53 protein-coding genes and 2 pseudogenes (1 of these 55 running past the window's edge) are annotated in these 55,556 nt (G+C 71.4%); 26 read left to right on the forward strand and 29 right to left on the reverse strand.

The window, feature by feature from the left end; translation table 11 throughout:
- Positions 1-49: 49 nt before the first annotated feature.
- Genes KUM44_RS09665 through KUM44_RS09675 form a run of 3 tightly spaced genes read left to right on the forward strand, consistent with a single transcriptional unit; the run spans position 50 to position 3,313 of the window.
- Positions 50-1,477: a GntP family permease gene (locus KUM44_RS09665; protein WP_217207386.1), complete on the forward strand. Its 1,428-nt coding sequence runs from the start codon at positions 50-52 to the stop codon at positions 1,475-1,477.
- A 10-nt stretch (positions 1,478-1,487) separates the two neighbouring features.
- Positions 1,488-2,249, forward strand: coding sequence for an SDR family oxidoreductase (locus tag KUM44_RS09670; protein WP_217207387.1), 762 nt, complete (start codon positions 1,488-1,490; stop codon positions 2,247-2,249).
- Between the two features lie 14 nt (positions 2,250-2,263).
- Positions 2,264-3,313, forward strand: coding sequence for an L-idonate 5-dehydrogenase (locus KUM44_RS09675; protein WP_217207388.1), 1,050 nt, complete (start codon positions 2,264-2,266; stop codon positions 3,311-3,313).
- A 79-nt stretch (positions 3,314-3,392) separates the two neighbouring features.
- On the opposite strand, the gene KUM44_RS09680 is transcribed toward KUM44_RS09675, so the two are convergent.
- Positions 3,393-3,749 carry a hypothetical protein gene (locus tag KUM44_RS09680; protein ID WP_217207389.1) on the reverse strand — a complete coding sequence of 119 codons (357 nt, stop codon included), beginning with the start codon at positions 3,747-3,749 and terminating at the stop codon, positions 3,393-3,395.
- Between KUM44_RS09680 and KUM44_RS09685 the strand changes: the two genes are divergently transcribed.
- Positions 3,748-4,509, forward strand: a complete 762-nt coding sequence (locus tag KUM44_RS09685) for a hypothetical protein (protein ID WP_217207390.1) — start codon at positions 3,748-3,750, stop codon at positions 4,507-4,509. The two genes, KUM44_RS09680 and KUM44_RS09685, sit on opposite strands and share 2 nt — an antisense overlap.
- Before the next feature lie 132 nt (positions 4,510-4,641).
- On the opposite strand, the gene KUM44_RS09690 is transcribed toward KUM44_RS09685, so the two are convergent.
- The 4 genes from KUM44_RS09690 to KUM44_RS09705 all read right to left on the reverse strand — a co-directional run bounded on the left by KUM44_RS09690 (position 4,642) and on the right by KUM44_RS09705 (position 8,597).
- Positions 4,642-5,265 carry a cytochrome b/b6 domain-containing protein gene (locus tag KUM44_RS09690; protein WP_217207391.1) on the reverse strand — a complete coding sequence of 208 codons (624 nt, stop codon included), beginning with the start codon at positions 5,263-5,265 and terminating at the stop codon, positions 4,642-4,644.
- Positions 5,249-5,977, reverse strand: coding sequence for a molybdopterin-dependent oxidoreductase (locus tag KUM44_RS09695; protein ID WP_217207392.1), 729 nt, complete (start codon positions 5,975-5,977; stop codon positions 5,249-5,251). The genes KUM44_RS09690 and KUM44_RS09695 overlap by 17 nt, the downstream gene beginning before the upstream one ends.
- An 88-nt stretch (positions 5,978-6,065) precedes the next feature.
- Positions 6,066-7,610: an APC family permease gene (locus KUM44_RS09700; RefSeq protein WP_217207393.1), complete on the reverse strand. Its 1,545-nt coding sequence runs from the start codon at positions 7,608-7,610 to the stop codon at positions 6,066-6,068.
- A gap of 36 nt (positions 7,611-7,646) precedes the next feature.
- Complete coding sequence (locus KUM44_RS09705) at positions 7,647-8,597, reverse strand: hypothetical protein (protein WP_217207394.1); 951 nt, start codon at positions 8,595-8,597, stop codon at positions 7,647-7,649.
- Positions 8,598-8,904: 307 nt separating this feature from the next.
- On the opposite strand from KUM44_RS09705, the gene KUM44_RS09710 reads away from it, so the two are divergent.
- From KUM44_RS09710 to KUM44_RS09725, 4 genes are all read left to right on the forward strand, one after another.
- On the forward strand, positions 8,905-9,801 hold the full coding sequence (locus tag KUM44_RS09710; protein ID WP_217207395.1) for a DMT family transporter: 897 nt from the start codon (positions 8,905-8,907) through the stop codon (positions 9,799-9,801).
- Between the two features lie 307 nt (positions 9,802-10,108).
- Positions 10,109-10,627 carry an NUDIX hydrolase gene (locus tag KUM44_RS09715; protein WP_217207396.1) on the forward strand — a complete coding sequence of 173 codons (519 nt, stop codon included), beginning with the start codon at positions 10,109-10,111 and terminating at the stop codon, positions 10,625-10,627.
- A gap of 39 nt (positions 10,628-10,666) precedes the next feature.
- Complete coding sequence (locus tag KUM44_RS09720) at positions 10,667-11,059, forward strand: DUF202 domain-containing protein (RefSeq protein ID WP_217207397.1); 393 nt, start codon at positions 10,667-10,669, stop codon at positions 11,057-11,059.
- Entirely contained in the window at positions 11,056-11,385 is a 330-nt protein-coding gene (locus KUM44_RS09725) for a DUF202 domain-containing protein (protein ID WP_308402554.1), read from the forward strand. Before KUM44_RS09720 ends, KUM44_RS09725 begins: the two co-directional genes overlap by 4 nt.
- A 238-nt stretch (positions 11,386-11,623) precedes the next feature.
- Here KUM44_RS09725 and KUM44_RS09730 read toward each other — a convergent pair whose 3' ends face one another.
- Positions 11,624-12,613, reverse strand: coding sequence for an NADP-dependent oxidoreductase (locus tag KUM44_RS09730; protein WP_217207398.1), 990 nt, complete (start codon positions 12,611-12,613; stop codon positions 11,624-11,626).
- 112 nt (positions 12,614-12,725) lie between these two features.
- Here KUM44_RS09730 and KUM44_RS09735 point away from each other — a divergent pair, with 112 nt between their 5' ends.
- From KUM44_RS09735 to KUM44_RS09745, 3 genes are all read left to right on the forward strand, one after another.
- Positions 12,726-13,022 carry a hypothetical protein gene (locus KUM44_RS09735; protein ID WP_217207399.1) on the forward strand — a complete coding sequence of 99 codons (297 nt, stop codon included), beginning with the start codon at positions 12,726-12,728 and terminating at the stop codon, positions 13,020-13,022.
- Between the two features lie 191 nt (positions 13,023-13,213).
- Complete coding sequence (locus KUM44_RS09740; protein ID WP_217207400.1) at positions 13,214-14,236, forward strand: phosphotransferase family protein; 1,023 nt, start codon at positions 13,214-13,216, stop codon at positions 14,234-14,236.
- A gap of 5 nt (positions 14,237-14,241) precedes the next feature.
- Entirely contained in the window at positions 14,242-15,456 is a 1,215-nt protein-coding gene (locus KUM44_RS09745; RefSeq protein WP_217207401.1) for an acyl-CoA dehydrogenase, read from the forward strand.
- 215 nt (positions 15,457-15,671) lie between these two features.
- On the opposite strand, the gene KUM44_RS09750 is transcribed toward KUM44_RS09745, so the two are convergent.
- From KUM44_RS09750 to KUM44_RS09760, 3 genes are read right to left on the reverse strand one after another with little or no spacing between them, the layout of a single operon-like run.
- Positions 15,672-16,265 (reverse strand): TetR/AcrR family transcriptional regulator, encoded by a 594-nt coding sequence (locus tag KUM44_RS09750; protein ID WP_217207402.1) that lies wholly within the window; start codon positions 16,263-16,265, stop codon positions 15,672-15,674.
- Between the two features lie 39 nt (positions 16,266-16,304).
- The gene (locus KUM44_RS09755; protein ID WP_217207403.1) at positions 16,305-17,987 is read right to left on the reverse strand and encodes a class I adenylate-forming enzyme family protein; all 1,683 of its coding nucleotides are present in this window, start codon (positions 17,985-17,987) and stop codon (positions 16,305-16,307) included.
- Positions 17,984-18,757, reverse strand: a complete 774-nt coding sequence (locus KUM44_RS09760) for an SDR family oxidoreductase (protein WP_217207404.1) — start codon at positions 18,755-18,757, stop codon at positions 17,984-17,986. The genes KUM44_RS09755 and KUM44_RS09760 overlap by 4 nt, the downstream gene beginning before the upstream one ends.
- Before the next feature lie 161 nt (positions 18,758-18,918).
- On the opposite strand from KUM44_RS09760, the gene KUM44_RS09765 reads away from it, so the two are divergent.
- Positions 18,919-20,151 (forward strand): exo-beta-N-acetylmuramidase NamZ domain-containing protein, encoded by a 1,233-nt coding sequence (locus KUM44_RS09765; protein WP_217207405.1) that lies wholly within the window; start codon positions 18,919-18,921, stop codon positions 20,149-20,151.
- Between the two features lie 106 nt (positions 20,152-20,257).
- The gene (locus KUM44_RS09770) at positions 20,258-21,640 is read left to right on the forward strand and encodes a serine-threonine protein kinase (RefSeq protein ID WP_217207406.1); all 1,383 of its coding nucleotides are present in this window, start codon (positions 20,258-20,260) and stop codon (positions 21,638-21,640) included.
- Here the strand turns inward: KUM44_RS09770 and KUM44_RS09775 are convergent.
- Positions 21,629-24,427 carry a penicillin acylase family protein gene (locus KUM44_RS09775; RefSeq protein ID WP_217207407.1) on the reverse strand — a complete coding sequence of 933 codons (2,799 nt, stop codon included), beginning with the start codon at positions 24,425-24,427 and terminating at the stop codon, positions 21,629-21,631. The genes KUM44_RS09770 and KUM44_RS09775 overlap by 12 nt on opposite strands.
- 231 nt (positions 24,428-24,658) lie before the next feature.
- On the opposite strand from KUM44_RS09775, the gene KUM44_RS09780 reads away from it, so the two are divergent.
- The gene (locus KUM44_RS09780; protein ID WP_217207408.1) at positions 24,659-25,264 is read left to right on the forward strand and encodes a hypothetical protein; all 606 of its coding nucleotides are present in this window, start codon (positions 24,659-24,661) and stop codon (positions 25,262-25,264) included.
- Between the two features lie 80 nt (positions 25,265-25,344).
- Entirely contained in the window at positions 25,345-26,073 is a 729-nt protein-coding gene (locus KUM44_RS09785) for a 3-keto-5-aminohexanoate cleavage protein (protein ID WP_217207409.1), read from the forward strand.
- Here the strand turns inward: KUM44_RS09785 and KUM44_RS09790 are convergent.
- Entirely contained in the window at positions 26,019-26,615 is a 597-nt protein-coding gene (locus KUM44_RS09790; RefSeq protein WP_254389302.1) for a hypothetical protein, read from the reverse strand. The two genes, KUM44_RS09785 and KUM44_RS09790, sit on opposite strands and share 55 nt — an antisense overlap.
- 288 nt (positions 26,616-26,903) lie before the next feature.
- On the opposite strand from KUM44_RS09790, the gene KUM44_RS09795 reads away from it, so the two are divergent.
- Positions 26,904-27,971 carry an RNA ligase (ATP) gene (locus KUM44_RS09795; protein ID WP_217207410.1) on the forward strand — a complete coding sequence of 356 codons (1,068 nt, stop codon included), beginning with the start codon at positions 26,904-26,906 and terminating at the stop codon, positions 27,969-27,971.
- A 163-nt stretch (positions 27,972-28,134) separates the two neighbouring features.
- Here the strand turns inward: KUM44_RS09795 and soxR are convergent, their stop codons facing one another.
- A complete protein-coding gene (soxR, locus tag KUM44_RS09800; RefSeq protein WP_217207411.1) occupies positions 28,135-28,626 on the reverse strand; it encodes a redox-sensitive transcriptional activator SoxR in 492 nt (163 codons plus the stop codon).
- A 128-nt stretch (positions 28,627-28,754) separates the two neighbouring features.
- Between soxR and KUM44_RS09805 the strand changes: the two genes are divergently transcribed.
- Positions 28,755-29,216, forward strand: coding sequence for a MaoC family dehydratase (locus KUM44_RS09805; RefSeq protein WP_062724352.1), 462 nt, complete (start codon positions 28,755-28,757; stop codon positions 29,214-29,216).
- A 25-nt stretch (positions 29,217-29,241) separates the two neighbouring features.
- On the opposite strand, the gene KUM44_RS09810 is transcribed toward KUM44_RS09805, so the two are convergent.
- From KUM44_RS09810 to KUM44_RS09820, 3 genes are all read right to left on the reverse strand, one after another.
- Positions 29,242-29,865: a TetR/AcrR family transcriptional regulator gene (locus KUM44_RS09810; RefSeq protein WP_217207412.1), complete on the reverse strand. Its 624-nt coding sequence runs from the start codon at positions 29,863-29,865 to the stop codon at positions 29,242-29,244.
- A gap of 135 nt (positions 29,866-30,000) precedes the next feature.
- The gene (locus KUM44_RS09815; protein ID WP_217207413.1) at positions 30,001-30,288 is read right to left on the reverse strand and encodes a YiaA/YiaB family inner membrane protein; all 288 of its coding nucleotides are present in this window, start codon (positions 30,286-30,288) and stop codon (positions 30,001-30,003) included.
- Positions 30,289-30,377: 89 nt separating this feature from the next.
- Positions 30,378-31,529 (reverse strand): acyl-CoA dehydrogenase family protein, encoded by a 1,152-nt coding sequence (locus KUM44_RS09820; protein ID WP_217207414.1) that lies wholly within the window; start codon positions 31,527-31,529, stop codon positions 30,378-30,380.
- Positions 31,530-31,649: 120 nt separating this feature from the next.
- On the opposite strand from KUM44_RS09820, the gene KUM44_RS09825 reads away from it, so the two are divergent.
- The 3 genes from KUM44_RS09825 (at position 31,650) to KUM44_RS09835 (ending at position 34,168) form a co-directional block, all read left to right on the forward strand.
- The gene (locus tag KUM44_RS09825) at positions 31,650-32,291 is read left to right on the forward strand and encodes a TetR/AcrR family transcriptional regulator (protein WP_217207415.1); all 642 of its coding nucleotides are present in this window, start codon (positions 31,650-31,652) and stop codon (positions 32,289-32,291) included.
- Between the two features lie 46 nt (positions 32,292-32,337).
- Positions 32,338-33,048, forward strand: a complete 711-nt coding sequence (locus tag KUM44_RS09830) for a helix-turn-helix transcriptional regulator (protein ID WP_217207416.1) — start codon at positions 32,338-32,340, stop codon at positions 33,046-33,048.
- A 175-nt stretch (positions 33,049-33,223) separates the two neighbouring features.
- A complete protein-coding gene (locus KUM44_RS09835) occupies positions 33,224-34,168 on the forward strand; it encodes a DMT family transporter (RefSeq protein ID WP_217207417.1) in 945 nt (314 codons plus the stop codon).
- A 1-nt stretch (position 34,169) separates the two neighbouring features.
- On the opposite strand, the gene KUM44_RS09840 is transcribed toward KUM44_RS09835, so the two are convergent.
- The 11 genes from KUM44_RS09840 to KUM44_RS09890 all read right to left on the reverse strand — a co-directional run bounded on the left by KUM44_RS09840 (position 34,170) and on the right by KUM44_RS09890 (position 48,253).
- Positions 34,170-35,492 (reverse strand): MFS transporter, encoded by a 1,323-nt coding sequence (locus KUM44_RS09840; RefSeq protein WP_217207418.1) that lies wholly within the window; start codon positions 35,490-35,492, stop codon positions 34,170-34,172.
- Between the two features lie 436 nt (positions 35,493-35,928).
- On the reverse strand, positions 35,929-37,011 hold the full coding sequence (locus KUM44_RS09845; protein WP_217207419.1) for a Zn-dependent alcohol dehydrogenase: 1,083 nt from the start codon (positions 37,009-37,011) through the stop codon (positions 35,929-35,931).
- A gap of 23 nt (positions 37,012-37,034) precedes the next feature.
- Entirely contained in the window at positions 37,035-38,423 is a 1,389-nt protein-coding gene (locus KUM44_RS09850) for an aldehyde dehydrogenase family protein (RefSeq protein WP_217207420.1), read from the reverse strand.
- Between the two features lie 245 nt (positions 38,424-38,668).
- On the reverse strand, positions 38,669-40,006 hold the full coding sequence (locus KUM44_RS09855; RefSeq protein WP_217207421.1) for an ABC transporter ATP-binding protein: 1,338 nt from the start codon (positions 40,004-40,006) through the stop codon (positions 38,669-38,671).
- Between the two features lie 163 nt (positions 40,007-40,169).
- The gene (locus tag KUM44_RS09860; RefSeq protein WP_217207422.1) at positions 40,170-41,048 is read right to left on the reverse strand and encodes a class F sortase; all 879 of its coding nucleotides are present in this window, start codon (positions 41,046-41,048) and stop codon (positions 40,170-40,172) included.
- Positions 41,038-41,652 (reverse strand): hypothetical protein, encoded by a 615-nt coding sequence (locus KUM44_RS09865; RefSeq protein ID WP_217207423.1) that lies wholly within the window; start codon positions 41,650-41,652, stop codon positions 41,038-41,040. The genes KUM44_RS09860 and KUM44_RS09865 overlap by 11 nt, the downstream gene beginning before the upstream one ends.
- Before the next feature lie 100 nt (positions 41,653-41,752).
- On the reverse strand, positions 41,753-43,000 hold the full coding sequence (locus tag KUM44_RS09870; RefSeq protein WP_217207424.1) for an MFS transporter: 1,248 nt from the start codon (positions 42,998-43,000) through the stop codon (positions 41,753-41,755).
- A 69-nt stretch (positions 43,001-43,069) separates the two neighbouring features.
- A complete protein-coding gene (locus tag KUM44_RS09875; protein WP_217207425.1) occupies positions 43,070-44,497 on the reverse strand; it encodes a CitMHS family transporter in 1,428 nt (475 codons plus the stop codon).
- A gap of 134 nt (positions 44,498-44,631) precedes the next feature.
- Entirely contained in the window at positions 44,632-46,884 is a 2,253-nt protein-coding gene (locus tag KUM44_RS09880) for a molybdopterin oxidoreductase family protein (protein ID WP_217207426.1), read from the reverse strand.
- Positions 46,885-47,025: 141 nt separating this feature from the next.
- Positions 47,026-47,640 (reverse strand): TetR/AcrR family transcriptional regulator, encoded by a 615-nt coding sequence (locus KUM44_RS09885; RefSeq protein WP_217207427.1) that lies wholly within the window; start codon positions 47,638-47,640, stop codon positions 47,026-47,028.
- Positions 47,641-47,731: 91 nt separating this feature from the next.
- The gene (locus KUM44_RS09890; RefSeq protein WP_254389304.1) at positions 47,732-48,253 is read right to left on the reverse strand and encodes a hypothetical protein; all 522 of its coding nucleotides are present in this window, start codon (positions 48,251-48,253) and stop codon (positions 47,732-47,734) included.
- A 161-nt stretch (positions 48,254-48,414) separates the two neighbouring features.
- Between KUM44_RS09890 and hmgA the strand changes: the two genes are divergently transcribed.
- The 5 genes and pseudogenes from hmgA to KUM44_RS09910 form a co-directional block, all read left to right on the forward strand.
- Positions 48,415-49,764 carry a homogentisate 1,2-dioxygenase gene (gene hmgA, locus KUM44_RS09895; protein WP_217207428.1) on the forward strand — a complete coding sequence of 450 codons (1,350 nt, stop codon included), beginning with the start codon at positions 48,415-48,417 and terminating at the stop codon, positions 49,762-49,764.
- An 82-nt stretch (positions 49,765-49,846) separates the two neighbouring features.
- Positions 49,847-50,596 carry a GntR family transcriptional regulator gene (locus KUM44_RS09900; RefSeq protein ID WP_217207429.1) on the forward strand — a complete coding sequence of 250 codons (750 nt, stop codon included), beginning with the start codon at positions 49,847-49,849 and terminating at the stop codon, positions 50,594-50,596.
- Between the two features lie 40 nt (positions 50,597-50,636).
- A complete protein-coding gene (locus KUM44_RS09905; RefSeq protein ID WP_217207430.1) occupies positions 50,637-51,779 on the forward strand; it encodes a type ISP restriction/modification enzyme in 1,143 nt (380 codons plus the stop codon).
- 97 nt (positions 51,780-51,876) lie between these two features.
- Positions 51,877-52,262 (forward strand): annotated as a pseudogene (locus tag KUM44_RS45255) (hypothetical protein); the annotation flags it as partial.
- Positions 52,199-52,585: pseudogene (locus tag KUM44_RS09910) on the forward strand (hypothetical protein); the annotation flags it as partial. The pseudogenes KUM44_RS45255 and KUM44_RS09910, both read left to right, overlap by 64 nt.
- A gap of 247 nt (positions 52,586-52,832) precedes the next feature.
- Here the strand turns inward: KUM44_RS09910 and KUM44_RS09915 are convergent.
- From KUM44_RS09915 to KUM44_RS09925, 3 genes are all read right to left on the reverse strand, one after another.
- Positions 52,833-53,099, reverse strand: coding sequence for a hypothetical protein (locus tag KUM44_RS09915; protein WP_217207431.1), 267 nt, complete (start codon positions 53,097-53,099; stop codon positions 52,833-52,835).
- A 126-nt stretch (positions 53,100-53,225) separates the two neighbouring features.
- On the reverse strand, positions 53,226-54,044 hold the full coding sequence (locus tag KUM44_RS09920; protein WP_217207432.1) for an anti-sigma factor domain-containing protein: 819 nt from the start codon (positions 54,042-54,044) through the stop codon (positions 53,226-53,228).
- Positions 54,041-54,583: a sigma-70 family RNA polymerase sigma factor gene (locus KUM44_RS09925; protein WP_030054282.1), complete on the reverse strand. Its 543-nt coding sequence runs from the start codon at positions 54,581-54,583 to the stop codon at positions 54,041-54,043. The genes KUM44_RS09920 and KUM44_RS09925 overlap by 4 nt, the downstream gene beginning before the upstream one ends.
- Positions 54,584-54,813: 230 nt before the next feature.
- Here KUM44_RS09925 and KUM44_RS09930 point away from each other — a divergent pair, with 230 nt between their 5' ends.
- Positions 54,814-55,556, forward strand: the start of a protein-coding gene (locus tag KUM44_RS09930) for a DUF4331 domain-containing protein (protein WP_217207433.1). Its footprint extends 793 nt past the window's final position; 743 of the gene's 1,536 nt are visible here — the first part of the coding sequence; the start codon lies at positions 54,814-54,816; its stop codon lies beyond the right edge, outside the window.

Raw genomic sequence — 55,556 nt, forward strand, 5'->3', positions numbered from 1 at the left:
CCCCCCGGCACCACCCCCTCCCCAACCCCCGTACCTGCAAGGGAAACCCGTGACCAGACTCAGCGTCGAGATGCTGGCAGCGGACACCGTCGAGCCCATCACCTCGGCCGGCCACGCTCAGCTGGGCATCGCCGTCCTGGCGGGCATCGCCGTCATCGTCCTGCTCATCACCCGGTTCAAACTCCACGCGTTCCTGTCGCTGACCCTCGGGTCGCTGGCGCTCGGCGCCATCGCCGGGGCACCGCTCGACAAGGTCATCACCAGCTTCAGCGCCGGACTCGGCACCACGGTGGCCGGCGTCGGCGTGCTGATCGCACTCGGCGCGGTCCTGGGCAAGATGCTCGCCGACTCCGGCGGCGCCGACCAGATCGTCGACACGATCCTCGCCAAGGCGGGCGGCCGTTCGATGCCGTGGGCGATGGTGCTGATCGCCTCGGTGATCGGTCTGCCGCTGTTCTTCGAGGTCGGCGTCGTGCTGTTGATCCCGGTCGTGCTGATGGTCGCCAAGCGCGGCAACTACTCGCTGATGCGCATCGGCATCCCGGCCCTCGCCGGCCTCTCCGTGATGCACGGCCTGGTCCCGCCGCACCCCGGTCCGCTGGTCGCGATCGACGCGGTCGGCGCCGACCTGGGCGTCACGCTGGCGCTCGGGGTCCTCATCGCCATACCGACGGTGATCATCGCCGGTCCGGTGTTCTCGCGGTACGCGGCCCGCTGGGTGGACGTCCCGGCGCCGGAGCGGATGCTCCAGTCCCTCGGGGATTCCGGTCAGATCCCCGGCGAGCGCGCCTCCGGGGAACCGCAGTCGCGCCCCGCTTTCGGGCCGACGCTGCTGACGATCCTCCTGCCCGTCGTCCTGATGCTGTCGAAGGCGCTGGTCGACATCGTGATCGACGACCCCGAGAACACCGTGCAGCGCGTGTTCGACGTCGTCGGCTCCCCGATGATCGCGCTTCTCGCCGCCGTCCTCCTGGGCATCTTCACGCTGCTCGAGCCGGCCGGGTTCGGCAAGGAGCGGGTCTCGCCGCTGGTCGAGAAGAGCCTCGCGCCCATCGCGGGCATCCTGCTGATCGTGGGCGCGGGCGGCGGCTTCAAGCAGACGCTGATCGACACGGGTGTGGGTCAGATGGTCCTGGACATCTCCAAGGACTGGTCGATCCCGGCGCTGCTGCTGGCCTGGCTGATCGCGGTCGCGATCCGGCTGGCGACGGGGTCGGCGACGGTGGCGACGGTCTCGGCCGCCGGGCTCGTGGCGCCGCTGGCCGCCGAGATGTCGACGACCCACGCGGCCCTGCTGGTCCTCGCCATCGGCGCCGGTTCGCTCTTCTTCAGCCATGTGAACGACGCCGGGTTCTGGCTGGTCAAGGAGTACTTCGGGCTGGACGTCGGCCAGACCGTCAAGACCTGGTCGGTGATGGAGACGATCATCTCGGTGGTCGCCGGCGGTCTGGTCCTGCTGCTCTCACTGGTCATTTAGGGGTACGACGATGACGGCTCACCCCCTCTTCGACATCAGCGGCCGCACGGCCCTGGTCACCGGCTCCAGCCGGGGCATCGGCCTGGCGCTCGCCCGCGGTCTGGCGGAGGCCGGCTGCACGGTGGTCCTCAACGGACGGGACGGCGAACGCCTCACCAAGGCCGCCGCCGAACTGCCGGGGGACGTCCACACGGCCGTGTTCGACGTGACCGACGGCCCGTCGGTGGCCGCAGGGACAACGGATGTCGAGGAGCGGGTGGGCCCGCTGGACATCCTGGTCAACAACGCGGGTATGCAACTGCGCTCCCCGCTCCTGGAGTTCACCGACTCCGACTGGCACCGCATCCTGAACACCAACCTCACGAGCGCGTTCCTGGTGGGCCGGGAGGTCGCACGGCGGATGACGGAACGCGGCCACGGAAAGATCATCAACATCTGCTCGCTCCAGAGCGAGGTGGTCCGGCCCGGCATCGCGCCCTACGCAGCCACCAAGGGCGCGCTGAAGATGCTCACCAAGGGCATGTGCGCCGACTGGGGCCCGTACGGCGTCCAGGTCAACGGCCTCGGCCCCGGCTACATCGAGACCGAGCTGACCCAACCTCTCGTCGCCGACGAGGAGTTCAGCGCCTGGGTGCGCCGACGCACCCCGGCCGGCCGCTGGGGCCGTACCGAGGACCTGGTCGGCGGGGTGCTGTTCCTCGCCTCTCCGGCCGCGGACTTCGTCTCCGGGCAGGTGCTGTACGTCGACGGCGGCATGACGAGCGTGCTGTGAAGGAGGCCTCGCGGATGCTCGGCTGTGTGATCCACGGTCAGGACGACCTGCGGGTCGAGGAGCTGCCGGTACCGGTCCCGGGTCGGGGGCAGGCGCTGGTGGCCGTGCGGTACGGCGGGGTCTGCGGCTCCGATCTGCACTACTGGCGGCACGGCGGGGTCGGCGACTTCCGGCTCAGGGAGCCGATGCTGCTCGGGCACGAGGTCGTCGGGACGGTGGTCGCGTACGGCGACGGGGCCTCGGGTCCGGCCGCCGGTACGGCCGTCGCGGTGCACCCCGCCACTCCCTGCGGGGTCTGCCCGGAGTGCTCGGGCGGTCGGCGCAACGTCTGCCGGGACACCCGCTACCTGGGCAGCGCGGCCCGCTTTCCGCATGTGCAGGGCGGTTTCGCCGCCCAAGTGGCCGTCCCCGCAGACCAGTTGAGGCCGCTCCCGGCCGGTCTCGATCTGCGCCGGGCGGCGCTCGCCGAGCCTCTGTCCGTCGCGCTGCACGCGGTGCGGCGGGCCGGAGAGGTGGCCGGGCGGCATGTCCTGGTGACCGGTGCCGGCCCCATCGGGTGCCTGGTGGTCGCGGCGGCGAAGGCGGCCGGGGCGGCCCACGTCACGGTGACGGACCTGCTGCCGACGGCTCTGGAGTACGCGCGGATCGCCGGCGCCGACACCCTCGTACGGGCCGACGATCCGGACGACGCCGGGTGGCCTTCCGAGGTTGACGTGGCCGTCGAGGCGTCGGGCGTCGCCGCGGGCCTGGAGACCTGTCTGCGGCTGGTGCGGCGGGGCGGCGTCGTGGTGCAGTTGGGGATGCTGCCGCCGGGGCGGAGTCCGTTCGCGGGGAACCTCGTCGTGAGCCGGGAGATCGAGCTGCGCGGGGCGTTCCGCTTCGACACGGAGTTCGACGCGGGGCTGGAACTGCTCGCGGCCGAGGCGTCGTTCGACGGGCTGGTCAGCGCGGTGGTGCCGGTGCGGGAGGCCGAGGCGGCGTTCGCGCTGGCGGCGGACCGGAGCAACGCGTGCAAGGTGCTGCTGGACTTCGGAGGCCCGGACTCCGCGGTGCAGGGTGTCTGAACTCGCACGGACGATCACCTGAACCGGCTTCCCCGAGGGCGCCTTCGGCCTGATGATGAGGTGACCCTTGGCGGCTGACTCAGTCGTCGGGGGCGAGGACTTCGGGGGGCGTGATGGCGGTTTCCCTCGGGATGCGTATCTCGGGGCTGCTCGTCGTGGGCGCGGTGGCGGTGGCCGCAGCGGCCTTCACAAGTGACGGGGGTCGCACTGCGGACGGCAGGGGCGGCGGGGACACGGTGGTCACCGCCGGGCCCTCGGCCGGTCTCCGCAAGGTGCCGAACGGACCGCCGGGCGGGGCCACTGCCCCGCCACGGCAGTCGCCCGACGGCCACGTGGGCCGGCCGGCGGTGACGAACCCGCCGCCGACCCCGCCGCCCAGCCCTTCCCGTGGCGAGGTGGAGAAGAAGATGGCGAGTCCCTCGCCCAGCCCCTCCATGAGCCAGAAGCTCCTCGAAGCCCCCGGCTGGCTGCCGCCCGGCCCCGACTCGCCGGACACCGACGGCACCGCTGACCCGGCGAGCGTGTACGACCTGCTCCGCGATCCCACCGAGTGCCGGGCAGCGCTGAACGTGATCCCGCGGACGACTGCCGACGCCGAGTGGACGCTGATGCGAGGGCTTGCCTCCGCGTGTCTGGCCGTGCAAGGCGAGGGCGGGAGCTGGAAGCAGGCGGTGCAGGACCATGCCGCCCTGGCGGACGGGGCCGGCAGTTGCAAGGGCCGTGCCGCGTACGCCGTCCTGGGCGTGCTCCTCGACTTCCACCGGCGGCACCCCGAGGCCACCGTACGGTTGAGGCCCTCGCCGAGCGGCACCCCCGCTGCCTGCGGCTACCGGATCTCCGGGGTGGACACGGGCGGCGACGGCGAGGCGAAGCCCGGCGAGGTGATCGGGATCGAGCTGGCGGACGCCTACTTCGACCCTGCCGAGTTGCTGCGGGGCGCGGTCGTGAGCGTCGGCGGTCAGCATGTGGCCGCGGTGCCCGTACTGACCTCGGTGGCAGCGGGCCGACTGGTGCTGTCCGTCGTCGTACCGGCGCTGGAGCCGGGGCCGGCCGACGTGACCGTCCAACACGCCGGCATCGAGACGCGCATGCCGACCGCTTTCACCGTCACCGCACCGGGCACCGTGCCGGAGCCGAGCACAGGCGCGACCCCAATCGCCCCGTTCGCATTCACCGACGGTCCGACACCCCCCTAAGGAGCGCGGGGCTGTCATCACTGTGCGGCTACCGCCGCGTGGGCGCGACCAGCCACAACCAACCCGCAGCCACCCAACGACACCTCGCCCCACCCACCTCGGCGCTCAACGGCTCTCCCCGCAGAGCGCCTGTCACGGACGCCACAGCGAATGCTCCCGCTCGGCCCACTCCCGGCTGACGGAGCCGGTCCGCATGCCTCTGCGGGCCTCCGGATCCCCTAGGGCCATGCCGATGTGCCCGGCGAGGACGATGCCGATGGTGAGGGCCAGCCAGTCGTGGACGAAGGTCGCGCTGGTGCGCCACACCAGGGGTGTGAGGTGGGTGAACCACATGAGGAGGCCGGTGCCGAGCATCACCAGGGTCGCGCCGGCGATCCAGGCGGCGTAGATCTTCTGCCCGGCGTTGAACTTGCCCGCCGGACGGGAAGCGCGTCGCTTGTCGCGGCGCAGGGCGGCGCGCAGCCACACGCGGTCGTGGGGGCCGAAGCGGTTGAGGAAGCCGAGGTCGGCGCGGAAGGCGCGGGAGGCGAGGCCGGCCAGGACGGGGACGGGCAGGGCGAGGCCGGCCCACTCGTGGACACGGACCACCAGTTCGCGGCGGCCGACGAGTTCGGCGAGCTGGGGGACGTACAGACAGGCCGCGGTCACCACGCACACGCCCATCAGCGCGGCCGTCGTGCGGTGCGCCCAGCGGGAGGCGCGGCCGAAGCGCCGGACGCCGGTGGTCGGGCCGGGGGCGTCAAGTCGTAGGGTCATCGTCGCGTCCGTTCGAGCGGCCGACCCACGCGTCGACGTCGTAGCCCCGTTCCTCCCAGTAGCCCGGCTTCACGTCCTTGGTGACGGTGATGCCGGAGAGCCACTTGGCGGACTTGTAGAAGTACATGGGCGCCACATAGAGGCGGACGGGGCCGCCGTGGGCGTGGCCCAGGTCCTTGTCCTGCATGCGCAGGGCGACCAGGACGTCCGCGCGGCGGGCCTGGTCGAGGGTGAGGCTCTCGCTGTACGCGCCGTCGAAGCAGGTGAAGCGCACCGCCCCGGCCCCCTCGCGCACTCCCGCGGCGTCGAGCAGCCGGGACAGGCGGACCCCTTCGAAGGGGGTGTCGGGCACCCGCCAGCCGGTGACGCACTGGACGTCGCGCACCATCCGGGTCTGCGGCAGGGCGCGCAGTTCGGCCAGCGTGTAGGTGGCGGGGTGGTCGACGAGGCCGTCGATCGTGAGGCGGTAGGTGTCGGCGTTCTTGCGGGGGACGGAGGAGGTGACCGAGTAGTAGCGGAAGCCGCCGCCGTTGGGGAGCAGGCCGGTCAGGCCGGTGGGGTCCTTGTCGGACGCGCCCGCGAGGAAGGACTCCAGGCCGCGCTGGAGGGTGGGCGCGGTGGCCACGCCGAGGGCGCCCAAACCGAGGGTGCCGAGGAGGACGCGGCGGCCGATGGGTTTGCCCCGCGGCTCTTCGGGTTGTCCGGAGTTCACGTACTTATCGAACACCCGCGTCCCCCCACTGGACCAGGGAACGCGGGTGCCCGTCAGATTTCCGTAACCATCTCTCACCGGGCTCTCATCAGTCGCCGCGGGCGGCCTTCTCCAGCTGGAACGCCTCGTTGCCGAGCCCGATGCGGGCGTGGGCCTCGGGGGCGCGGGAGCGCAGGAGCAGGCCCTGGGCGAGGCCGGCGGCGAGGGCGAGGGCGATGACGGCGGGCAGCGCCCAGCCGAGGGCGGAGCCGGGGCCCGCACCGATCAGGACGTCGAAGTCCTTGACGGTCCAGACGACGATGAACAGCAGCGCGAGGACGGCAAGGCCGGAGGCGGTCAGCCGCCAGAACTGGGCGGCCGCGGCACCCCGGCGCAGGAAGAAGACGATCACCGAGACCGAGGCGGCGGCCATCAGGGCGGTGACGCCGAGCGCGCCGAGGCTGCCCATCCAGGTGAACAGGTGCAGGACCGGTGCGGTCGGGTCGCCGGTCGGCTTGTCGTCGGCGACCGCGAACGCGGCGACGACCACGAGCGAGATCCCGGTCTGGAGCAGCGATCCGGTGCCGGGGGCGCCGCTCGCGCCGCTGGTGCGGCCGAAGGCGGCGGGCAGCAGTCCCTCGCGGCCCATGGCGAAGGCGTAGCGGGCGACGACGTTGTGGAAGCTGAGCATCGCCGCGAACATGCCGGTCACGAAGAGCACGTGCAGGACGTCGGTGAAGCCGGTGCCGAGCAGGTCCTCGGTGAGGAAGAACAGCAGTCCGGCGCTCTGTTCCTGTGCGGTGCCGACGACGGCCGAGGGGCCGGCGGCGACGGTGTACGCCCAGCAGCTGATCGTGTAGAAGACGGCGATGCCGCCGATGGCCAGGTACATCACGCGGGGCACGAGGACGTGCGGGCGGCTGGTCTCCTCGGCGTAGACGGGGGCTTGCTCGAAGCCGAGGAAGGCGGCGACGCAGAAGCACAGGGCGGTGCCGATGCCCGCTCCGGTGAGGGTGTCCGGGTTGAAGGCGTGCAGCGACAGGCCCTCCTTGCCGGGGTCGCCGAGCGCGGCGACGTCGAAGATGACGACGAGGGCGACCTCGATGAGCAGCAGCACGCCGAGCACGCGCGCGTTGAGGTCGATCTTCAGCCAGCCGAGCCCGCCGACCAGGAGTACGGCCAGCAGCGCCGGTATCCACCAGGCGACCTCCATGTCGAGGTAGGTGGCGAACAGCCCGGAGACCTCGAAGCCGAAGATGCCGTAGATGCCGACCTGGAGCGCGTTGTAGGCGACGAGCGCGACCATCGCGGCGCCGGCACCGGCGGTGCCGCCGAGGCCGCGGGAGATGTAGGCGTAGAAGGCGCCGGCGTTGTGGACGTGCCGGCTCATCTCGGCGTATCCGACGCTGAAGAGCGCGAGGACGAGGCCGAGGATCACGAAGAGCAGCGGCTGGCCGAGGACGCCCATCACCCCGAAGGTCGTGGGCATGACACCAGCGACGACCATCAGGGGTGCCGTGGCGGCGAGCACGGACAGCAGCAGGCCCGTCGTGCCCAGCCGGTCGGCGCGCAGGGCGCGGTCCTGTCCCTTGAACGTACTGATGCCGCCACTGCCTGTCATGGCTCTGCTCGTGCTGGAACTGCCCGTGGTCATCGGGGACCGTCCTTGGGTCGACTGCGGTTGGGGGCGTTACGCCGTGCCGAGCGCGGTGTCGCGTGCGGCGCGGAAGGCGGAATACGGGTCGCGGTCCGGGTACGACCACGGCGTGGGGGTGGCGTGCTCGCCGATGCGGTGGAACAGGGCGGCGGCCTCGGCGCCCCGGCCCTCGCAGACCTTGGCGTGGGCGAGGTAGTTCAGGTCGACCAGACGGCGCGGGTGGCCCTCCTGCTCCCACTCCAGCCACCAGTCGAAGGCGGCCCGCATCACCTGCCGGGCCCGGCGGCCGCTCCAGTGCCCGGAAAAGGCCGCGTCGCCGGGCTCGTGTCCGGCGCCCGCGAGGACGCGGTAGCGCTCGGCGTGGGCGACGACCGGGAGGACGGCCAGCGGGGAGTCGGCGGGGGCACGCTCGGCGGCCTCGTTGGCGAAGTCGTAGACCTCGTGGAGCGGGTCGGCGCCGGATCCGGTACGGCGCTCCGCGAGGCGGGCGACCATCAGGTGGTGGGCGTGGTGGTGGTCGGCGTAGCGGGCGCGGACCTCGGCGAAATGGCGCCGCACCTCCTCCTCGGCACCCAGGGCGCTCTCCAGCATGAGCAGGCCGAGCCAGGGGGTGGGGTCGGCGGGCGCGAGGGCGGCTGCAAAGTGGCAGGACTCGCGGGCGCGGACCGGCTTCTCCTTGCCCCGCAGGGCGCGCTGGACCTGGGCGAGGGCGAGCAGGACGGCGGCGTCGGCGGAGTCGGGTTCGGCGAGCAGCCAGTCACGGGTCCAGGGGGCGCAGTACGGCTCCCGGGCGAGGACGGTGACGCGGTGCCCTCTGCGGTCCCAGTCGTCGCCGGTGCGGGCGAGCAGCGAGCGGGCCGTCTGCCATCTGCCCTGGGCCAGAGCGGTACGGGCCGCGGCGAGCTCGGTGTCGTCGAGGGCCGCGTCGAAGGCGTGGGCTGCGCGCTTCCGGCCGCGGCCGAGGGGTGGGGGAGGTGGGGGCACCGTTTTGGGTTCTGTCGGGGGAGAGAATGTGGACTGTCATCGACCGATCACACACAGCAAATCCGCAGCCAATGGTTCACGTCAAGGGCCGCCGACGCGTTACACGCGTCAACTCCAGTTACCCCTGGGACAGTTGTGACATACAGGGGTGACCCCAATGTCGGAATTGTCCGTATGGTGTGGCGTGCGTCATAGCGCCGCCGCCGCGGGCACCGCAGGATTGCGGGACGCGCATGCCGGGCCTAAGGCCGCTACAGTCGGCCCTTACGCACCCCGTCCGCCCGGCAGGATGATCGAGGTACGCAGCGTGTCGCTCCAAATCCTGATACTCGCCGTCAGCGCCGCATGCTGTCTCGGCTTCGGCTTCGTTCTCCAGCAGAACGCGGCGCAGAAGGCGCCACTGAGCGACTTCCTCTCCCCCCGGATCCTGCTCGACCTGATGAAGGTGCCCCGCTGGCTTGGCGGCATCGGACTCATGGTGGTCGGCATGGCCCTGGGCGCGATGGCGCTGGGCCAGGGCGAGATCTCCCTGGTGGAGCCCCTGCTGGCGACCAACCTGCTGTTCGCGCTCGCACTCTCCCGCCGCCAGACCAAGCGGCCACTGGGCCGCCAGGGCTGGACGGGTCTCGCCCTGCTCGCGGGCGGCGTCACGGCGTTCATCGTCGCCGGCCAGCCACATGGCGGCACGGCGCCCAGCGGTCCCTTCCGGCAGTGGCTGATCATCGGCGTCATGGTCGGGGTGGCCCTGCTGCTCACGGCGTACGCCAAGCGTTCGCGGCTCAGCGCGGGCCCTGCGCTGCTGGCCACGGCCGCCGGTCTGCTGTACGGCGTGCAGGACGCCCTGACGCGGGTGACCGGCCAGCGTTTCGCCGAGGGCGGCATGGCGGAGGTCCTGACCAGCTGGCAGCCGTACGCCGTGGTGGCCCTCGGCCTCACCGGCCTGATCCTCGTCCAGAGCGCGTTCGAGACGGCGTCCCTGCGGATGTCCCTGCCGGCCCTGACCGCCGCCCAGCCGCTGGCCGGCATCCTCTGCGGCGTCGGTTTCCTCGGCGACCGGCTGCGCGCCGACTCGGGTGCGCTGGCGTGGGAGGCCGCGGGGCTGGCCGGGATCGTGGTCGGCATCATCCTCCTCGGAACGCATTCCGCGATGCCCTGCGGGGCCGTGCAGCCGAAGCGGACGGCTGCGGCGGTGGCCACGACCTGACCGTGTCGACGGCCCGGGTGTCCCTGGGGGCTGCGCCCCCAGACCCCCCCTGTCGGCCCTCCGGGCCTCGTCCTCAAACGCCGGACGGGCTGAAATACCCAGCCCCTCCGGCGTTTGAAGAGCGGGGTCTGGGGCGGACCCCCAGAAGGGGCGCGGGGCTGTATCGATGTGCGGCTCCACCGCGTGGGCGCGACCAGCCCCCACTCGCCCGCACCCGAAGAACGACCCGGGGTCGAAGGGGCGGAGCCCCTGGGGATGGGACGGGTAGGGGCGGCGGGGCGAGATGCCGTACTGGTTGGATGGCCCCATGAGTTCCGCTGACGAGATCCTCGACATCGTCGACGAGCAGGACCGGGTCGTCGGGCAGTCGCCGCGTGGCGAGGCCTATGCCAAGGGGCTGCGCCACCGCTGTGTCTTCGTCGAGGCCCGGGACGCCCAGGGCCGCCTCTTCGTGCATCGCCGCACCCCGAACAAGCTGGTGTTCCCCTCGCGGTACGACATGTTCGTCGGCGGGGTGGTCGGGGCGGGCGAGTCATACGAGGACGCCGCGCTGCGCGAGGCCGAGGAGGAACTCGGCGTGAAGGGTCTGCCGCAGCCCTCGTACCTGTTCAAGTTCCTCTACGACGACGGTGCCGGGCAGACCTGGTGGTCGGCGGTGTACGAGGTGCGCTGCGAGCTGCCGGTGAGCCCGCAGGTGGAGGAGGTCGCCTGGCACGCCTTTCTGCCCGAGGACGAGGTGGAGCGGCGGCTGACGGAGTGGGTCTGGGTGCCGGACGGGCTGGCGGCGTACGAGCGGCTCAGGGCCTATCGGGCGGCGGCCGGCTGATCCGCCCCGGGTCGGCTCCACCCGGATAGGGTCGTGCATGTGATCGAGTTCGTACGAAACGTCCGGCTGTGGTTCGCGCCGCAGGAAGTCCGGCAGGAGGGCGGCACTCCCGACTACCGGTTCTCGCTGGCGAACGAGCGCACCTTCCTGGCCTGGCTGCGTACCGCACTCGCCCTCATCGGCGGCGGCTTCGCGGTGGACCAGTTCCTGCCGGACCTGCGCTGGGGCTGGCGGGTCGGTCTTGCGCTGGCGCTGCTCGCGGCGGGCGTGCTGTGTTCGCTCCGCGCGGTCAACCACTGGGTGCGCTGCGAGCGGGCGATGCGCCGGGGCGAGGATCTGCCGGTGTCGCGGTTCCCGGCGGTGCTGAGCCTCGTGGTCGCGGTCGTCGCCGTCGCGATGGTCTTCGTCGTCCTCGTCGGGTGGGAGGGGTGAGCGCCGGGCCGCCCGTGGAGCCGGTACGCGATCCGGGACTGCAACCCGAGCGGACGCGCCTCGCGTGGCGCCGTACGACACTGTCCGGCGCGGTGGCCGCCGTACTCGCCATGAAGACCGCGCTGCACGGCAGCCTCTCGGTGGCCGGGATCGTCGCCTGCGCCCTGTGCTGCGGACTGTGGCTGGCTTTCCTGGCCCTCGCCCACCGCCGCATCCACGCCCTGTCCGCATCACCCGAGCCCACGCCGCTGGCTCCCCGGCATGCCGCGGCCATGGTCCTGTTCACGATGGCCTTGGCGGTGTGCGGCGCCGCCCTGGTCCTGTGAGGCCTCTCGAAGAGCCAAGGGGTGTTTTGAAAGTCCCGTGCGGTGCCCGCGCCCGCCGCGGCGGCGGCTGGTGTCGCAGCCGGTGCGTGCCCTCGGCGTGCCGGACGAAGGCCCTCGATGAGGGCCCCCCCGCTCGAGCGAAGCCGTGAGTGGCGGAGGAGCTACTTGGGCCTTTGGCCGGTGCGGCGAGGGTGCGTGCCGGGCGCCGTGGGCGCTGTGCGGGACCTTCAAAACACCCCTAGGGGCTCTGGTCCGTCTCCTGCCACAACCCTTCCGGTGCCACCGGCTCCTCCTCCGTCTCCCAGTCCACCGTGACCACGATCTTGCCCCGGGTGCGGCCCTCCTGGTTCAGCCGGTGGGCGTCCGCCGCTCGCTCCAGCGGGAAGGTCTCCGAGACGTGCACGCTCACCACGCCCTCCTCCGCGAGCTCGGTCAGCCTCAGCAGGTCCGTCGCGTCGGGGCGGACGAAGTAGTAGCGGCCGCCGTAGTCGAAGACGTCCGGGTCGGCGATCGACACCAGGCGGCCCTCGGGGGCGAGGAGGTTGGCCGAGGCCTTCAGTGCGCCACCGCCGACCGTGTCGAACGCGGCGTCCACGCCCTCGGGTGCGAGGCCTCGCACCCGTTCGGTCAGGCCGTCGCCGTACTCGACGGGTTCGCCGCCGAGGCCGCGGACGAAGTCGTGGTTGTGCGGGCTCGCCGTGCCGATCACCCGGGCACCCAGATGGCGGGCGAGCTGGACGGCGATCGAGCCCACACCCCCGGCCGCGGCGTGCACGAGGACGGTCTCACCGCGCCGCACCTGAAGGATCCTGGTCAGCACCTGATACGCCGTCAGCCCGACCAGGGGCAGACCGGCCGCCTGCTCCCAGGTGAGGTTGCGGGGCTTGCGTGCGAGGGTGCGCAGGGGGGCGGCCACGTACTCGGCGAAGGTGCCGTGGGAGAGGAGGTCCTCGCGCACATAGCCGATGACCTCGTCGCCGACGCCGAACTCGGTGACGGACACGCCCGGTTGGACCACGACTCCGGAGACGTCCCACCCCGGCACCACCGGGAAGGCCGGCTCCAGCATCCGGTCCATGTGGCCCTCACGGCACTTCCAGTCGACCGGGTTGACGGCCGCCGCCCGCACCTTGACCAGCACGGAGTCGGGGCCGACGCGCGGCTCGCGCACCTCTCCGTATGCGAGCACCTCGGGCCCGCCGTAGCGTGTGTAGCTGATGCCCTTCATGGGTTCGACCCTCCGGGGTGGCGGGACGCCACGCAAGCCGAATAGCCCGATATGCGGCGTTCGCGTGGCAGCCTGTCCGACGTCACCACCCCCACCTCCGAAGGCGAGCACCATGACCACCCTGCACACGGAACACCCCTCCCACACGCACACCCACGGTCCGGACTGCGGGCACACCGCGGTGCCGCACGGCGACCACACCGACTACGCGCACGACGGTCACCTGCACCGCGAGCACAGCGGCCACTGGGACGAGTGCGAGGCGAACGGGCACGTCGCACACGAGGGCCACACCCATCAGCACGGCGCCGACTGCGGACACGAGAGCGTCCTGCACGGCGACCACGTCGACTACCTCCACGACGGCCACCGGCACGCCCCCCACGACGGCCACTGGGACGACCACTGAGCCCACCCCCGAGACCCCGGCCGCCTCGGCGCACTGGCCGAGAAAGGACCACCGACAGCTCCCCGGCGCACCGAGCGGGGAGCTGTCGGCCTATCGTGGCCCCGATCACGTTCGGCTCGCCCACTGGACTACATACCGACTGGTCGGCATCATGAGTCAGGTCCCGTTCACCTCCCCTTCAGGAGCGATGTATGAGCCCCGACCATCCGCCCGGTCTCGATCTCGACCGACTGCGCGGCCTGCTCGATCGCGAGCGGCCCGGTCTGGCGCAGGGTCCGCTGACCGGCCGGCTGATCGAGGGCGGACGGTCGAACCTCACCTACGCGGTCTCCGACGGCACCTCGAAGTGGGTCGTACGCCGCCCCCCGCTCGGCCATGTCCTCGCCACGGCGCACGACATGAAGCGCGAGCACCGGGTCATCAGCGCGCTGCACCCGACCAGTGTGCCGGTGCCGCGGCCGGTGCTGCTGTGCGAGGACGAGGAGGTGCTCGGGGCGCCGTTCTACGTCATGGAGTTCGTCGAGGGCACCCCGTACCGCACCGCCGACCAGCTCGCCCCGCTCGGCCCTGAGCGCACCCGGGGCGCGGTGCTGTCGCTGGTGGACACCCTCGTCGAGCTGCACGCGGTGGACCCGGCGTCGGTGGGTCTTGCGGACTTCGGCCGGCCCGAGGGCTTCCTGGACCGGCAACTGCGTCGCTGGGGCAAGCAGTTGGACGCCTCCCGCAACCGTGAGCTGGCCGGCATCGACGAGCTCCACGCGACGCTCGGCCGCCGGCTGCCCGCCTCCCCCGCCGCGACCGTGGTGCACGGCGACTACCGGCTCGACAACGTCCTGATCGGTGCGGACGACACGATCAAGGCGATCCTCGACTGGGAGATGTCCACGCTCGGCGACCCGCTCACCGACCTGGGTCTGCTGGTGATGTACAGCATGCCGCTGGGCATGCCCGACTCCCCCGTCTCCACCACGGCCGAGGCCCCGGGCCACCCGGAACCGGCCGAACTGATCGAGCGGTACGCCGCACGTTCGGGGCGCGACGTCTCCGCGGTCTCCTGGTACACGGCGTTCGCCTGGTTCAAGCTCGCCGTGATCCTGGAGGGCATCCACTACCGCTACACGCTGGGCCAGACGGTCGGCCGCGGCTTCGACCGCATCGGCGACCTGGTCCCCGTCTTCATCCAGCACGGCCTCACCACCCTTCAGGAAGGCTGAACGCCATGGACTTCGCGTTCGACGCGCGCACCGAGGAACTGCGCGCCAAACTGCTCGCCTTCATGGACGAGTACGTCTATCCGGCGGAGGCGGTGGCGGAGGAGCAGCGGGCCGCGCTGGCGTCCCCGTGGGACACCCCGGCCGTGGTCGAGGAGCTCAAGGCCGAGGCGCGCAGGCAGGGCCTGTGGAACCTCTTCCTCCCGGACGCCGAGTACGGTGCCGGCCTCACCAACCTCCAGTACGCCCCGCTGGCGGAGATCACCGGCCGTTCCCCGCAGCTCGCGCCCACCGCCACGAACTGCGCGGCGCCCGACACCGGGAACATGGAGGTGCTGGCCCAGTTCGCCGACGAGCAGCAGAAGAAGCAGTGGCTGGAGCCGTTGCTGGCCGGTGAGATCCGCTCGGCGTTCGCGATGACCGAGCCGGAGGTGGCCTCGTCCGACGCCACCAACATCACCACGCTGATCGAGCGGGACGGCGACGAATACGTCATCACGGGCCGCAAGTGGTACATCTCCGGGGCGATGAACCCGGACTGCAAGATCTTCATCGTGATGGGCAAGACGGACCCGGACGGCGACGACATCCGCCGCCAGCAGTCCATGATCCTGGTCCCCCGCGACACCCCGGGCGTCACCGTCAAGCGCGCCATGCAGGTGTTCGGCTACGAGGACCACTCCCACGGCGGTCACGCCGAGGTGATCTTCGACCACGCGCGCGTGCCGGTGTCGAACCTGATCGGCGAGGAGGGCGGCGGCTTCGCCATCGCCCAGGCCCGGCTCGGTCCCGGCCGTATCCACCACTGCATGCGGCTGATCGGCATGGCCGAGCGGGCCATCGAGCTGATGTGCCGGCGGGCCGTGTCCCGTACGGCGTTCGGCAAGGCGCTGGCCCAGCAGGGCGTGGTGCACAACTGGATCGCCGACGCGCGCGTGACGGTCGAACAGCTGCGGCTGCTGGTACTGAAGACGGCCTGGCTGATGGACACCGTCGGCAACAAGGGCGCCCACACGGAGATCCAGGCCATCAAGATCGCCACGCCACGGGCGGTGGTCGACATTCTCGACCGGGCGATCCAGGTGCACGGCGCGGGCGGGGTCAGCCAGGACTTCCCACTGGCCGAGCTGTACGCCGGGGCGCGGACGCTGATGATCGCGGACGGTCCGGACGAGGTGCACCAGCGGTCGCTGGCGCGGCGGGAGCTGAAGAAGTACGTATGACGCCGGTGGCGGCGGGGGTTTCTCGCCCCCCCGCCGCTACCCGTCCCGTCCCTGGGGGCTGCGCCCCCAGCCCCCGCTGTCGGCCCTTCGGGCCTCGTCCTCAAACGCCGGAGGGGCTGAAAGAACTCAGCGCCTCCGGCGTTTGAGGAGCGGGGTCTGGGGCGGAGCCCCCAGAAGGATGGGACGGGTAGGGGCGGCGGGGGCGAGAACCGTCGTTATGGGCGGAGGGCGCGCAGGAGCAGGTCGGCCAGGTGGTCGGCGACCTGCTGAGGGCTGAGGGGGCCGTCCGGGCGGTACCACGTGGACAGGTGGTGGACGGAGCCGAAGTGGTAGTCCACCACCAGGTCGGCCGGGGTCGCCTTGGAGAAGACACCCGCCTCCTGGCCCTCCTCGACCAGCGCGCGGAAGCGTTCGTGGTAGCGCCGCCGCTCGGCCCTCACCTGCTTGTGCTTCTCCGGGCTCAGATGGTGCATGGACCGGAAGAAGATCATCGCGTCGTCGAGGTTCTCGATCGTCGTGACGACGACATCCGCCGCCGCGCCTCTGAGCCGCTTCTCGATCGGCTCGTCGGCGTCCGCGAACGCGTCCAGCCGCTCCTGCTGAACACGCAGCACACGCGCGTACACCTCGTGCAGCAGGTCGTCCTTGGAACCGAAGTAGTGGTACAGCGCCCCCTTGGTGACGCCGGCCGCCTCCACGATCTCCTGCACCGAGGTGCGGTCATAGCCACGCTCGGCGAAGAGCCGGGTGGCGGCGGCGAGCAGCCGCTGCGGGACGGGCGTACCGTCTCCGTCCGTCGTCCTGGCCACTGTGCCGCCACCTGCCCTTCCGAGATGTCTGCATGCTGTCTAGCGGTCGTTCACGCGAGAACGAAGTTCCCGTCGGAGGATCTTGCCACTTGCCGTCTTCGGCAGGTCGGGCAGGATCTCCACCTGACGCGGATATTTGTAGGCGGCCAGTCTCTCCTTGCAGTACTCGGCGAGGGCGCCGGGGTCGGTTTCCGCACCCGGACGGAGGCTGATGTACGCCTTGACGGTCTCCCCGCGGTACCCGTCGGGCACCCCGACGACGGCGGCCTCGCGCACCGCCGGGTGGGTGTACAGCACGTCCTCGACCTCGCGCGGCCAGACCTTGAAGCCGGACGCGTTGATCATGTCCTTCTTGCGGTCGACGACGTAGAGCCAGCCGTCGGCGTCCATGAAGCCGATGTCCCCGGTGCGCAGTTCGCCGTCGGGGAAGGTCTCGGCGGTGGCGTCGGGGCGCCGCCAGTAGCCGGGGACGACCTGCGGGCCGCGGACGAGGATCTCGCCCTGTTCGCCGAAGGGGACCTCCTGGCCCTGGTCGTCGACGATCCGTACGACCGTCTCGGGACCGGGCAGACCGACGGCCAGCGTGCCGGAGACCGGGTCGACGGGCGCCTCCAGCCCGGGCGGGACGGAGGCGCAGGGGGCGGTGCACTCCGTCAGCCCGTACCCGTTGCGGATGTACGGCCCGAAGCTGGCCCGGAACTTCTCCACCAGGGCGGGCGGCAGCGGGGCGCCTCCGGAGGAGATCGTCCGGAAGGAGACGAAGTGGTCACGGGTGACGGCCGGGTGGGCGGCCAGCGCCATGAAGGCCGTCGACGGGCCGACGGTGTAGTGCGGCCCGTGCTCGGCGAACGCGTCCAGGACGACACCCGCCTCGAAGCGGTACGCCAGCACCAGCGTGCCCGCGCTGTCCAGACACGCGCCGAGCTGGCACACCATCCCGGTGATGTGGAAGAGGGGAGCCAGCGCGAAGTAGACGGGCGCCTCGGGCAGTTCCAGTCCGGTCCGCTGCCGCTCGGCGTTGTACATGATGTTGCCGTGCGTGTTGGTGGCGCCCTTGGGGGTGCCGCTGGTGCCCGAGGTGTAGCTGATCAGCGCGATGTCGGACGGCCCCGGGGCACGGCCGTCACGGCCCTCCGGCGCCTTGTGTCCGGCACGGGCGACGGCCGTCAGGTCGTCGGCGTCGTCGGCCTGCGGAAGTCGCTCGAAGGACAGCACGCGCGCGTCGTTGCGCGTTTGGAAATCCAACTCACACCCGGTGAGCACGATCCGCACCGGCGAGTCCTCCGCCGCCCGGCGCAGATACGACTCCCAGGCCCGGTCGGAGCAGATCAGCGCAGCCACCTCACCGTCCCGTAGGACATGGCCGACCTCCCCCGACTTGTACATCGGATTGACGGGCACGACGACCGCCCCCGCCTTCCAGGCGCCCAGCAGGGCGAGCACGAAGTGCGGGGAGTTCTGGAGCAGGATCGCCACGCGGTCTCCGGGCTCCAGGCCACGGGCGGCGAGGTGCCCGGCGACGGAGTCGCTGAGCTCGTCGACCTCGCGGTAGGTCAGGCGGCCGTCGAAGTAGGCGAGGAAGGTCCGGTCCGGAGTCTCGGCGACCACCCGGCGCAGGGCGTGCACGAGGGTGTGGTCGGGGTCCACAGGGGCGCGCTGGGCATCGGACAGCAAGGCCAGCCAGGGTTTGGCCGCGTAACGGGAGGCGGAGGTGTCGGTCACCGGACCTCCTCCCACTTCTGCTGGAGGTGGTTCATGCCGGCCAGCCAGCGGTCGGGCGTGGCGGCCCGCGCCTCGTAGTACCCGGCGACCTCGGGGTGCGGCAGGATCAGGAAGCGGTCCTCCTCCATGCCCTTGAACAGGGCGTCCGCCACGTCCTGAGGCGCGATGGCGGTGGGCTTGAGCACCAGGTCACCGGCGGCCCCCGTGGCGTCCAGCATGTCGGTGCGCACGCCCTGCGGACAGATGGCGTGGACCTTCACGCCACGGTGCCGGTATGTCAGCGACAGGTACTCGGCGAAGGCGTAGGCGCCGTGCTTGGTGACCGCGTAGGGCGCGGCGCCGATCATGGTCAGCAGCCCGGCGGCGGAGACGGTGGAGACGAACCGCCCGCTGCCACGTTCCAGCCAGTCCGGGAGCAGTGCGTTTGCGGCACGCACGTGGGCCATGACGTTGACGTCCCAGGACAGCGCCCAGGACTTCTCGTCGAGCGGCTGCCCCGGCTCCTCGCCCCCGAAGGCGACCCCGGCGTTGGCGCAGTAGACGTCGACGGAGCCGCCGAGCGCGTCCCTGGCGTCAGCGACGATCGCGGAGGCGTCTCCGGGGACCGCGATGCCCCCGATCTCGTCGGCGACGGCAGCCGCCTTCACCCCGTCCAGGTCATTGATGACCACCCGGGCCCCTTCGGCGGCGAACCGACGCGCAAGCGCCGCTCCGATGCCACCCCCAGCCCCGGTAACGACGACTCCGGCACCCTGAACGGCTTCCACCATCGGTCTCCTTCGACTGCGGCTCCCTTACGACGACCAGACTAACCGGTCGGTATGTAGCAGGGAAGAGAGACCGCCCCCCAAGGGGCGCGGGGAACTGCGCGACCGGCCACGTACCACCCGCACACTCCCCACAACCGGCGGGAGCGCATACGGTGCCCCTCATGCGCCTATCCAGACGAGCCCTACTCGCAGCGACAACGGCAGCAGTCACCATCCCCACCGCCACCGCAGCACACTCGGCCGAGGGCCGCAGGCAGACCGGCTTCGAGAACCTCGCCGCGAACGCCTACGCGCAGCTCAGCGGCGACCGCGTCGGCATCGTCACCAACCCCACCGGCGTAACCCGAGACGTCCGCCACATCGTCGACGTCATGCACGCCGACGACCGCGTCAACCTGATCGCCGTCTTCGGCCCCGAGCACGGCTTCCGAGGCACCGCCCAGGCAGGCGGCTCGGAAGGCCGCTACGACGACCCGGCGACCGGCCTGCCGGTCTACGACACGTACCTCAAGAGCGGTCAGCCCCTGGCCGACATCTTCACGGCCTCCGGCGTCGACACGATCGTCTTCGACATCCAGGACGTGGGCGCCCGCTTCTACACCTATATCTGGACCCTCTACGACTGCATGGAGGCGGCCCGACTCGCCGGCAAGCGCTTCGTCGTGCTGGACCGGCCGAACCCGGTGACCGGACGGTCGGCCCAAGGCCCGGTCCTGCACAAGGAGTTCGCCACCTTCGTCGGCCGGGAGCCCGTCTCGCAGGCGCACGGTATGACGGTCGCTGAGCTGGCGCTGCTGTTCAACGGGGAGTTCCTCACCGCGCCGGTGCCGCTGGAGACCGTACGGATGACGGGCTGGCGGCGATCCGACTTCTACGACGCCTCGGGCCTGCCGTGGGTGCCGCCGAGCCCGAACATGCCGACTCCGGACACCGCGCTCGTGTACTCGGGCACCTGCCTCTTCGAGGGCACGAACCTCTCGGAGGGCCGTGGCACCACCCGCCCCTTCGAACTGCTGGGCGCGGAGGGCATCGACGGCCGCTGGGCGGCATCGGCCAACGACCTCGGCCTGACCGGCGTGCACTTCAGGGAGGCCTACTTCGCGCCGACCTTCTCCAAGTTCCAGGGCAGGACCATCGGCGGCGTACAGATCCATGTCCACGACCGTGCCGCGTACGACCCCGTCCGCACCGGAATCGGCCTGCTCGTGACCGCCAAGAAGGTCTGGAGCGGGTTCGGTTGGCGGCCCGACAACTGGATCGACAAGCTCACCGGCTCCACCCGGGTCCGCACGATGATCGACGCCGGCGCGGGCACCGACGACGTGGTGGCGGGCTGGCAGCGGGAGTTGGCGGCGTTCCGGCGGATGCGCAGGGAGTACCTGCTGTACAAATGAGCGCCCCCCTTCCGTGCCTCTGATGGGTGACGACGTATGGCCAATCCCGCCCGCCGGCAGGACGATGCGCCGTATCGCACCGCTTCGGGGGACGAGGGGACCTGTCATGGCGGAACCGGCAGTGAGCGTGACTCCCTACTGGGAGCTGACCTTCGACGCGGACGGGGATCCGGACGCCGGGAGGCGGGACCGGCTGCTCGCCGGGGTGGCCCGGCACCACGTCCGTGATCTGATCGTCTTCGCGCACGGCTGGAACAGCGACCGCTCGGGGGCGACGCGGCTCTACGACCGCTTCTTCGCGCCGATCCCGCAACTCGCTCCGGCGGCGAGGATCGGGTACGTCGGGGTGGTCTGGCCGTCGATGCGGTTCTCGGACGAGCCCATCCCGGACTTCCCGCGGGCCGTGGCGGCCGAGATGCCCCGTCGGCCGGTGCTCGACAAGGACACACGGCATGCGCTGCTGGAGACGTTCCCCGGGCGGGCGACCGTGATCGACCAGATCGCTCGGTTGCTGGAGCAGCAGCCGCGTGAGGAAGCGGAGTTGGAGGAGTTCGGGCGGCTGGTGCGGATTCTGGTGGACGTCGTTCCGCCGGGGCCGCAGGCGCTGTTCGCGGCGGACACGCTGTGCGAGGGGGTGCCGCAGGACTCGCCGGACATGTTCTCCGGCTCGACCGCCGCCCTGTGCGAGGAGTTCGCGCGGGCGCTGGCACAACTCGAAGCGCGGGGCGCAACAGCGCCGGACGGGACTCCGGAGGGCCCGGCCTCGTTCTCGTTGCCGAACCCCTGGGAGGGCGCGCACGAGCTGCTGCGGCAGGCGACGTACTACGCCATGAAGCGGCGCGCGGGGACGGTCGGTGAGCGTGGGCTCGGCCGGGTGATCGGTCAGCTGGCCGAGCGGAGGGACGAGGTGCGGGTGCATCTCGTCGGGCACAGCTTCGGCGCCCGGCTGGTGTCCTTCGCGCTGCGCGGGCTGCCGAAGGGCGTGCGCACGGTGAAGTCCGTGACGCTGCTCCAAGGTGCTTTCTCGCACTACGCGTTCGCGTCCCGGCTGCCGCACGACGCGCGGGCGGGCGGGGTGCTGGAGGGACAGCAGAACCGGGTCGACGGACCGCTGGTGTGCTGTTACTCACGGCACGACTCGGCCCTGTCGACCATGTATCCGCTGGCCTCCCGGATGGCGGGGGACGCGCGCGGCATCGCGGCCCTGGACGTCGGCCGGATGCTGGGTGACAAGTGGGGTGCGATGGGGCACGACGGGGTGCAGGCGGTGCCGGGGACCCGGTCGTTCGAGCTGGCCGACGCGCTGAGGGCGAAGCTGCCCACCTCGGGATGCGTCAACATCGACGCGGCGGCGGTCGTCAGACGCGGCGGGCCGCCGGCGGGGGCGCACAGCGACATCGTGCACCGGGAGCTGGCGCGGGTGGTGCTGGCGGCGGGCCGTATCGACCGACCCGCCGCCACTGATCCGCCCGACCGGTCACCTGTGTGACGTGAACTCCACGACCTGCTGATACGTCGGCCGGTTCTGCCAGCTGATCTTGCCGTGCTTGATGCCGCCCAGCGTGCGCTGGGCGATCGAGTCGGCGCACCACTGATCGCCGGCCGAGCACTGGTCGTCGCCGGGGTAGACCTGGGCCGCGGTCTTGCCTGCCGCCTCCTTCAGGGTGCTGAGCAGCAGGTCCCGGCAGGCGCTGAGGCTGCCGCCGCCGCAGTACTTCCGGTCGAGCGGGCCCTGCACCTGCTCGCCGAGGACGGCCCTGATGTCCTTGTCGACGTAGGACCACCAGCCGTACTGGAAGGAACTTCCGGCGTGCGAGCCGGTCGGGCCGTGGCCGGCCGACGGGGACTCGTCGATGGGCAGGTTGGCGGTCATCGCGCCGTACAGCTCGCTGCCGAGGCCCGGTTCGAACTCGGCCTTCACCAGCAGCGGCCACCAGGCGTCCAGGATGCGGATCGCGTCGGCGTCGGCGTACTTCTTCGAACCGGCCGATGTCTCGGTGCGCTTGCCGCCCGCCGAGATCCACGCCTGGAGCTTGCTGACGGCCGCCGCGGCCGTGGAGTCGGTCACCGGGGAGCTGCCCACGACCTTGAGCAGGTCCGGCAGTACGTCCTCGGCGCGCAGGTCGGCCAGGCCCGCGTCGGCCATCGCCTTCACCAGTGAGGCCCGGGTCACGCCGCCCGCGTCGACCAGCTTCTTCACCCGGTTCTCCAGCAGGTTGCCGCGATGGACGGAGCCGTTGCCCCAGGGTGCGGTGGTGTAGTCCTTGGCCTGCTTGTTGTTCCAGGAGATGTAGTAGTCCTGGTCGATGGAGTTGGGGTGGGCGGAGGGCGGGGTGTACTGGGCCGTGTTCGTCGCGGGGTCCCAGCCACGCCATTCGTATGCCGACTGCGCCCAGACCGGGAACTCCGCGTCGACGCCGGACGCCCGGACCGGGTTGTCGCCGCTGTTGTAGTAGGCGGTGTGCTCGGAGTCGACGTAGAACCAGTTGAAGGTGTAGTTGATGTGCTGCACCGCCTTCTGGAAGTCCTCCGGGCCCTTGACGTAGTCCGGGTCGTTCAGCATCTGGAAGCCGATGATCGAGTCGGCCTCGTGCAGATAGGACGAGCGCAGGGTGGTGTAGGCGACCTTCTTGCCGCCGACGGTCGCGCGGTGCGTGACGGGACCGTACTTCGTGCGCCAGACCCGCATCGTGTACGACCCCTCAGGGGTCCCGTCGGCGGTCGTCGGCTTCCAGGCATTCTTCTGCTCGACCTTGTCCATCGCCGTGCAGGTGCCGCGGTACAGGTAGTGGTGGTCGTCCTGGCACAGCTCGACGGCGTAGGTGTCGATGATGTCCTGGCCGGAGGTGGTGGCGCTCCACGAGTAGTCCTGGCCGCGGCCCAGCTCGACGTACATGCTCAGGCCCGCGAAGGACGCGCCGCGGGCGCTGATGCCCGGGCCCTGGATCTCCTGGAGCAGCAGCAGCTGGGGTGCGAAGTAGCCGGTCTGCGGGCCGAAGACGGCGACCGGGTGGCCGCTGGCGGTGTGCTCGCCGGCGACCACGAGGGCGTTGGACATGCCGCGCTTGGCGGAGGTCATGGCGGTCTTGGCGGCCGTGGTGGAGGCGGTGCTCGCGGCGGAGCCGGCCGCGCTTCCCGTCCGGTCGTACACGAGCTGTTCCTCGGCCACGGAACCGACGTCGGGCAGGGCCTCGCCCTGGGGGTCGGCGGGCTTTGTGGCGTACGGGAAGCTCTTGTCATGGACGGTGACGACCGCCTCGGGGTCGTTGCGTTCGCGGAACGACTCCCAGAGCTTCGTGCCCTCGGCCACACCGTACTTCTCCTGGGCGGCCAGCAGGGAGATCGCGTTGTTGACCTCGCCCCCGCCTCCGGAGCCGAACAGGGCGCCGATCACGGAGCCCAGTGCCACCAGGTCGGTGATCTTGAAGTGCTCGATGGTGCCGGCGTTGGTGACGGAGTCCTTGTGGCCGGTCAGGACGTACTCGCCGGGGAAGTAGCGGCCGCTGTCGGAGGCGTCGATGTAGGCGTTGATGCCGTCGAGGTAGGCCTTGGCGTCCGCGAGGGCCAACCGGCCGCGTTCGCCGTTGGTGGCGACGGCGTTGTCGATCTGCGCCTGGAGATCGGCTTCGGTGTACGGCGCGTGGCGCCAGAACTGCTGCTCCAGACCCTGGTTGGAGGGGGCGCCACCGGCGAAGGAGGTCAGCCGGCCGCGTCCGACGTGGCGGAAGACGTCCATGAGCCACAGCCGGTCCTGGGCGGCCGCATAACCGGCGCCGAACTCCGTGCCGTATCTGGTGGTACCGGTGATGTGCGGCACACCCGTCTTCTTGTCACGGACGATCGTCACGTCGCCACGCCCGGCGGGCTTGACGGTGGAGGCGACCTGATCGGACGGGACGCCGAACGAGGAGTCGTTGAAGAAGTTGTTGATCGTCGCGTTGGTCAGGCCGGAGTAGCCCTTGGCCAGGTTGGCATAGGGACCCAGCTGGTCCGAGGCGTGTTCGGGCATGGTGCCGAAGGCCTGGTTGAGCAGGATCTGGGCGAGGGTGGCATTGCCGTTCTGACCAGGCGGAAGGATCTCGGAGCACTGCTTGCCGCAGTGGTCGGCGACAGCCGTCGCCTCGGCCGCCGCGGCCGGGGACGCGGCGGCCGCAGGGGAAAGCGGTGACAAAAGACCGGCAATCAGAACGCATATGGATGCGGTCTTCAGGAACCCGGGGAATCTGCCGGGAGTTCTCATTCCGACTAGGGCGTTGCGTGGGGTACGCCGTGGCATGTCCGCTCCTACCGACGAGGGTGAGCCGGGATGTTACCGGCGGTATCCCCGGGATTGAAGATGAACATGCGTCACGTTTGGGAGTCAGCAGGGCTCGCGATGGAGGTCCTCGGAAATCGGATGGAGCCGAATCGCATGTCGATACGTCTATTCGTCAACGTCGCACGAAGTCCGTGCGGCGACGCCGAAGTGACCGAAGTACAGGTGCAGGTGTGACGGAGGTGCAGGGCGATGGCCGGTTTCCGGAGTCTGGCGAGACAGGTGCGCGATCCGCGGTGCGATCTGGCGCTACGGCGCTACTCGCTGCGTAAGTGCCTTGAGCGGTTCGCTCCTTACGGGCACAGGGCGACCTGGGACCACTTGTGCTCACGGGCAGGGTTCGGTCCCGAGGACCGCTCCCCCGATCCAGTGCGGCTCGTGGCCGCGCTGGACGAGCTGGAAGAGGCGCGTTCGGTCTGGCTGGCCTACGAGGTCGAGTTCGCCGAGCGGCGCAAGAAGGAAAAGCACGACGGACTGCGCAGGCCGGGCAGTGTGGACGACTGGCACCGGCTGACCTGGGGCGGTTTCGGAGTCGCCTGGTGCGACAACCCCCGGGTCCACCCGAACGAACCGCTGGCCGAGGTGCTGCGCCGGCTGATCTCCGCGCTGGAGCGGGAACCGGGCTGCGCGTGCCCGGTGTGCGGCGGGGACCGGCTGATCTACAAGTACGACCTGGCCCATGAACCCTCGTCGGGCCCGGTCTGCACGGAGTGCGGGATCGTCGTACCGCGTCCGGTTCTCACGCCCGAAGCGCTGACGGCGTCACGGCGCGAACGGCGACTGCTCATGTCCGCCTAGTACGACGGGGGTGCGCCGGGGATGCCGCACCCCCACCTGTCGGCGTCCCTGTTGTCAGTGCCGACTGGCACCATCGAGGCATGATCCAGGTGTGTCTGAACGGGGCCCGGGGGGCCGGCGACGGTGCGGTGGTGCCGCTCTCGCCGGAGGAGCTGGCCGGCTCCGCGGCCGAGGCGGTCGCGGCCGGAGCCACGGACATCCATGTCCACACCAAGACTCCCTGCGGACGGGACAGCCTGTCCCCGCGCGTGCTCGCGCCGACGCTTGAGGCGATACGCGCCCGGGTGTCGGTGCCGGTAGGGGTGACCACGGGCGCCTGGGCGGAACCGGATCCGGCGGCTCGGGTGGACCGCATACGAAGCTGGACGGTGCTGCCGGACCACGCCTCGGTCAACTGGCATGAGGACGGCGCCGAGGACGTGGCCGCCGCGTTGATCGAGCGGGGTGTCGGCGTCGAGGCGGGCATCTGGTCCGGCACGGACGGCGCGGCGCGGTTCGCCGCCTCGCCGCTGGGGCCCAGGGTGCTGCGCGTGCTGGCGGAGGTGACGGACCCGTCGGCAAGGACGGCCGAGGCCACCGCCCGCGCACTGCTCACCGACCTGGGCCCGGCGTTCGGGCGGCCGGTGCTGCTGCACGGGGAGGACGGCGGGGCGTGGCCCGTACTGCGGCTGGCGGGGCGGCTGGGGCTGGCGACTCGGATCGGCCTGGAGGACACGTTGGCCCTGCCGGACGGGGAACGGGCGGCTTCCAACGCTCAGTTGGTGGCGGAGGGACTGGTCCAGTACGGGTGGTCCCAGCGCTCGTCGTGAGGGATGCCGAGGAGTTCGGCGCGGGTCGCGAGGTCGTACTCGCCCGCGGCGTGGAGGCGTGCGGCGCCGGGGCCGGAGAGCCAGGCGCGCACGTCCTCGACGCCGGTGGCCACGGTGTCGTCGTACCACCAGGAGAAGGGCGAGTCGTCGGACAGCAGGTCGTGGAGCCAGGTGTCGGCGCACTGGGCGAGATGCGCGTCGGCGACCGGGCCGGGGACCCATCCCTGAAGGAACGGGGTCACCGTCCTGGCGATCGTGGCGCAGGTGTCGAAGATGTCGTCGATGCCGTACGGCGGCTCGGGCCTCGCGAGGGCGTCCTGCCACCAGGCGAGCGGGAACGCCTCGATCGCGGCGGCCTGCTCGGCCGGCCACGAGCGCCAGTCCACCCGGTGCAACCCGTGCGCCCCGTAACCGATCACGCCCAGGCTGCCGTCGGCCATCGCCCGTGCGCTCTGCGGCAGCAGGCGGCGCATCACTGCCTCGTGGTCGTCGAAGTGGTTGGGGACCTCGAAGAGGTAGTACCGCACCGTGTCCACCGGCATCCGCACGTCCGGCGTGCGCAGATACGCGGTCTCCTCGGGCGCGTGGCAGTAGCCGCAACCGGTCTCGGCGGGGCTCGTGAAACCGCCGAAGACGGTGTCGACGGCGGCGAGGGCCGCGTCAAGGTCGGCTCAGGACATGGGGTCGGTCCCGTCAGGACTCCGTGCGCGGCATTCCCGGCCGGCCGAAGATCGCGACGATACCAGCAGCTAATCCGCTCGCTCCAGCCCTTTCCCGTCCGGACAGTTGGGGGCGATGAAACACACCTGAGGAATACCGAGGAGTCCCCGATGTCGACGCTGCGCGTCACCGCCGAAGTGCTGACCGTCCATGAACATCCGAACGCCGATGCGCTGGAACTGGCCCAGGTGGGTCTGTACCGGGCCGTCGTCGCCAAGGGCGCGTACCGCACCGGTGAGGCCGCCGTGTACATCCCCGAGCAGGCCGTGCTGCCGGCCGAGCTGATCGAGGAGCTGGGGCTGACCGGGCGGCTGGCGGGCAGCAAGTCCGACCGGGTCAAGGCGGTGCGGCTGCGCGGTGAGCTGTCGCAGGGCATCGTGTGCCGTCCGAAGGCGCTGGCCGACGTCGATCTGGCGCGGGCCGCCGCGGAGGGCGCCGACTTCGCCGAACGGCTCGGCGTCACCAAGTGGGTGCCGCCGATCCCGCCCACGATGTCCGGTGACGTGGAGTCGGCGCCGGATCTGCTGCCCTGGGTCGACATCGAGAACATCCAGCGGTATCCGGACATCTTCACGCCGGGCGAGCCCGTGGTGCTGACCGAGAAGCTGCACGGCTCGGCGTGCCTGCTGACGTATGTGGCCGACGAGGACCGGGTGTACGTCTCCTCCAAGGGCTTCGGCGCGAAGTCGCTGGCACTGCGGGAGGAGGAGCGGAACCTGTACTGGCGGGCGGTGCGGGGGCACGGTGTCGCCGAGGTCGCGGCCCGGGTGGCCGAGCGGTCGGGGGCGCGACGGGTGGGCATCTTCGGCGAGGTGTACGGCTCGGGGGTGCAGGATCTGACGTACGGCGCCGACGGCCGACGGGAGACCTTGGGGTACGCCGTGTTCGACGTGTCCGCGGAGATCGACGGCCGGGTGCGGTGGCTGGACGCGGCGGAGGTACTGGACGGCGAACTGCCCTTGGTGCCACGGCTGTTCGAGGGGCCGTACGACGTCGACCGGGTCCTGGAGGTCGCCACGGGCCGGGAGACGGTTTCGGGGCGGGAGCTACATCTGCGCGAGGGCGTGGTGATACGGCCGGCCGCCGAGCGGTACAGCCCGGTGACCGGGGGTCGGGCCATCGCGAAGGCGGTCAGCCCGGCGTATCTGACGCGCAAGGGCGGGACCGAGTACGAGTGAGCGGGGCTGTGCGGTGCCCGGCCCCGGCCGGGTGCCGACCCGCAGCGCCTCAAGGGGCGCGGGGAACTGCACGGCCGGCCGTACCCAACCCGCACCCGCCCTCAATCCCGAAGCCCCGAGCTCATGGGCGACCAGCCCGGCCCGAGCCGCCCCGAGCCCCCCGTCAACGACAGCCCTCACCCTCGCGCCCACGCCCTCCCTGCTTCTCCACCAACAACCGCGACCCCGTAAGCCGTTCGCCGAACACATCGTCCGGGTTGGACAGGACGCAGGTGTCCAGGGACAGACACCCGCAGCCGATGCAGTCGGTCAAGTGGTCGCGCAGACGGTTCAGTTGCCTGATGCGCTCGTCCAGCTCCGAACGCCACGCCTGAGACAGCCGCGCCCAGTCGTCATGCGTGGGGGTGCGCTCCTCGGGGAGTTCCGCGAGGGCCTCGCGGATCGTCGACAGGGGGATGCCGACGCGTTGCGCGGCCCGGACGAAGGCGACCCGGCGCAGGGTGTCACGGGTGTAGCGGCGCTGGTTGCCGGAGGTGCGCCGACTGCTGATCAAGCCCTTGGACTCGTAGAAGTGCAGGGCGGACACCGCGGCGCCGCTCCGGGCGGAGAGCTGGCCGACCGTGAGCTCGTGAATCTTCTCGGGGATCTGGGGCACGCCCTCAAACCTACCTACCCCGTCACACCACCGGTCCATTGACAGGGGCTTCACCCCCTAGCATGCTAAGCAGTTGCTTAGACTGTTGGACAGAGCGGTACGACACACGCGACGCGAGAGGCCTGGACATGGCAGAGCCGAGGATCTTCACCTCCGCCGACGACCTGAAGGCGGCGGTGGGCGAGCAGCTGGGGTACACGGACTGGCTGGAGGTCGACCAGAAGCGGATCGACCTGTTCGCGGAGGCCACCGGCGACCACCAGTGGATCCACGTGGACCCCGAGAAGGCCGCCGCGGGCCCTTTCGGGACCACCATCGCCCACGGGTACCTCACCCTGTCGCTGCTTCCGCTCTTCGGACCTCAGCTCATCAAGGTCGAGAACGTGAAGATGGGCGTCAACTACGGGACGAACAAGGTACGTTTCCCCGCCCCCGTACCGGTCGGCTCGCGCCTGCGTGCCACCGCCACCCTCACCGGCGTCGAGGACGTGACGGGCGGCGTCCAGGTCGCCGTCGCGTTCACCGTGGAGCGCGAGGGCGGGGACAAGCCCGTATGCGTCGCCGAGTCCGTCTCGCGGTACTACCTGTAGGCGGACCCCGCCGCCCCGGCGGGGCCTACTTGGCTCCCACCATCCGCAGCACGAGGTCGGCGTACAGCGCGCCGACCTCGTCGGGAGTCCAGGGGCCGTCGACACTGAACCAGCGGGCGACGTCGATGCACAGCGACAGGACGGCGAGGGTCGTGCCCTTCACGTCCAGGACGTCGAAGTCACCGGCCGCCACACCGTCCTCGATGATCCCGCGCACCTCGGCGTCGCACTGCCGGCGCAGCGCGAGGATCTCGGCGCGGGCGTCGGCACCGAGGGAGTCCAGTTCGTACTGCACGACCCGCGCGGTGGTACGGCCACCGGCGTGCCAGCGGACGAAGGAGCTCACGGCGCCGGAGAGCCGCTCGGCGGGGCCGCCCTCGCTCCGGGCCGCCGTCCGCAGGATCTCCAGGGCCTTCTCGTGGCCGATCCTGCTGATGCGGTGGAGCAGTTCTTCCTTGGTCTTGTAGTGGATGTAGAGCGCGGCCGGGCTCATGCCGGCGCGGCCGGCGATGTCACGGGTCGTGGTGGCGTGGTAGCCGCGCTCGGCGAAGGCCTCCACGGCGGCGATCAGCAGCCGCCGGGCCGCGTCGGGCGTGACCTCACCCCACGCCGACGTCTCGCCGCCGGCCGTCTCCTCCGCCGTACTCATCGCTCACTCGCCCCTCTCACTGACAGAGCCCCCACCATACCGCCGATACTGAGCGGGCGCTTAGTGAGCATGGTGCGCGGAGCGGGCGGAGAGGCTCGGGGCCCGCCTCGGCCACCGGCCGCGAACCCTCGCGGCTCAGATCTTCTCGTAGGGGTCGTGCTCGGCCAGCAGCTTCTCCAGCCGCGCCTGGTCGACCCGGCTGACGATCTGCCCTGCCTCCTGGCGGTCCCGGATGACCTTCGCGAGCGTGAACGCCGAGGTCACCAGGTAGAGGACCGCAATCGCCAGGAAGCCGCGCACCCAGGCGTTGGCGTTCAGCTGGTAGATGCCGATGCCGGTGGCGGCCATGGCGACCGCGAAGGACGCGACGGACTGGCCGTAGAAGGCGGTCGTACTCTGCTGCTTGACCGGTGTGTCACTCATGGAGAACAGGGTCGGCGGTTGTGGCGCCGGACACATCCGCTGAAGTACTCAGCCGGTACTCAGAACCCGCGCGCCGAGAACCCGCGCGCTCAGAAGGCCGAAACCCCCGTCAGCGACCGCCCGATGACCAGCTTCTGGATCTGGCTCGTGCCCTCGTAGAGCGTCATCACGCGGGCGTCGCGCAGCAGTTTGCCCGCCGGATACTCGTCGATGTAGCCGTAACCGCCGAAGACCTGGAGGGCGTTGTTGGCGGCCCGGACGGCGGCCTCCGAGGCGAAAAGCTTGGCCTTGGAGGATTCGACGGCGAAGGGCAGCCCGCGGTCGATCAGGTCGGCGACCCGCCAGGTCAGCAGCCGGGCCGCGTCCACGTCGACGGCGATGTCGCTGATCAGCTCCTGGACCAGCTGGTGCCGGGCGATGGGCTTGCCAAACTGCTCGCGCTCACCGGCGTACCGCACGGCCGCTTCCAGCGCGGCCTGGGCTATGCCGACGCACCCCGCGGCGACCGACATCCGCCCCTTGGCCAGGGCCGACATCGCGACCGAGAAGCCCTTGCCCTCCTCCCCCAGCAGGGCCGAGGCCGGCACGCGTACGTCCTGAAGCACCAGCTCGGCGGTGGCCTGGCCGCGCAGGCCGAGCTTGCCGTGGATGGTGCGGCGGGTCAGGCCGGGGGTGTCGGTGGGGACGAGGAAGGCGGAGACGCCCTTGTGGCCGGGCGCGTCGGTGGAGCGGGCGAAGAGCAGGACGACGTCGGCCCAGGTGCCGTTCGTGATGAACATCTTGGTGCCGTTGATGACGTAGTCGTCGCCGTCGCGCACGGCCCGCGTGGTGAGGCTGCCCGCGTCGGAGCCGGTGCCGGGCTCGGTGAGGCCGAAGCAGCCGACCAGCTCGCCCGCAGTGAGGCCGGGCAGCCAGCGGCGCCTGTGCTCCTCGCTTCCCCAGGCGGCGACGGTCTTGGCGACCAGGCCGAGAGAGACGGACACGATGCCGCGCACGGAGGAGTCCCCGCGCCCCAGTTCCTCCGTGACCAGGCAGTACGTGAGATGGTCGCCGCCCGAGCCGCCGTACTCCTCGTCGATCGTCAGACCCAGGAAGCCGACCTCGCCGAGCTTCTTGACGACTGCGCGGTCCACCTCCTCGGCACGGTCCCACGCGACCACGTGCGGGGCGATCTCGCGGTCCACGAAGTCTCTGGCGAGTTGCCGGGCGGCGGTCTGCTCCTCGCTGAGCTCCAGATTCATGCCGAGTCACCCCACAGACGGTGGCCCCCACGGACGGCGACCTTGGGGAGCCGTAGATTGAAAGCCGTACATTTAAATTAGCACTGCTAGTTTCTGTTCGGCAGCCCTACTATGTGCGCCATGGCCCGACCGCGCAAGCCCCTCCTCAGCTACGACCGGATCGTCGAGACGGCGCGCGAACTCGTGGACGCGGAGGGCCTGGCGGCCCTCTCCACGCGTCTGCTCGCAGCCGAACTGGGCGTGAGCGGACCGTCCCTCTACAACCACTTCCGCACCAAGGACGAGATCCTCGAGGCGGTCGCCGACTCGGTCAGCGCGCAGGTCGACCTGTCGATGTTCGAGGACGGCCGGGACTGGCGGACCGCGCTGCACGACTGGGCCGTCTCCTACCGGGCGGCCCTGCGCGACCACCCGAACATCGTCCCCGTCCTGGCCCGCGGCCCCGGCCGCCGCCCGGCCGGACTGCGGCTCGCCGACGCCGTCTACGGCGCGATGGTCGCGGCGGGCTGGCCGCCGGCGCAGGCCACCTCCATCGGGGCGCTGATGCGGTACTTCATCATGGGCTCGGCGCTGGGCTCGTTCGCCGGGGGCTTCGTGGACGACGCGAGCGCCTACGACCCCGCCGACTACCCCCACCTCGGGCAGGCCCATCTCCTCGCCGAACAGCAGGAGAAGATCGACGAGCGGGCCTTCGAGACGGGGCTGACGGCGCTGCTGGACGGCCTCGCGCAGCAGTACGAGCAGGTCAGACGCACCGACTAGCACGCTTCGGCGCGCGCCGAAGTGTCCGTGCCTCATCCTGGACCGCATGGCCACCAAGGACCCCCAGGCACCGCACCTCGCCCGGCTCGCCGCGCTCATCGCCGACGAGACCCGGGCGTCCTGTCTGCTGGCGCTGCTCGACGGGCGGGCCTGGACCGCCGGTGAGCTGGCGCGGCACGCGGGGGTCGCCGCGTCCACGCTCAGCGAGCACCTGGGCAAGCTCGTCGCGGGCGGGCTGCTCGCCGAGGAGCGGCAGGGACGGCACCGGTACGTCCGGCTGGCCGACGCGCGGGTCGCCCAGCTGGTGGAGGAGCTGGCCGCGCAAGTCGCCCCGCAGGCGACCCAACAGCCCCGGAATCTACGGGAGTCCAGTGCGGGGTCCGCCATGGCGCGGGGGCGCACCTGCTACGACCATCTGGCCGGGCGGCTCGGCATCGCGGTCACGGATGCGTTGACCTCGCGGGGGCTGCTGCGGCAGGACACGGGGTTCGCGCTGACGGATGCCGGGGTCGGGTGGTTCGACGCCGCGGGCATCCGGCTCGACCGTTCGACTCGCCGCCCGTTGGCCCGCGCCTGCCTCGACTGGACGGAGCGCCGGCCCCATCTCGCAGGCGTCGCGGGCGCGGCTCTGTGCCGGCATGCGCTGGATGCGGGGTGGTGTGTGCGGATCGGGTCGGAGCGGGCGGTGAAGGTGACTGCGTCGGGGGAGCTCGCCCTTGAGGAACTGCTCGGTATCGACGCGGCGGTACTGCGTTGACCGGCTACTCAGGTGGGAGCTTCTCGCATGTGCCGAGTGCGGGAGCGTCGTGGCTGGTCGCGCCCACGCGGCGGAGCCGCATATCGATACAGCCCCGCGCCCCCATAGGGGCGCTGCGCAGTCGCCGTCCGAAATCCGCGAGCCCTGTCCCCCCTTCCCTCCTAGCCTCTGGAGCATGATGAACGCCCCCTCCGTCCGCCGTACCGGACTACTCGCAACCGGCGCCGCCACCGTTACCGTCGTCCTCTGGGCCTCCGCCTTCGTCTCCATCCGCAGTGCGGGTGAGGAGTACTCGCCCGGCGCCCTCGCGCTGGGGCGGCTGCTGGTCGGGGCCGTGGTGCTGGGCGGCGTCTGTCTCGTCCGGCGAGAGGGGCTGCCACCTCGCGCGGCCTGGCCCGGGATCGCGATATCGGGGCTGCTGTGGTTCGGGTTCTACAGCGTCGTGCTGAACTGGGGCGAGCAGCAGGTGGACGCCGGTACGGCGGCGCTGGTGGTGAACATCGGGCCCATCCTCATCGCGCTGCTGGGCGCCCGGCTGCTCGGCGATCCGATGCCGCCGCGGCTGCTGGCGGGGATGGCGGTGTCGTTCGCCGGTGCGGTGACCGTGGGGCTGTCGATGTCGGGCGGGGGCGGGTCCTCGGTGCTCGGGGTGGTGCTGTGTCTGCTCGCCGCGGTCGGATACGCGGGCGGTGTCGTGGCGCAGAAGCCGGCGCTCGGCCATGCCAGCGCGCTCCAGGTGACGACGTACGGGTGTCTGGTCGGGGCGGTCCTCTGCCTTCCCTTCGCCGGGCAGCTGATCGGCGATGCGGCCGACGCCTCCCTGTCCGCCACGCTCAACATGATCTACCTGGGCGTCTTCTCGCTCGCCCTCGCCTTCACCACCTGGGCGTACGCCCTCGCCCGTACGACCGCCAGCAGCATGGGCGCGACCACGTACGCGGTGCCCGCGCTGGTCGTGCTGATGTCCTGGCTGGCGCTGGGCGAGGTGCCGGGGCTGCTGACGCTGGCGGGCGGGGCGCTGTGTCTGGCCGGGGTCGCCGTGTCGCGGTCCCGGACGCGGTCCGCTCGGGTCGTGGCAGCCGCCGCGCCGCAACCCGAGCAGACCCGCGAGTCGGCGTGAATCAGCGCGAACGCGCCCTGTCCGCGAGGACCTTGATGGACAGCAGGGCGATCACCGAGAGCCCGATGATGTAGCCGGAGACGGCCATCGAGGTGCCGGTGGCCTCCAGCAGCAGCACCATCATGAACGGCGCGAGTCCGCCGCCGAGCACGGCCGCGATCTGGTAGCCGAGGGAGGCGCCCGTGTAGCGCATCTCGGCCGTGAACAGCTCGGCGAACAGGGCCGCCTGGGGGCCGTACATGATGCTGAGGAAGCAGCTGGCGACGAACGTGCCGACCGCCAGCCACAGCAGCGAGCCGGTGTCGATCAGCAGGAACAGCGGTACCGCCCACAGACCGATGCCGGCCGCGCCGATGGCGTAGATACGGATGCGGCCGATCTTGTCCGAGAGCGCGGCGGCGGCCGGGATCAGCACCAGCTGGGTGAGGCTGATGCAGAGCGAGACGGTGAGGACGGCGCTCTTCTTCATGCCGAGTTCGCGGGTCGTGTAGTCGAGGACGCCGGTGATGATGATGTAGAAGGTCGCGGTGTTCACGGCGAAGGAGCCGCCGGCGAGGAGCACCGTACCGAGGTGGCCGCGCAGGATGGTGCGCAGCGGGGAGGACTGCTCGGCCTTCTCCTTCTCGGCCAGCTTCTTCTCCGCCTCCCGGAACTCGGGGGTCTCCTCGACCCGCGTGTGGATGTACCAGGCGAGCAGGAGGACGAACAGGCCGACGAGGAACGGCACGCGCCAGGCCCAGGCCGCGAACTGGGAGTCGGTCGTGAACGCTCCGGCCAGCAGGAACACCGTGTTCGCGGTCACCACGCCGATGGGGACGCCGAGCTGGACGAAGCTGCCGTAGATGCCGCGCTTGCCCTCGGGGGCGTACTCGGTGGCCATCAGCATCGCGCCGCCCCACTGGGCGCCGACGGCGATGCCTTGCAGCACGCGGAAGAGAACCAGCAGGATCGGGGCGGCGACGCCGATCGTCTCGTACGTCGGGAGCAGGCCGATGCCGGTGGTGGCGAGGCCCATCAGGGTGAGCGCGAGGACCAGCATGGGCTTTCGGCCGCGCTTGTCGCCGAGCTGGCCGGCGACGATGCCGCCGAGGGGGCGGGCGAGGAAGCCGACCGCGAAGGTGGCGAAGGAGGCGAGCACTCCGGCCGTGGGGCTGCCGGCCGGGAAGTAGAGGTCGCCGAGCACCAGGGCGGCGGCGATGCCGAAGACGAAGTAGTCGTACCACTCCACCGCGGAAGCGAGAGCGGCAGCGGTTGCTACGCGGCGGCGGTTGCCGTCGGCGGGAGCGGTGGAGGTGAGCGGTTGAGCGGAAGGTGCCGTGTCCATGCGTGCACACTCCGGGGTGCTGGGGGCGGAACGGGGGGTGGCTTGGGTTCCGGGGAACGTACTGACCGGACGGTATGGACGTCAACGGGTCGCACAGCAGCAGTTTTGCCTGTACATGGCACGGAGGAGCGGATCCGGGCATGCCCGCGCGCCCCGGTCTCCGTGGGAGGCCGGGGCGCGCGACGGGCAGGCCCTAGGTCATGTCCGCAAAGTCCCGCCTGCCCCGCGACGCCTGGCACGCTCCCCCAGAGGGGGCACCCCCATCGCCGCACCGGGCGAAAGCCCACGTACAACCAGTACGAGGGCTCCCGCCCGGCACGCCGAGAGCACGCTCCCCCACCCTCGAACCGCGCTTCGCACGGCTCGGGCGGGAGGTGCCCCCACGACGCCGCGGGGCCCGCCCTCCGGGCGGACGACGGGACTTTGCGGACACGACCTAGAACACCACCAGCGCCCTGCCGCCCTTCCCCGCGAGCATGTTCTCGAACGCCGCCGGGATGCCCTCCAGGGCGATCCGTTCCGTCACCAGCGCGCCGAGGTCCAGGCGTCCCGCGCGGATGTGCTCGGCGAGGACGGGCAGGTCGCGGGCGGGGTCGGAGTTGCCGTAGACGCAGCCGGAGAGGGTGCGGCCCCAGTGGAAGATCTCCAGGGCGTTGAAGGTGACCTGCTGGTCCTTGCCGCCGATGCCGACGACCGTGGTGCGGCCGCCACGGCGGGTGGAGTCCCAGGCCGTGCGGATCGTGGTCGCGCGGCCGACGCACTCGACGGCGACGTCCACGCCCTGCTTGCCCGTGAGGCCGCGGATCTCGCGGGCCGTGTTCTCGGAGGCGATCACATAGTCGGTGGCGCCGGCCGCGCGGGCCAGTTCCTCCTTCTCCGGGGAGACGTCCACGGCGACGATCTTCGCCGCGCCCGCGATCCTGGCGGACTGGAGGGCGGCCAGGCCCACGCCGCCCACGCCGAACACCGCGGCCGTCTCCCCCGGCTGGACCCGCGCCGAGTGGTGCACGGCGCCGTAGCCGGTGAGGACGGCGCAGCCCAGCAGGGCGGCGTCGGTGAGCGGGATGCCATCCGGAAGCGGCAGGAGGCAGCCGGCCGACACGACCGTCTCCTCGGCGAACGCGGCGACGTTCAGGCCGGGGTGGAGGTCGGTGCCCTCGGCGGTGCGGGCGTAGACGTCGGCGGCGCCGTTCAGGGCGTTGGCACACAGCCAGACCTCGCCCAGCCCGCAGGCGTGGCAACTGCCGCAGGACGGAGCCCAGTTGAGGACGACTGCGTCGCCGGGCGCGATGTGTGTGACGCCCTCGCCCACGGCGACGACGGTGCCCGCGCCCTCGTGGCCCAGGACCGCGGGGACGGGGACGCGCATGGTGCCGTTGGACAGGGACAGGTCGGAATGGCAGACGCCGGCGGCGGCGAGGCGGACGCGGACCTGGCCGGGTCCGGGGTCGGGCAGGTCGATCTCGGTGACCTCCAGCGGGGCACCGATGGCGGGCAGGACGGCGGCACGGACGGCCATGGGTAAGGCTCCCTTGAACTTGCTCAGAACTGGAGGGACTTGGTCTGGAGGTACTCGGCCAGGCCGTGTGCGCCGAGTTCGCGGCCCACTCCCGACTGCTTGTAGCCGCCGAAGGGGGCCAGCGGGTTGAAGCGGCCGCCGTTGATGTCGACCTGCCCGGTGTCCATGCGGCGTGCGAAGGCCACCGCCTCCGTCTCCTCGCCCGCCCAGACGGCGCCCGCGAGGCCGTAGACGGTGCCGTTGGCGATGCGCAGGGCGTCCTCCTCGTCCTCGTAGCGCAGGATCGACAGGACCGGGCCGAAGATCTCCTCCTGGGCGACGGTCATGTCGGGTGTCACGTCGGCGAGGACGGTCGGGCTGACGTAGTACCCCAGCTCGCGCGGGGCTTCGGGGCCGCCCGCGACCACGCGCGCCCCTTCGACCACGCCCTTCTCGATGTAGCCGAGCACCCGCTCCTGCTGCGTGGCGTTCACCACCGGGCCGATGCGCTCGCCGTACTTCGTGGCGGCGGCCGTGGCCAGCGCCACGGCCTCGTCGTACTGGTCCCGGTGCACCAGCATCCGCGTCCAGGCGCTGCACGTCTGCCCGGAGTTGGACATGACGTTGGCGACGCCGACGTTGACCGCCGTGGCGAGGTCGGCGCTCGGCAGGATGACGTTGGCGGACTTGCCGCCCAGTTCCAGGGCGACCTTCTTGATCGCCGCGCCGGCCACCGCGCCGATCCGCCGGCCCACGGCCGTGGAGCCGGTGAAGGAGACCAGGTCGACGCCGGGGTGCTCGGCGAGCGCCTGGCCGGCGACCGGGCCGCGGCCGGTGACCAGGTTGAAGACGCCCGCGGGCACGCCGGCCTCGTGGACCGCCTCGGCGAAGAGCTGGGCGACCAGCGGGGTGTCCTCGGCGGGCTTCACCACCACCGTGCAGCCGGCTGCCAGCGCCGGGGCGACCTTGGCGACGATCTGGTGGAGCGGGTAGTTCCAGGGCGTGATCGCGCCGACCACGCCGATCGGCTCGTGGTACACGGTCGAGTTGCCGACCTTCTCCTCGAAGGCATACGTCGCCGCCAGCTCGGCGTACGAGCCCGCGACCGCGATCGGCACGGCGGCGTGGACCGCCTGGGAGAACTTCAGGGGTGCGCCGAGTTCGGCGGTGACCGTCTCGGCGATCTCGTCCTTGCGGGCGTCGAGGAGGTCGCGCAGTGCGGTGAGCCGCGCGGCGCGCTCGGCGGGCGGGGTGGCGGCCCAGGCCGGAAGGGCGGCGTGGGCGGCCCGTACGGCGGTGTCGACGTCGGCGGCGGTACCGGCCGGGACCCGGCCGACGACCTGTTCGTCCGCCGGGTTCACCACCTCGATCACATCCCGGCCCTCGGCGGGGCGCCAAGCGCCGTCGATGTACATGCCGTCGTGTGCCTTCATGGCGTTTCCTCCGGGGCGGGCCATCCTGATGTCCAGTACATAAACTAGCGGCGATAGTTTTCGTGCACCAGGCGTCCTATGACACCAGACGGGTGTGACCGGCGGCTCAGCGGCGCCCCAAAGGGGCGCGGGGCTGTATCGATGTGCGGCTCCGCCGCGTGGGCGCGACCAGCCACGACGGCGCCGCGCCCGAAACAAGTCCTACAGCGGCACCCCCCATCGCGGCGCCCCCAGCGGAGCGCCCGTCACTCCTCCAGATCGGGCAGCCGCGCCGGATCCGGGCAGATCCGTTCGCCGTGGTGGTCGAAGACGAACAGGTGGGCGATGTCCACGAGGAGCGGGACCTGCATGCCGTGCCGGAGGTCGAAGTCGGCGGTGGTGCGGACGATGAGGTCGCCGGGGAGGCGGCCCTCGGGCGGCGCCGGGTCGGGGGCGGCGTCGGCCGGATGCTCCAGTGTCACCACGGGCCCGGCCCGCAGGGCGCCCGCCCGGGTGCGGAGCCGGTCCAGCACGGTGCCGGCGTCACGGCGGCGGCGCCGGACCGGGCGGACCGGACGCGGGGCCTCCAGATCGGGTACGACGGCGGGGCGTGAGCCGGTGTTGAAGTGGACGAGGACCTCGTGGCCCTGGAACTCGACATGCTCGACCAGGCCGGTGATGTGCACCTCGCCCGGCCGGGCGGAGGTGGGCCGGGCGATCCGGACCGCCTCCGAGCGCAGGCCCACGATGACCTCGCGGCCCTGCTGGACGCGGAGCAACTGGTGGTCCAGGGTGAGCGGTTCGGGCAGCCGGAGGTACTGCTTGCCGAGGCTGATGGTCATCGCGCCGTCCAGCGGTGCCCGTACGACACCGCGCAGGAGGTTGATGCGCGGCGTGCCGATGAAGGCGGCGGCGAAGACGTTGCGGGGCAGCGCGTACACCGAGCGCGGGGTGCCGACCTGCTGGAGGACGCCGCCGCGCATCACGGCGACCCGGTCGCCGAGGGACATCGCCTCGGCCTGGTCGTGGGTGACGTAGACCGTGGTGACGCCCAGCTCGCGGGTGAGGGCGGAGATCTCGGCGCGCAGATGGCCTCGGAGCTTGGCGTCGAGGTTGGACAGCGGCTCGTCCATCAGGAACGCGGTGGGGTGGCGGGCGATGGCCCGGCCCATGGCGACGCGCTGGCGTTCGCCGCCGGAGAGCTGCGCGGGGAAGCGGTCGAGGAGGTCCTCGATGCCCAGCATGCGGGCGGTGGTGTCCACGCGCGGGCGCGGGTCCGCGCCGGGTGCCTCGATGCGCAGCGGGAAGCCGATGTTGTCGCGGGTGGTCATGTTCGGGTAGAGGGCGAAGTTCTGGAAGACCATCGCCATCCGCCGCGCGGCGGGCAGCAGGTCGTTGGCGTACTCGCCGTCCAGCAGCAGTTCGCCCTCGTCGATCTCCTCCAGGCCGGCGATCATCCTGAGCAGGGTGGACTTGCCGCAGCCGGAGGGCCCGAGGAGGACGAGGAACTCGCCGGGTTCGATGTCCAGCGAGACGCGGTCCACGACGCGGACGCCTCGCGTGAATGCCTTGCTCACGTCGTGCAGAGATATGGCGCGTGTCATGACGGCTGCCCCCGGGGGCTCATTTGCTCCGCGGTCGAACGCCTCGTGCGGGTCGTACGGGGCGTATGAGTCACGGAAGTTAACGGAATGTGTGCGGCCGAGGGAAGGGAATGGGCGGGATCGGGCACGGCGTTCCGGCAAGTGAGAAAGCGGACGATCGGCTTCAGCGCTTTTCGGCCGCTGCGCGCGGCTCACGGGTCGCGGTGAGATGGGCGAAGACGACGACGTTGCCGGAGTAGCCGGTCCTGCGGTCGTAGTTGCCGCCACAGGTGATCAGCCGCAGTTCCGGGCGCTTGCGGGCGCCGTACACCTCGTGGTTGGGGAACTTGTCCTTCTCGTACGACTTAATGGCGTCGACGGAGTAGACGGCGGTGCGTCCGTCGGCGCGCCGCACCTCGACGCGTTTGCCGCGCTTCAGTTCACCGAGGCCGCCGAAGACGGCGGGGCCGGTTTCGGTGTCGAGGTGGCCCACGGCGATGGCGGTGCCCTGCTCGCCGGGTGACGGCCCGTCCGCGTACCAGCCGGCCACGTCGGGCTCGTCCTCCGGGGGCGCGGGCAGGCGCCGCTCGCTGTCGAGGCGGAGGTCGATGAGCGGAGCGTCGATGCCGACGTAGGGGATGACCAGGCGGGTCGCACGGGAGCGGGGCAGGGGGCTCGGCGGGGCCGGGCGGTTGCGGGCCTTGCCCGAGGGGGCCGGACGGGAGGGCGACGGAGCCGGGGGCACCGCCTCGCGTCCGGTCTCGCGTCCGGTCTCGGCAACGGCGTCGGGCCGGGCCTCGGTTCCGGGGCGGGCGTCGGCGGCACCGGAACGGGTGGCCTCCTCGCGGGCGTCCGTGCCGGCGTCATCGGACGCGGTGACGCCGGCACGGCCGCCGGAGACTTCGGGGGAGCCGGGAGCCGACGCGACCTCTCCGGCGGGCGGCTCCCCGCGCTCGCTCAGCCGGATGCCGCCCACCACCAGCAGAACGGTCAGTACGGCCGTCCTCGCCAGGCGGTAGGCGCGCCTCCGGTACCAGGGCCTTCGCCGCTTCCTACGCGCCATGCGAGCGACGGCGGAGCCGGAACCACACCACCCCGCCCACTGCGGCCAGGCCCACGACACCCGCGCCGGCGACCGTGGTGAACGCCTCATCGCGCGCGAAGCCGCCGCCCCCGGCGGGCGGACCGCCCTGCGGGCCGGGCGAAGGCGTCGACATCGACGCCCGGCAGTCGACCGTGAACGTCTTCTCCCGCTCGGCGCCCGTCATGCCCGTGAACGACCAGGCGAGCCGGTACTGCCCGTCGGGCAGGTTCAGGTCCTCGGTGTGGCCGATACCGCCCGCGAGATTGAGGGTCCCGCGGAGCGTGGCACCACTCGGCACCTCGGGCTGGGTCCTGATGTTCCAGTTGACGGCCGTGATGGTCTCGAAGTTGGCGGCGTCGAGGTAGAAGCGGCAGACCCTCGGCTCGTCGATCGCGTCACCGTACGGCGTGCGCGCGACCCCGTCCCACGGCGCCGTGTGGATCTTGACGGTTCCGTTGTCACCGGGAGCCATCGGCGCGGCGCCCGCCGTCGGCAGGCCGGAGAGCGGGGTGAGCGCGGCGGTCAGCGCCGTGACGACGGCGAAGCGCACTCCGGCGCGGCATGGAAGAGGCGTGGTGGGCATGCGAATCCTCCGAGTCAGACGATTTTCGTACAAATCGCGCTTTGTCTGACTCTCTTTCACATGCGCGCGTCGAATCGCGGGAACAGCGCCCTACGGCCCGTCAAATTCCACTCTTTCGCCGTAAACCCGACTTCGACCGGCCGCGCTCACCCCGCCCGCCGGGGTCCTCCGACTCCCCCGCCGTACTCCCCGGCGCCCGCAGCGCCGTCGCCGCCGACAGCAGCAACAGCGCCCCCAGCATCACGAACGGCGCCGCCACCCCCGCGAGACCCGCGATCAGGCCCGCCGACGCCGGGGCCGCGACCTGCCCGAGCCGGTTGCCGGTCAGACGCAGGGCGAGGGCGGTGGAGCGGGCGCCGTGGGGAGCCGCCTGAACGACCGTCGTCATGGACAGCGGCTGGCCGACGCCGAGGCAGAAGCCGAGCACCGCCAGCATCAGGGCCAGTGCCCACACCGGCACCGGCAGCGCGATCCCCGCGCACAGCAGGGCCGCCAGCAGACAGGTCACGGTGAGCAGCAGGGTCCGGCCCAGCAGCCGTAGCAGGGGCGTCAGGACCAGACGGCAGGCGATGGTGGCCGCCGCGCGCAGGCTGAGCAGCAGGCCGATCACGGACGGCGCGATCCCGCGGTGCTCGCCGACCACGGGGAGGTAGGCGGTGAGGATGTCGGTCGCGGAGAGCACGGCGAGGCTGATGAAGATGCCGGCGGGCACGCCCCGGGCGCGCAGGATGCGCTGGACGGGGACGCGCTCTCCCCGCTCCTTGCGGGACGCGGCCGCCGTACGGCGCTCTATGCGCCACAGCGAGGTCAGCGCGACCGCGCCGCCCGCGCCCGCCACCAGCAGGGCGAACGCGCTGGTCCCCGCCATGTCCCGGCCGCCGATCAGCGCGCCCGCGGCGATCGGGCCGACCAGCTGGCCGAGCGAGGCACCGATGGTGAAGTGGCCGAAGTTGCGGTCCTGTTCGTGCGGGGCGGACTGGCGGGCGACGAGGGACTGGGCACCGATGACGAAGCAGAGGTGGCCGAGGCCCATGACGCCGCTCCAGATCGCCATCGCCCCGAGGGAGTCCGCGAGGCCGCTCAGCGCGCAGCCCCCGGATATCAGCACGACGCCGACGGGCAGCAACGGGGCGCAGCGCCCGTGGTCGGTGCGGCGGCCGAGCGGGACGGCGGCGAACAGCGGCAGCAGGGCGTAGACGCCCGCGATCACGCCGACCGCACGCTCGTCCGCGCCCAACGCCAGCGCCCGGTAGGAGACGGCGGGCCGGGCCATCGACACCGCCCCCTGCGCGAAGCTGAAGGCGATGACGAGGCGGAGCAGCCAGCCACGGTTCCCACCGGGCGCCATGATCGTGTCCTCCCAGGGATCCCGGAACGTCCGGACGGGTCCGGAACGCCACGGAGCAGTGCGTGCGGGTCAGATGATGCCGAAGAGCAGCCCGGCCGCGAGGATGACGAGGCAGGTGAGGGCCGCCCACTTCACCACGAACCTGGTGTGGTCGCCGAACTCCACCTTGGCCATGCCGACCAGGACGTACACGGCCGGGACCAGCGGGCTCGACATGTGCAGCGGCTGGCCGACCAGGGAGGCGCGGGCCATCTCCAGCGGGGTGACGCCATGGGCCGCGCCGGCCTCGGCGAGGACCGGGAGGACGCCGAAGTAGAAGCCGTCGTTCGACATGAAGTAGGTGAGCGGCAGGCTCAGGATGCCGGTGACCAGGGCCATGTGCGGACCCATGCCCTCGGGGATGACGTCCACCATCCACTTGGCCATGTGGTCGACCATGCCGGTGCCCTGGAGGACGCCGGTGAAGACGGCGGCGGCGAAGACCATGCCGGAGACGTTGAGGACGTTGTCGGCGTGGGCGGCGAGGCGGGCCTTCTGGTCCGGGATGTGCGGAAAGTTCACGGTGAGCACGAGCGCGGCGCCGAGCAGGAACAGCACCGGGATCGGCAGCCACTCCATGATCATGCAGGTGAGCAGGGCGACCGTGAGCAGCGCGTTGAACCAGTAGAGCTTGGGGCGCAGGGTGGGACGGTTCGGGTCGAGGACCTGGAAGCGCTTCTTCTCGTCCTCGTCGTCGTCCTCGGCGTCGGCGCCCGAGCCGGATCCGCCGGTGGCGACCGCGTCCTTGCCCGTGCCGCCCGCACCGGAGCCGGCGCCGACCAGGACCGTCTCGGTCGCCTTCTCCTCGGCCTTCTCCTCCACCAGGACCTGGTCCAGGGTGAGGACGCCGAGCCGCTTGCGCTCGCGCAGACCGAGGAAGTACGAGAGGACGACGACGGCGAGGAGGCCGACGGCGAGGGCCGGGATCATCGGGACGAAGATCTCGCTGGCGTCCACCTTGAGCGCGGTGGCGGCACGGGCGGTCGGGCCGCCCCACGGCAGGGTGTTCATCACGCCGTTGGCCATGGCGGCCACACCGGTCATCACGACCAGGCTCATCTTCAGGCGCTTGTACAGCGGGTACATCGCCGAGACGGTGATCATGAAGGTGGTCGAGCCGTCGCCGTCGAGGGAGACGATCGCGGCGAGGATCGCCGTGCCGACGACGATCCGCATCGGGTCGGCCTTGGCGAACTTCAGGATCCCGCGCACGATCGGGTCGAAGAGGCCGACATCGATCATCACACCGAAGTAGACGATCGCGAACATGAGCATCGCCGCGGTGGGGGCGAGGCCGGTGACACCTTCGATGACGTAGTCACCGAGCTTGGCGCCCTTTCCGACGAAGACGCAGAACAATGCCGGAATCAGCACGAGCGCCGCGATCGGCGACATCTTCTTCATCATGATCAGGACCAGGAAGGTCGCGATCATGGCGAAGCCAAGGATGGTCAGCATGAGTGGATACCTAACGTTCGCCCTTGAACGACCCACCAGGGCCGGCGGTGGGACGACGTTAGGTCCGTTCAAACAGCCTTAACAAGACGTTGACATGCGAGCAATAAGCGCAAAACTCCAGGTCAGAGCTTTGCTCAGGTCAGAGGCGTGATCTTTTCGGCCACCGGGGCCACTTCAACCGGCACTCCGTTGAGCACGGCGTTGCCCGACAGCGGGTCGAGGAGGCTGCCGTCGAGGAGCTGGTTGACGTTGACACCGGGGTCGGCGGCGGCGTGGCCGAGGCGGGTGCCGGGGCGGTCGTGGCCCCAGCCGTGCGGCAGGCTCACCACGCCCGGGCGCACGACGTCGGTGACCTCCGCGGGCGCGGTCACCTCTCCCCCGGCGCCCTTGAGGCGTACGTCCGCCCCGTCCCGCACCCCGAGCCGCTCGGCGTCGTCCGGGTGGATGTGCAGGGTGCAGCGGTTGGAGCCACCCGTGAGGGCGGGCACGTTGTGCATCCAGCTGTTGTTGGACCGCAGATGACGGCGGCCGATCAGAACGAGTCCGTCGGCGCGCTCGCGCAGGGCCGCCCTGAGGCGGGGCAGGTCGTCGGCGAGGGGGCGCGGCAGCAGCTCCACCTTGCCGCTGGCGGTCTTCAGCGGCTGCGGCAGCCGGGACGCGAGCGGCCCGAGGTCGATGCCGTGGGGATGCGCGAGCAGCTTCTCCAGGCTCAGCCCGTCCGGTCGTACGCCGAAGCCGTCGCCGTACGGGCCCAGGCGCAGCATCATGTCGAGCCGCCGCTCGGGGCCGCTGACGCCGGTGAGCCGCGCGGCGAGTTCGTGCGGGTCCTGCCCGTGGACGGGAGAGTGGGGCTCCTTGACGGCCTTGCCGAGGGTCTGGCCGATGACCAGGTCGTCGACGGCGGACGGGTCGGCGCCGTGCATGCCGGTCGCGGCGAGGGTCAGCCGGGCCAGGATCTCGGTCTCCGCCATCCGGCCGGGCTCCAGCGGGACGGCGGGGCGGGTGTAGCGGACCTGGTTGCGCACGGCGAGGGCGTTGAAGGCGAAGTCGTGGTGCGGGCTCTGCGAGGGCGGGGGCGGGGGCAGTACGACGTGGGCGTGGCGCGAGGTCTCGTTGAGGTACGGGTCGACGCTGACCATGAAGTCGAGCGAGCCGAGGGCCTTGTCGAGCCGGTCGCCGTCGGGGGCGGACAGTACGGGGTTGGTGGCGACGGCGATGACGGCCCGGATCGGCTCGCCCTGCTCAGTGGCGGTGTCGATCTCCTCGGCGAGCGCGGAGAGCGGCAACTCGCCCTTGGCCTCGGGGTGTTCGCTCACCCGGGAGTGCCAGCGGCCGAGCGCGAAGCCACGGCCGGGGCCGGCGGGGCGAGGCGTCTTGTCGGTGGCCGCCTGCGGGAAGAGCGCACCGCCGGGGCGGTCGAGGTTGCCGGTGAGGACGTTGAGGACGTCGACCAGCCAGCTGGCCAGGGTGCCGTGCGGGACGGTGCAGCTGCCGATGCGGCCGTAGACGGCGGCGGTGGGCGCGGCGGCGAGTTCGCGGGCGAGGACGCGGATCGCGCCGGCGTCCACGTCGCAGGCGTCGGCGGCGGCTTCGGGAGTGAAGTCCCGTACGGCGTCGGGGAGTTCGTCGAGTCCTTGGAGATGCGGGGTCAGCTCGCCCGGATCGACCAGGCCCTCGTCGAAGAGGGTGTACGCCATCGCCGCGAGGAGCAGCGCGTCCGTGCCGGGCCGGATCGCGATGTGCCGGTCGGCGAGCTTGGCGGTGCGAGTGCGGCGCGGGTCGATGACGGTGAGGGTGCCGCCGCGGGCCTTGAGCGCCTTGAGCTTGCCCGGGAAGTCGGGGGCGGTGCACAGGCTGCCGTTGGACTCCAGGGGGTTCGCCCCGATGAGGAGCAGATGGTCGGTGTGATCCAGGTCCGGTACGGGGATCGCGAGGGCGTCGCCGTAGAGCAGTCCGCTGGAGACGTGCTTGGGCATCTGGTCGACCGTGGAGGCGGTGAAGACGCTGTGGGTACCGAGGCCGGCGAGCAGCACCGGCGGGTAGAGCGCACCGGCCATGGTGTGCACGTTGGGGTTGCCGAGGACGACGCCCACCGAGTTCGGCCCGTACCGCTCGACGACCGGCCGGATCCCGGCGGCGACCGCGTCGAAGGCCTCCTCCCAGGTGGCCTCGCGCAGCTCGCCGTCCTCGCGTACGAGCGGGGTGCGCAGCCGGTCGGGGTCGCCGTCGACGGCCCCGAAGGAGGCGCCCTTTGGGCAGATGAACCCCTTGCTGAACACGTCGTCACGGTCACCGCGGGCACCGGTGACCTCGGTCCCCTCGATGGTGAGGGTCAGGCCGCAGGTGGCCTCACACAGGGGACAGATACGCAGTGCGGTGCGGGACACGGGTCCTCCCGGGGTGGCGGCGGCGATGGCGCGCGATGCACGACCGAGCATACCGACCGGTATGGACGGAGGGGAGTCCCGGCAGGGGGTGAGGTCGGAATTCCGCGATGCGCCGCCCGGCCTCCCGGCAGGGCGACCGCGTCAGTCCAGCACCCGCGCCAGATACGCCCGCAGCATCTCCCGGGCCTCCTCGATGATCCGGTCGTCGCCGCCCGGGGACACCCGGAACGCGAGGTGGACGAGGGTGTCGGCGGTTTCGACGGCGATGAGGAAGGTGCGGCGCAGGTCGTCGTCCGGTTCGCGGCCGAGGTAGCCGGAGAGCAGGTCGGTGAGGCGGTCGGCGACGCGGGTGTTGGGTTCGCCCCGGGTGCCGACGGGGATCTGGTTGCCGAAGTCGACGAGGGAGAAGCCGGGCGCGGTGCGCTTCATGGCGAGGTACTCGTCGAGCACGGCGTCCATCGCCACCCGCCAGCCGCCGTCCGCGGCGTCCCTCAGGCGTTCGGTGACGCGGGCCGTGTAGCGCTCGAGGTTGCGCTGGGCGAGGGCGTCGGCCATCTGGCGCTTGTTGCCGAAGAACCGGTAGACGGAGCCGATGGGGACGCCGGCGCGCTGGGCGACGGCCCGGGTGCTCAGGTCGTCGTAGCCGACCTCGTCGAGGAGGTCGGCGCAGGCGTCGAGGATCCGCGTGAGCCGTTCGGCGCTGCGCCGCTGCACGGGCGCCCGGCGAAGCGTTTCTGGGTGGGGCACGGTCTTCATGATGCCTTTCCGGCTCGGTCCGGGGAACATCGACCCCCAGTACGGAGACGGGTGCCCGGCGCACTCAGCGCCGCGGTGGACGGGGACGGGGTCAGGGCCGCCCCGGTTCCGATGCCGTGATGTCCGCCGTGCTCTGGACGGGGCCGTCCGCCACGGCCCACACCGTGCCGTCGTCGGCGTACAGCCGCACGGTGACCTGGTGCGTGCCGCGCGGGACGAGGCGGGCCGGGAGGCGGTACTCGGGGGTACGCAGCCTGGTGACGAGACGGTCGTCCACGTAGAGGTACGCGAGCCCGCGCCCGGCGACCGCCCGCGCCCCCGCCCCGGCCGGCGAGAAGCGGAACCTGCGGACGGTCAGCCGTACGTCCCAGCTCCCGTCGTCGCCGTCCGGGTCCGGCTGCACCTCTATGCCGACCTCGGGCGCCTCGTCCTCGTCCACCTCGCGGTAGTGCCGCCCCTCGGCGTCGGTGTCGTCGAGGACCTTGCCCACAGGGGAGGGCGATGCCGCGTTCTGCCCCTGGTCCGGGGCGGCACCGGAGTCGCAGCCCGTGGTCGCGGTCAGCAGCAGGACACAGACCGCGAGCGCGGCGAGCGGGGTCCGGGGCCATGACATGCCCGGGAGACTAGAACACCGGTCCGACAGCCGGATCCCCCTGGAGTCTGGTTCACGTCCGGTTCCCGTCGTCCTCGAAGGGGAGGCACCGCCGATCTCTTGCGCTTGCGAAACCGCAATCCTACGGTGAAGCATAGGAATCAGATCCCGAAGGAGCGACCATGACCGATGGGGGCACCTCCCGCGCAAGCGTGTTCGAGCATGGGGGAGCGCGGAAGACCGCGGAAGGGCTGACCTACCTCTCCGGTTTCGGCAACGAGCACAGCTCGGAGGCGGTGCCCGGCGCCCTCCCCGAGGGCCGCAACTCACCCCAGCGCGCTCCGCTGGGCCTCTACGCGGAGCAGCTGAGCGGTACGGCGTTCACCGAGCCGAGGGCCCACAACCGCCGCTCCTGGCTGTACCGCATCCACCCGTCGGCCGCGCACCCGGCGTTCGCGCGCACCGACAACGGCGCGATCCGTACGGCGCCCTTCACCGAGTCCGTACCGGATCCGAACCGACTGCGCTGGAACCCGCTGCCCGAACCGGCCCCCGGCACCGACTTCCTCGCAGGCCTGTGGACCCTGGGCGGCAACGGCGACGCGACCCAGCGCACCGGCATGGCCGTGCACCTGTATCACGCCAACGCGTCCATGGACCGCGTCTTCAGCGACGCCGACGGCGAGCTGCTGATCGTGCCGGAGCGCGGCGGGCTGCTGCTGCACACGGAGTTCGGGCGCCTCCATGTGGAGCCGGCATATGTGGCACTGATCCCACGTGGGGTGCGCTTCCGTGTGGAGCTACTGGATGACTCCGCCCGGGGTTATGTGTGCGAGAACTATGGGGCGCCCTTCCACCTCCCCGACCTCGGCCCGATCGGCGCCAACGGACTCGCCAACGCCCGGGACTTCATGGCTCCGGTGGCCGCGTACGAGGAGGTCGAGGGCCCGGTGGAGGTGGTCAACAAGTTCTGCGGCAACCTCTGGACGGCCCTCTACGACCACACACCTCTCGACGTGGTGGCCTGGCACGGCAACCATGTGCCGTACATCTATGATCTGCGCCGCTTCAATGTGATCGGCACCATCTCCTACGACCACCCCGACCCGTCGATCTTCACGGTGCTGACGTCCCCGTCGGACACGCCCGGCCTCGCGGGCGTCGACTTCGTGGTCTTCGCGCCGCGCTGGCTGGTGGGCGAGGACACCTTCCGGCCGCCGTACTTCCACCGGAACGTGATGAGCGAGTACATGGGCCTGATCGAGGGCGCCTACGACGCGAAGGCGGAGGGCTTCGTACCCGGCGGCGGCTCGCTGCACAACATGATGTCGGCGCACGGCCCGGACCGGGAGACGTTCGACAAGGCCAGCGCGGCCGAGCTGAAACCGCAGAAGATCGACGACGGTCTTGCCTTCATGTTCGAGACCCGCTGGCCGGTGACGCTCACCCCGCAGGCGGCGGGCGCCGAGCACCTGCAACAGCGATACGACGACGTCTGGCAGGGCATGGAGCGCCACTTCCGCGCGGTTTGACGGCCGTTCGCCTCCGGGACGCTCTCAGCCCCTACGGCCCACTCGGTTGCAGTAAAGATTCCCGACCGGTACGGATGGCCCCGTGACCTCCTTCGCTCCGGACTCGATCGTCCTGAACCGCAAACTGCCGCTCTGGTACCAGGTGTCGCAGTCGCTGCGCGCCTCGATACTCGGCCGGCGGCCGCAGGACCCGCTGCGGCTGCCCACCGAGGAGCAGTTGGCGGAGCACTACGGCGTGAGCGTGCTGACCATGCGGCAGGCGCTCAAGGAGTTGGAGGACGAGGGCCTGATCACCCGCCACCGCCGACGGGGCACGTTCATCGAGCCGGACGTCCGCCGGGGCGCCCCGGTGCGGCTGCTCGGCTCGGTCGACGCGATCGTGGCGCAGCAGTCCGGCATGGTGACGGAGCTGCTGGAGCACGGCACGGTGCCCGTGCCCGCCGAAGTCGCCGAGTTCTTCCCGGACGTCGACGAGGTGGCGACGTACCACCGGCTGCGCAGCGACGACAAGACGGGCGAGCCGACCAACCACGCCCGCAACTACGTCCGCCCCGAACTCGCCGCCCGCATCGACCTGGACGACCTCGTCCGCTGGCCGATGACCAAGGTGCTGCGGGACGTCGTCGGGGCGGACATCAGCCGCATCACGGACACGGTCGAGGCGCGCCTCGCCGACCCGGAGACCGCACGGCTGCTCCAAGTCCCGCTGCTGAGCCCGATCCTGCACTACACCGGCGTGACCTACGACGCGGAGGGACGGGTGCTGGACGCGGCGGTCATCCACTACCGGGGCGACCGCTTCTCCTTCACGGTGACGCTGGATGCCCACTGACCCGCGTGACCCCCCGTGCCTGTCGGCGACACGTCGTACGATGCCCAGCGTGACGCACGACGACGCTCCGCCGCTGGCGGACCTCATGCCGTGGTCCGTCGCACCGCCGCGGCTCGGCCGGGGGTGGCCGACGGGCCCCGACGCGGCCTCCCTGAAAGCCCGCTGGGACGCCTTCGTGAAGGCCGAGGGCCCTGATCGGGAGGCCCTGCTGGAGCCGACCCGCTCCCGCACGCTGCACTCGGCCGTGGGACAGCTCCCCGGCCGGACGGCCGGCACGGAGAAGCTGATCCGTGCCTCGGGCCCCTGCCCGGAGCCGGTACGGGTCCTGCACGCCCCCTTCGACGAACAGTGGCTGATCCCCGACCACCGCCTGATCGACGCGGCGCGCCCCGAGCTGTGGCGGGTGGCGGACGAGCACCAGGTCTTCGTCCTGGAGACGCCGGAGTCCGGCCTGCTCGCGACCTCCCTTCTCCCGCTGCTCCGCCCGGGCCGCGTCCGCCCGCTGTACCGCCGCCCCGGAGCCGGAGAACCCAACCTCGCCCCCGGCCTGCTGAGGCACCTGGCCTCGCGGCTGGGCCACTCCCCCGCCCCCGTGGACGTCCTCGCCTGGATCCTGGCCGCCGCACGCCCCGACCTCACCGTCCCCCTCACGGCGGACCCCGAACTCTGGTCGAGCGGCGTCGAGTCGGGCCACCGCCTGCTCTGGCTGATGCGCCGTGACGGCGCCCGCCCCAAGCTCCCGGGAGGCCGCCGCCCCTACGTCCGGGCCCCGCTCCCGGCCCGCCCCCTCACCCTCGACTACGACCGCGACGAGGAGACCCTCCACCTCGACGAGGGCCGTATCTCCCCGGTCCCGCCGGAGGCCTGGGCCTTCGAGGTGGGTGGTGTACGGATCCTGGAGCAGTGGTTCACCGCCCGTGTCACGGAGCCCGAGCCGGGCACGCTGGCCGCGATCCGCCCGGCGACCTGGCCGCAGGCATGGACGTCGGAGCTGCTGGAGCTGATCACGGTGCTGGCGCTGCTGGCCGAACTCCCGTCTTTCCAGCCGGAGTCGACGTCCCCCATCACGGCGACCGAACTCCACGAGGCCGGTGTCCTGCCGGTCCCGGGGCCGGCGCGCAGGCCGGCCTCGGTGCTGGACGGGCACGAGGAGGGGCCCGAGGGGCAACTCGCGCTGCTCTGACGCGCGTCGGGGTCGAAGGCGTCCAGCACCCGTTCGAGCGCCCGCCTGAACACCGCCTCCAGACCGACCGGCTCACCGCCCACGCCCTGGTGGGCCGGGGCGGGTCGCGCACACGGGTTCGCCCGCCCAGTTCCAGTCGACGATCGGCGCGCAGGTCGAGGTCGTCGCGACCGACCCGGACGTGATGGTGAAGGCGGCCGTGCTGGATCAACTCACCGGCGCCGAGCGGTCGTTCGACCAGGAGCGGCGCGCCGTCGCCGCACTCACCCGGGACGCCACGCCCACTCTCCCCGCCTGGTGCGCGAACTCGACGCGGCGGGCGTGCCGTTGCTGGACGCGAGCCTCGGACCACCGACGCTCGACGATGTGTTCCTACAGCTCACCCAGGAAGCACGGGAAGGCCGGGAGAGCCGGGAAACCTCGGCATCCCAGGGTCCTTCCTGGTACCCGGTCTGCTGGTGGCGACCGCGGCCAACGGGCTGATGCCCGGCGTGTTCCAGGCCGCCGGGGACACCCACCGGGGCGTGCTGGACCGCTTCCGGACGCTGCCGGTGGGCCGGGCCGCGGTGCCCCTGGGGCAGGCGGCCGCGGATCTGATCGTCACGGCCGTCGGAACCGTGCCGTTCCTGCTGGTCGGGCTCGGGGCGGGGTGGCGGATCGAGGGGTCCGCCTCCGAAGCCGTGGGCACGGTGGGGGCGTATCCCGGCGCCGGGTCGTCGGCGTGGTGCGCGGTCCTGGTCACGGTGTTCGCGGTGTTCGCGGTGTTCGCGCCGCTCGCCGTACGCCGGTACGCGCGCGGCGAGTGATGAGCACTGCGCGCCGAGGGCCCGTCAACTCCCTTGCGTGACCAACCTCGTGACACACCTGTTATGCAAGGGACGCGGGCCGACGAGCGGGGGGGTGGAGTGGGGAATGTGCCCGCGCCCGGAGAGCCTTTCGTGGCGCCGCTGTCTGCCGTGGGGATGACGGACGGCGACAGCGTGGTACGGCGCCGGTACGGGGTCGATCTGCCGGGCGCGGGCTTTCGAGGTCGTCGAGGGTCGCCGGTGCGGGTCAGCGCCCGCCGAACAGCGAGCGGCGGAGCCGACGCAGCGGGGCGAAGAGCGAGACGCGGCGGACGCGCGCCCCCCGGTCACTGCGCTGCGTGGTGTCACGACTGGTCAGCTCACGCATCAGCGAGGTCGCCTCGGCCGCTTCTCCCTGAGGTACGGCGGGACCCGCCAGCACCGAGAGATGGCGGTCGAGACGCGAACTGGTCGCGCTGCTCCCGCAGGTGATCGCAGGGACCCTCGCCCTGCTGCGCACTGTTATCTGATCCATGTCACTCCCCACCCGTACGAGTCCACCCGGCCCGGGCAGGTTAACCCTATCTCCCCGGTGGGGCACTCGTGTATCGCGGTCACAGGATTCACCTTCCCCATAAGGGTGTTGACAACCCGTCGTTGATTACTCTCCGAATCCAACCGATTTCAGGGCGAGTTGGACAACGGGCTGGCTGGTGGGTTGCGGTGAGCCTCCGTCGGGCTCAACGGTCACAGCCAGTGACGTCGTTTTCTTGTCGAGACCGGAGGCGATCAGGGGCGTGTCGCCGTCGAAGAGCCCCAGGGAGCGTGGTTGCACATCGGGGCGCATCTGCCAGAGCTGGTGAACCCGGCCGCTCGGCAACTCGCCGTATCCGCTCAGAGTGACGATCGCCCGCCCCTCCGATGCGGAGGCGACCACACCGATCGTCCGCCCCTGCGTGTCCGCTCCGGCGGTCGCCCGGGCGTCGGGTGCCGCGAGAACGTTAGCGATCTCACTTGCACGAGCCTGCTGGGCGTCCAGCTGCTCCTGGGTCCTGTTCGCCTGGACGGCGAAGAGGGAGGCGACGACGAGGGCCGCGGCGGCCGTGACCGTGGCGAACGGCACGAGCAAAGGGCGCGTCCTGGGCGCACGGGTGCGCGGCGGCGGCTGGGTGCCCCACACATGGGGCGGCAGCTGAGTGGCACGCGCGTGTGCCGGCTCCCGCCCGCCGGACTCCTGCGCAGTCGTCCGTACGGCGGCCAGGACCCGGTCGCGCATCGCGGCCGGCGGCGGGGCGGCCGTCGACCAGGCGAGCCGGACGGCGTCCTCGGACAGGGCCCGCACCTCGGCGGCACAGCTGTCGCAGGACTTCAGATGCTTCTCGAAGCGGAACCGCTCGGCGGGTTCCAGGGCGTCCAGGGCGTAGGGGGCGGCGAGGGAGTGCAGGTCCCCACGGCCGAGAAGGCGGTCGGCGAGGCTCATGCGACCCCTCCCAGGCACTTGCGCAGCTGGGTGAGGCCGTCGCGCATCCGGGTCTTGACCGTGCCCAGCGGCAGCGAGAGCCGCTCGGCCACCTCACGGTAGGTGTAGCCGTCGTAGTAGGCGAGGGTCACGGACTGGCGTTGCAGCGCGGTGAGCCGGTCGAGGCAGCGGCGTACCCACTCACGTTCCAGTCCGGCCTCGACCTCCTCGGCGACGTGGTCGAAGGCCGGGTGGTTGGCGCGCAGGGCCTCGCGCTGCTCGCGCTCGCCGGCCGCGCGGGCGCTGCGCACCCGGTCGACGGCGCGGCGGTGGGCGAGGGTGAGGACCCACGACAGGGCGCTGCCCCGGCGCGGGTCGAACTTCGCGGCGGACCGCCACAGTTCGAGCAGCACTTCCTGGGCCACCTCCTCGGACTGGGCGGGGTCGCGCAGCACACGCCGGACGAGCCCGTACACCGGCCCGGAGACCAGCCCGTACAGCTCCTCGAACGCCTTCTGATCACCGCCCGCCACGAGCACCAGCAGCTCGTCCGCCTCCAACTCGTCTCCCCCTCCAGCCAGACCGCAGCGCGGCCGTCTCGCCCCGCGAGGCATACGCAACGAACCCACCTCCGGGTGGGGTTACGGATCAGCGGGCCGAAAACGCGGGTCGCCCGCCGATGAAACAACTTTCCATCTCCGCCGTAAGAACGCTTGGGATTCGACCAATCCACCCTGGCGACGGCTCCGAATCGGGTGCGTCAGGCAAGTTGGCACTGAGGACGGACGGCATGACACCTAATTCCAGGAGCGGTGCGGGACGCAGGGGACTCGCGACCCTCGTATGTGGTGCGCTGGCCGCCGGGGGGCTCGCAGCCGCCGGCGTGACCGCGCTGGAACCGGGGGCGGCCTCCGCCTCCAGTCACCGGGAGGCCCCGCTGATCTCGGGGACCCCGCAGTACGACAACACGGACGTGTACGCGTTCGTCAGCCCGGACAAGCCGGACACGACGACGATCATCGGGAACTGGATCCCCTTCGAGGAACCGGCCGGCGGACCGAACTTCTTCACGTTCGCCGAGGACGCCCAGTACGACATCCACATCGACAACAACGGTGACGCGCAGGGCGATCTGCTCTACCGCTTCACCTTCGACACCCACATCAAGAACAAGAAGACCTTCCTGTACAACACCGGTCCGGTCGAGAGCCTGGACGACAAGGACCTCAACATCACGCAGACGTACGACATCGAGCTGATCAAGCTCAAGGACCAGTACCCGGTGTCGAAGACGAACTTCGCCAACGACGTACCGGTGGCCCCGTCGAACGTCGGCAAGGCGTCGATGCCCGACTACGCCAAGCTGCGTGAGCAGGCCGTGCACAAGCTCGCGGGCGACGCGACGTCGTTCGCCGGGCAGGCCGACGACCCGTTCTTCCTCGATCTGCGGGTCTTCGACCTGCTGTACGGCGGAAACCTCTCCGAGGTCGGCAACGACACGCTCAAGGGCTACAACGTCAACTCGATCGCCCT

This window comes from Streptomyces sp. AC550_RSS872, assembly GCF_019049285.1.
Classification (GTDB): domain Bacteria; phylum Actinomycetota; class Actinomycetes; order Streptomycetales; family Streptomycetaceae; genus Streptomyces.

Excerpts from the sequence above, each read along its gene's own strand:
- KUM44_RS09875 (WP_217207425.1), bottom strand. The coding sequence starts at position 44,497 with ATGCTGACCATCCTTGGCTTCGCCATGATCGCGACCTTCCTGGTCCTG.
- KUM44_RS09915 (WP_217207431.1), bottom strand. The coding sequence starts at position 53,099 with ATGGATCAGATAACAGTGCGCAGCAGGGCGAGGGTCCCTGCGATCACC.
- KUM44_RS09920 (WP_217207432.1), bottom strand. The coding sequence starts at position 54,044 with ATGAGCCTCGCCGACCGCCTTCTCGGCCGTGGGGACCTGCACTCCCTC.
- KUM44_RS09700 (WP_217207393.1), bottom strand. The coding sequence starts at position 7,610 with ATGACCACGGGCAGTTCCAGCACGAGCAGAGCCATGACAGGCAGTGGC.
- KUM44_RS09780 (WP_217207408.1), top strand. The coding sequence starts at position 24,659 with ATGGCCGGTTTCCGGAGTCTGGCGAGACAGGTGCGCGATCCGCGGTGC.
- KUM44_RS09825 (WP_217207415.1), top strand. The coding sequence starts at position 31,650 with ATGGCCCGACCGCGCAAGCCCCTCCTCAGCTACGACCGGATCGTCGAG.
- KUM44_RS09905 (WP_217207430.1), top strand. The coding sequence starts at position 50,637 with ATGCCCAGCGTGACGCACGACGACGCTCCGCCGCTGGCGGACCTCATG.
- KUM44_RS09890 (WP_254389304.1), bottom strand. The coding sequence starts at position 48,253 with ATGTCATGGCCCCGGACCCCGCTCGCCGCGCTCGCGGTCTGTGTCCTG.
- KUM44_RS09840 (WP_217207418.1), bottom strand. The coding sequence starts at position 35,492 with ATGGACACGGCACCTTCCGCTCAACCGCTCACCTCCACCGCTCCCGCC.
- KUM44_RS09795 (WP_217207410.1), top strand. The coding sequence starts at position 26,904 with ATGTCGACGCTGCGCGTCACCGCCGAAGTGCTGACCGTCCATGAACAT.
- KUM44_RS09760 (WP_217207404.1), bottom strand. The coding sequence starts at position 18,757 with ATGGTGGAAGCCGTTCAGGGTGCCGGAGTCGTCGTTACCGGGGCTGGG.
- KUM44_RS09820 (WP_217207414.1), bottom strand. The coding sequence starts at position 31,529 with ATGAATCTGGAGCTCAGCGAGGAGCAGACCGCCGCCCGGCAACTCGCC.
- KUM44_RS09715 (WP_217207396.1), top strand. The coding sequence starts at position 10,109 with ATGAGTTCCGCTGACGAGATCCTCGACATCGTCGACGAGCAGGACCGG.
- KUM44_RS09870 (WP_217207424.1), bottom strand. The coding sequence starts at position 43,000 with ATGGCGCCCGGTGGGAACCGTGGCTGGCTGCTCCGCCTCGTCATCGCC.
- KUM44_RS09775 (WP_217207407.1), bottom strand. The coding sequence starts at position 24,427 with ATGCCACGGCGTACCCCACGCAACGCCCTAGTCGGAATGAGAACTCCC.
- KUM44_RS09845 (WP_217207419.1), bottom strand. The coding sequence starts at position 37,011 with ATGGCCGTCCGTGCCGCCGTCCTGCCCGCCATCGGTGCCCCGCTGGAG.
- KUM44_RS09740 (WP_217207400.1), top strand. The coding sequence starts at position 13,214 with ATGAGCCCCGACCATCCGCCCGGTCTCGATCTCGACCGACTGCGCGGC.
- KUM44_RS09830 (WP_217207416.1), top strand. The coding sequence starts at position 32,338 with ATGGCCACCAAGGACCCCCAGGCACCGCACCTCGCCCGGCTCGCCGCG.
- KUM44_RS09860 (WP_217207422.1), bottom strand. The coding sequence starts at position 41,048 with ATGGCGCGTAGGAAGCGGCGAAGGCCCTGGTACCGGAGGCGCGCCTAC.
- KUM44_RS09810 (WP_217207412.1), bottom strand. The coding sequence starts at position 29,865 with ATGAGTACGGCGGAGGAGACGGCCGGCGGCGAGACGTCGGCGTGGGGT.
- KUM44_RS09835 (WP_217207417.1), top strand. The coding sequence starts at position 33,224 with ATGATGAACGCCCCCTCCGTCCGCCGTACCGGACTACTCGCAACCGGC.
- KUM44_RS09690 (WP_217207391.1), bottom strand. The coding sequence starts at position 5,265 with ATGACCCTACGACTTGACGCCCCCGGCCCGACCACCGGCGTCCGGCGC.
- KUM44_RS09805 (WP_062724352.1), top strand. The coding sequence starts at position 28,755 with ATGGCAGAGCCGAGGATCTTCACCTCCGCCGACGACCTGAAGGCGGCG.
- KUM44_RS09680 (WP_217207389.1), bottom strand. The coding sequence starts at position 3,749 with ATGGAGGGGCTGGGCGAGGGACTCGCCATCTTCTTCTCCACCTCGCCA.
- KUM44_RS09735 (WP_217207399.1), top strand. The coding sequence starts at position 12,726 with ATGACCACCCTGCACACGGAACACCCCTCCCACACGCACACCCACGGT.
- KUM44_RS09730 (WP_217207398.1), bottom strand. The coding sequence starts at position 12,613 with ATGAAGGGCATCAGCTACACACGCTACGGCGGGCCCGAGGTGCTCGCA.
- KUM44_RS09745 (WP_217207401.1), top strand. The coding sequence starts at position 14,242 with ATGGACTTCGCGTTCGACGCGCGCACCGAGGAACTGCGCGCCAAACTG.
- KUM44_RS09685 (WP_217207390.1), top strand. The coding sequence starts at position 3,748 with ATGAGCCAGAAGCTCCTCGAAGCCCCCGGCTGGCTGCCGCCCGGCCCC.
- KUM44_RS09790 (WP_254389302.1), bottom strand. The coding sequence starts at position 26,615 with ATGCCGGTGGACACGGTGCGGTACTACCTCTTCGAGGTCCCCAACCAC.
- KUM44_RS09815 (WP_217207413.1), bottom strand. The coding sequence starts at position 30,288 with ATGAGTGACACACCGGTCAAGCAGCAGAGTACGACCGCCTTCTACGGC.
- KUM44_RS09855 (WP_217207421.1), bottom strand. The coding sequence starts at position 40,006 with ATGACACGCGCCATATCTCTGCACGACGTGAGCAAGGCATTCACGCGA.
- hmgA (WP_217207428.1), top strand. The coding sequence starts at position 48,415 with ATGACCGATGGGGGCACCTCCCGCGCAAGCGTGTTCGAGCATGGGGGA.
- KUM44_RS09765 (WP_217207405.1), top strand. The coding sequence starts at position 18,919 with ATGCGCCTATCCAGACGAGCCCTACTCGCAGCGACAACGGCAGCAGTC.
- KUM44_RS09850 (WP_217207420.1), bottom strand. The coding sequence starts at position 38,423 with ATGAAGGCACACGACGGCATGTACATCGACGGCGCTTGGCGCCCCGCC.
- KUM44_RS09785 (WP_217207409.1), top strand. The coding sequence starts at position 25,345 with ATGATCCAGGTGTGTCTGAACGGGGCCCGGGGGGCCGGCGACGGTGCG.
- KUM44_RS09670 (WP_217207387.1), top strand. The coding sequence starts at position 1,488 with ATGACGGCTCACCCCCTCTTCGACATCAGCGGCCGCACGGCCCTGGTC.
- KUM44_RS09865 (WP_217207423.1), bottom strand. The coding sequence starts at position 41,652 with ATGCCCACCACGCCTCTTCCATGCCGCGCCGGAGTGCGCTTCGCCGTC.
- KUM44_RS09885 (WP_217207427.1), bottom strand. The coding sequence starts at position 47,640 with ATGAAGACCGTGCCCCACCCAGAAACGCTTCGCCGGGCGCCCGTGCAG.
- KUM44_RS09770 (WP_217207406.1), top strand. The coding sequence starts at position 20,258 with ATGGCGGAACCGGCAGTGAGCGTGACTCCCTACTGGGAGCTGACCTTC.
- KUM44_RS09675 (WP_217207388.1), top strand. The coding sequence starts at position 2,264 with ATGCTCGGCTGTGTGATCCACGGTCAGGACGACCTGCGGGTCGAGGAG.